General features: G+C 40.6%; 38 protein-coding genes (1 of these 38 running past the window's edge). 20 read left to right on the forward strand and 18 right to left on the reverse strand.

Annotated features, from left to right (window positions below; genetic code table 11):
* Window positions 1-312: 312 nt before the first annotated feature.
* The 3 genes from LV83_RS12695 to LV83_RS12705 all read right to left on the reverse strand — a co-directional run bounded on the left by LV83_RS12695 (window position 313) and on the right by LV83_RS12705 (window position 4,628).
* Window positions 313-936 (reverse strand): DKNYY domain-containing protein, encoded by a 624-nt coding sequence (locus LV83_RS12695; RefSeq protein ID WP_111611922.1) that lies wholly within the window; start codon window positions 934-936, stop codon window positions 313-315.
* A 110-nt stretch (window positions 937-1,046) separates the two neighbouring features.
* On the reverse strand, window positions 1,047-1,901 hold the full coding sequence (locus LV83_RS12700; RefSeq protein WP_111611923.1) for a hypothetical protein: 855 nt from the start codon (window positions 1,899-1,901) through the stop codon (window positions 1,047-1,049).
* A 63-nt stretch (window positions 1,902-1,964) separates the two neighbouring features.
* Window positions 1,965-4,628 carry a PQQ-dependent sugar dehydrogenase gene (locus tag LV83_RS12705; protein WP_111611924.1) on the reverse strand — a complete coding sequence of 888 codons (2,664 nt, stop codon included), beginning with the start codon at window positions 4,626-4,628 and terminating at the stop codon, window positions 1,965-1,967.
* Window positions 4,629-4,966: 338 nt separating this feature from the next.
* Between LV83_RS12705 and LV83_RS12710 the strand changes: the two genes are divergently transcribed.
* On the forward strand, window positions 4,967-6,208 hold the full coding sequence (locus LV83_RS12710) for an LVIVD repeat-containing protein (RefSeq protein ID WP_111611925.1): 1,242 nt from the start codon (window positions 4,967-4,969) through the stop codon (window positions 6,206-6,208).
* Between the two features lie 7 nt (window positions 6,209-6,215).
* Window positions 6,216-6,839, forward strand: coding sequence for a hypothetical protein (locus tag LV83_RS12715; RefSeq protein WP_146613715.1), 624 nt, complete (start codon window positions 6,216-6,218; stop codon window positions 6,837-6,839).
* Here LV83_RS12715 and LV83_RS12720 read toward each other — a convergent pair whose 3' ends face one another.
* Together LV83_RS12720 and LV83_RS12725 are read right to left on the reverse strand one after the other, a co-directional pair.
* Window positions 6,840-9,704 (reverse strand): PD-(D/E)XK nuclease family protein, encoded by a 2,865-nt coding sequence (locus LV83_RS12720; RefSeq protein WP_111611927.1) that lies wholly within the window; start codon window positions 9,702-9,704, stop codon window positions 6,840-6,842.
* Window positions 9,697-12,906 carry a UvrD-helicase domain-containing protein gene (locus LV83_RS12725; RefSeq protein ID WP_111611928.1) on the reverse strand — a complete coding sequence of 1,070 codons (3,210 nt, stop codon included), beginning with the start codon at window positions 12,904-12,906 and terminating at the stop codon, window positions 9,697-9,699. The genes LV83_RS12720 and LV83_RS12725 overlap by 8 nt, the downstream gene beginning before the upstream one ends.
* Window positions 12,907-13,079: 173 nt before the next feature.
* Here LV83_RS12725 and LV83_RS12730 point away from each other — a divergent pair, with 173 nt between their 5' ends.
* Together LV83_RS12730 and LV83_RS12735 are read left to right on the forward strand one after the other, a co-directional pair.
* Window positions 13,080-15,233 (forward strand): alpha-glucuronidase family glycosyl hydrolase, encoded by a 2,154-nt coding sequence (locus tag LV83_RS12730; protein ID WP_111611929.1) that lies wholly within the window; start codon window positions 13,080-13,082, stop codon window positions 15,231-15,233.
* A 96-nt stretch (window positions 15,234-15,329) separates the two neighbouring features.
* Window positions 15,330-15,815 (forward strand): VOC family protein, encoded by a 486-nt coding sequence (locus LV83_RS12735; protein WP_111611930.1) that lies wholly within the window; start codon window positions 15,330-15,332, stop codon window positions 15,813-15,815.
* 252 nt (window positions 15,816-16,067) lie between these two features.
* Here LV83_RS12735 and LV83_RS12745 read toward each other — a convergent pair whose 3' ends face one another.
* A complete protein-coding gene (locus LV83_RS12745; protein WP_111611931.1) occupies window positions 16,068-16,649 on the reverse strand; it encodes a hypothetical protein in 582 nt (193 codons plus the stop codon).
* Window positions 16,650-16,813: 164 nt separating this feature from the next.
* Complete coding sequence (locus tag LV83_RS12750) at window positions 16,814-17,650, reverse strand: alpha/beta hydrolase (protein ID WP_111611932.1); 837 nt, start codon at window positions 17,648-17,650, stop codon at window positions 16,814-16,816.
* Window positions 17,651-17,847: 197 nt separating this feature from the next.
* Between LV83_RS12750 and LV83_RS12755 the strand changes: the two genes are divergently transcribed.
* Window positions 17,848-19,068: a serine hydrolase domain-containing protein gene (locus LV83_RS12755; protein WP_111611933.1), complete on the forward strand. Its 1,221-nt coding sequence runs from the start codon at window positions 17,848-17,850 to the stop codon at window positions 19,066-19,068.
* Between the two features lie 137 nt (window positions 19,069-19,205).
* On the opposite strand, the gene LV83_RS12760 is transcribed toward LV83_RS12755, so the two are convergent.
* Window positions 19,206-20,039 carry a 1,4-dihydroxy-2-naphthoyl-CoA synthase gene (locus tag LV83_RS12760; RefSeq protein ID WP_111612147.1) on the reverse strand — a complete coding sequence of 278 codons (834 nt, stop codon included), beginning with the start codon at window positions 20,037-20,039 and terminating at the stop codon, window positions 19,206-19,208.
* A gap of 109 nt (window positions 20,040-20,148) precedes the next feature.
* On the opposite strand from LV83_RS12760, the gene LV83_RS12765 reads away from it, so the two are divergent.
* The 4 genes from LV83_RS12765 (at window position 20,149) to LV83_RS12780 (ending at window position 23,683) form a co-directional block, all read left to right on the forward strand.
* Entirely contained in the window at window positions 20,149-21,216 is a 1,068-nt protein-coding gene (locus tag LV83_RS12765; protein WP_111611934.1) for an AMP-binding protein, read from the forward strand.
* Complete coding sequence (locus LV83_RS12770; protein ID WP_111611935.1) at window positions 21,213-21,641, forward strand: DUF2141 domain-containing protein; 429 nt, start codon at window positions 21,213-21,215, stop codon at window positions 21,639-21,641. Before LV83_RS12765 ends, LV83_RS12770 begins: the two co-directional genes overlap by 4 nt.
* 128 nt (window positions 21,642-21,769) lie before the next feature.
* Window positions 21,770-22,531: a hypothetical protein gene (locus LV83_RS12775; RefSeq protein ID WP_111611936.1), complete on the forward strand. Its 762-nt coding sequence runs from the start codon at window positions 21,770-21,772 to the stop codon at window positions 22,529-22,531.
* A gap of 69 nt (window positions 22,532-22,600) precedes the next feature.
* Window positions 22,601-23,683, forward strand: coding sequence for a toll/interleukin-1 receptor domain-containing protein (locus LV83_RS12780; RefSeq protein WP_111611937.1), 1,083 nt, complete (start codon window positions 22,601-22,603; stop codon window positions 23,681-23,683).
* Here the strand turns inward: LV83_RS12780 and LV83_RS12785 are convergent.
* Both LV83_RS12785 and LV83_RS12790 read right to left on the reverse strand, forming a co-directional pair.
* Window positions 23,673-24,446: an XRE family transcriptional regulator gene (locus tag LV83_RS12785; RefSeq protein ID WP_111611938.1), complete on the reverse strand. Its 774-nt coding sequence runs from the start codon at window positions 24,444-24,446 to the stop codon at window positions 23,673-23,675. The genes LV83_RS12780 and LV83_RS12785 overlap by 11 nt on opposite strands.
* Window positions 24,443-24,700: a hypothetical protein gene (locus tag LV83_RS12790; RefSeq protein ID WP_111612148.1), complete on the reverse strand. Its 258-nt coding sequence runs from the start codon at window positions 24,698-24,700 to the stop codon at window positions 24,443-24,445. Before LV83_RS12790 ends, LV83_RS12785 begins: the two co-directional genes overlap by 4 nt.
* Window positions 24,701-25,046: 346 nt before the next feature.
* Here LV83_RS12790 and LV83_RS12795 point away from each other — a divergent pair, with 346 nt between their 5' ends.
* Together LV83_RS12795 and LV83_RS12800 are read left to right on the forward strand one after the other, a co-directional pair.
* Window positions 25,047-27,794, forward strand: coding sequence for an outer membrane beta-barrel protein (locus LV83_RS12795; RefSeq protein WP_111611939.1), 2,748 nt, complete (start codon window positions 25,047-25,049; stop codon window positions 27,792-27,794).
* Between the two features lie 692 nt (window positions 27,795-28,486).
* The gene (locus LV83_RS12800) at window positions 28,487-29,479 is read left to right on the forward strand and encodes an LLM class flavin-dependent oxidoreductase (protein ID WP_111611940.1); all 993 of its coding nucleotides are present in this window, start codon (window positions 28,487-28,489) and stop codon (window positions 29,477-29,479) included.
* A 144-nt stretch (window positions 29,480-29,623) separates the two neighbouring features.
* On the opposite strand, the gene LV83_RS12805 is transcribed toward LV83_RS12800, so the two are convergent.
* Window positions 29,624-31,870 (reverse strand): Tex family protein, encoded by a 2,247-nt coding sequence (locus tag LV83_RS12805; protein ID WP_394335803.1) that lies wholly within the window; start codon window positions 31,868-31,870, stop codon window positions 29,624-29,626.
* A 152-nt stretch (window positions 31,871-32,022) separates the two neighbouring features.
* Between LV83_RS12805 and LV83_RS12810 the strand changes: the two genes are divergently transcribed.
* From LV83_RS12810 to LV83_RS12845, 8 genes are all read left to right on the forward strand, one after another.
* Window positions 32,023-32,682, forward strand: a complete 660-nt coding sequence (locus LV83_RS12810) for a class I SAM-dependent methyltransferase (RefSeq protein ID WP_111611941.1) — start codon at window positions 32,023-32,025, stop codon at window positions 32,680-32,682.
* 78 nt (window positions 32,683-32,760) lie between these two features.
* Complete coding sequence (locus LV83_RS12815; protein ID WP_111612150.1) at window positions 32,761-33,342, forward strand: TlpA family protein disulfide reductase; 582 nt, start codon at window positions 32,761-32,763, stop codon at window positions 33,340-33,342.
* Window positions 33,343-33,546: 204 nt separating this feature from the next.
* Window positions 33,547-35,937 (forward strand): ATP-binding protein, encoded by a 2,391-nt coding sequence (locus LV83_RS12820; RefSeq protein WP_111611942.1) that lies wholly within the window; start codon window positions 33,547-33,549, stop codon window positions 35,935-35,937.
* A 5-nt stretch (window positions 35,938-35,942) separates the two neighbouring features.
* Window positions 35,943-36,641: a hypothetical protein gene (locus LV83_RS12825; RefSeq protein ID WP_111611943.1), complete on the forward strand. Its 699-nt coding sequence runs from the start codon at window positions 35,943-35,945 to the stop codon at window positions 36,639-36,641.
* A complete protein-coding gene (locus LV83_RS12830; protein WP_111611944.1) occupies window positions 36,641-37,912 on the forward strand; it encodes a cation:proton antiporter domain-containing protein in 1,272 nt (423 codons plus the stop codon). The genes LV83_RS12825 and LV83_RS12830 overlap by 1 nt, the downstream gene beginning before the upstream one ends.
* Before the next feature lie 163 nt (window positions 37,913-38,075).
* Window positions 38,076-40,412: a glycoside hydrolase family 95 protein gene (locus LV83_RS12835; RefSeq protein WP_111611945.1), complete on the forward strand. Its 2,337-nt coding sequence runs from the start codon at window positions 38,076-38,078 to the stop codon at window positions 40,410-40,412.
* A gap of 97 nt (window positions 40,413-40,509) precedes the next feature.
* Entirely contained in the window at window positions 40,510-41,643 is a 1,134-nt protein-coding gene (locus LV83_RS12840; protein ID WP_111611946.1) for a carbon-nitrogen hydrolase family protein, read from the forward strand.
* Between the two features lie 273 nt (window positions 41,644-41,916).
* A complete protein-coding gene (locus LV83_RS12845) occupies window positions 41,917-42,510 on the forward strand; it encodes a hypothetical protein (RefSeq protein WP_111611947.1) in 594 nt (197 codons plus the stop codon).
* Window positions 42,511-42,614: 104 nt separating this feature from the next.
* Here LV83_RS12845 and LV83_RS12850 read toward each other — a convergent pair whose 3' ends face one another.
* The 5 genes from LV83_RS12850 to LV83_RS21300 form a co-directional block, all read right to left on the reverse strand.
* The gene (locus tag LV83_RS12850) at window positions 42,615-43,577 is read right to left on the reverse strand and encodes a PorP/SprF family type IX secretion system membrane protein (protein ID WP_111611948.1); all 963 of its coding nucleotides are present in this window, start codon (window positions 43,575-43,577) and stop codon (window positions 42,615-42,617) included.
* A 116-nt stretch (window positions 43,578-43,693) separates the two neighbouring features.
* Window positions 43,694-51,862: an MBG domain-containing protein gene (locus LV83_RS12855; protein ID WP_111611949.1), complete on the reverse strand. Its 8,169-nt coding sequence runs from the start codon at window positions 51,860-51,862 to the stop codon at window positions 43,694-43,696.
* 57 nt (window positions 51,863-51,919) lie between these two features.
* Complete coding sequence (locus LV83_RS12860; protein ID WP_211320482.1) at window positions 51,920-52,462, reverse strand: phage tail protein; 543 nt, start codon at window positions 52,460-52,462, stop codon at window positions 51,920-51,922.
* 10 nt (window positions 52,463-52,472) lie between these two features.
* Complete coding sequence (locus tag LV83_RS12865; RefSeq protein WP_111611950.1) at window positions 52,473-53,015, reverse strand: phage tail protein; 543 nt, start codon at window positions 53,013-53,015, stop codon at window positions 52,473-52,475.
* Window positions 53,016-53,090: 75 nt separating this feature from the next.
* Entirely contained in the window at window positions 53,091-53,441 is a 351-nt protein-coding gene (locus LV83_RS21300; RefSeq protein WP_146613717.1) for a hypothetical protein, read from the reverse strand.
* 847 nt (window positions 53,442-54,288) lie between these two features.
* Between LV83_RS21300 and LV83_RS12875 the strand changes: the two genes are divergently transcribed.
* On the forward strand, window positions 54,289-54,855 hold the full coding sequence (locus tag LV83_RS12875; protein WP_111611952.1) for a pentapeptide repeat-containing protein: 567 nt from the start codon (window positions 54,289-54,291) through the stop codon (window positions 54,853-54,855).
* A 60-nt stretch (window positions 54,856-54,915) separates the two neighbouring features.
* Here the strand turns inward: LV83_RS12875 and LV83_RS12880 are convergent, their stop codons facing one another.
* Complete coding sequence (locus LV83_RS12880) at window positions 54,916-56,280, reverse strand: apiosidase-like domain-containing protein (RefSeq protein WP_158530572.1); 1,365 nt, start codon at window positions 56,278-56,280, stop codon at window positions 54,916-54,918.
* An 80-nt stretch (window positions 56,281-56,360) separates the two neighbouring features.
* A protein-coding gene (locus LV83_RS12885) for a helix-turn-helix domain-containing protein (protein ID WP_111611954.1) crosses the window boundary here: on the reverse strand, window positions 56,361-57,671 show its 3' portion. 948 nt of this gene lie beyond the right edge of the window; 1,311 of the gene's 2,259 nt are visible here — the last part of the coding sequence; its start codon lies beyond the right edge, outside the window — the gene reads right to left on this strand; its stop codon occupies window positions 56,361-56,363.

A 57,671-nucleotide genomic window follows, 5' to 3' on the forward strand; every position in this document is an offset into this window, starting at 1 on the left:
GGCCCACCAAAGGCCGTCTTTTCCGCTCTCACAAACCAATTTTAGTTCCTGATTTTACTCGGGCTAGGAAACCTATGCCCATGCAAAAAAAAAGTCCCTCCAAAAGGCATTGGAAAGGCTAAAAACATTAAAACTCTTTTTGAATAAATACCGAATCTACTGACAGGTATTACTTTTTAAGGTATTTGGATACCCCGTTTCCTTCAAAAAATCCTGACTCAATCCCCATAAGAACTTCACCGGTTCCGTGCAACATCGGTTTCATCGTTCGTGCTACGCACGCGACGAAAACCTAGTTGTTGTGTGTAGTATTTATTCTTTTATTTCCTTAAACCCTTTGAATTTCTTGTTTTTTGTTTCTCCAGTTGCCCATTCTCCGACAATTATTCCGTTAATTTTCAATGTATCAACCCATTTATATTCTGGATTGAATTCAACGAAATGAGAAAGTAACACACTTGATTTTGTTCCTGACATTAATTCGCCAGTATTTGTCACTTGAAACTCTTTCACTTCACTTATTTCGAGATTTAAAGGAAGAGTACCACAAAATACGTATGAATCGTCTTTTGAATATGGGAATTCGAGCAATTGAAATGATTTAGGATTTGCAAAAATCACCATTTCATCATCAAGAAACACTCTATTTTTATCTTTAGAATATCCATTACCAATTAATTCAAATGAGTTTGGGTCAGCATTTTCAATTTTACTTCTAATATGAAATACTGAATTTTTGTCTTTTGCATAGTACTCATTGTCCAATATTTCGAAACTTTCAAAATCGTGTTCATCAATTTGACTCACTCTTTTTCCAACAGCTTCATCATATGAAATCCATACCCATTTTCCATTCTCTTTTTGGTATCCTGAATTACAAGAAATGAAGAGAGTAATAGCGCAAATTATAAGTGCATTTTTTGTTATCTGTCTCATTTCTTCATATTACACACAACGGATGCGGATATACATAAATTTAAATAAATAGTTTCTAAAAAAAATAGAGGGCGTTTGAAATATTCAAAAACCCATTAGGAAACTCCCTATTAATTAAATCTGTATGATAATCCAGCTGTGACAGTCATAAAATGAAGCCAATTTTTCACATAGCCATCCCCCGGCCCTGGCTCATCCTCAGCAGTCCCTACTGCCCCACCACCGAGGTATCGAAGATTCAAAAATGCATTTACATCATTGGTTACTTTCAGGCCTGATCTAATACTCGCATCCAAAATCGCTCCTTTGACTTCATTATCACTGCCATTCAGATAACTAATCGGCGCATAAATCCCATCTGCTTCCAGTTCCAAATACAGCAACTCCGACAAATCATAGCTAGATCGAACTTTCAAAGCCGGCACTACTCCCACGTCCCGGTTGGTACGGAATCTTTCTCCATCAGTGGATTCGAATGTAATGGTCGCATTTCTCAATTGCACGCTACCTCCCACTCCCAAAGCAAATCTAGGCTTGTCTGGAAGCAGCTCTCGCAAATAACTAATCCTATAAAAAGGGAAATTATATAGCAAATCCACAGCAGTATTTGCAGGAAAAGTCAAATCGTCCACAATAATTTCATCAGTTAGTAATACCTGCGTCCGAATTGCCAACGGCTGATAAAGCAAAATAAATGTGTTCCGCTCCTTGATATCCAGTTCCAGAGAAAGTCTACCTACAGGAAAAAGCACATTTTGCCCACCATCTTTTTTGTAATCAAAATAGGTCCCGTTTTCTCCAAATTGTACTTTATGGCTTAAAACTGACAAAAAGCCTAATTCAGCAACTGCCCTAAATTCAAAATCCTTCTCTTGCTTTTCACCAAAAGAATTTGAATTCTGAGCAAAAGCAGGGATACTTATGGATAAATAAAATAGTGTAAGTATAATCTTAAGAAGCTTCATGTTAATAGCTGTTAGTGGTTTAATCATACCTCTATTAACTATAAACTAAGAAGATTGTTACGTTTACTTATCGAACGTTAAGGTTTTGAGATTGAAGGTACTCCAGATCGTAATCGGCTCCTCAGTGACATATACTAAGAACAAGTCCCCGTAATAATCCGTGCTTGGAACAGTAAATGGAACTTCAAACCAACCTACTTTCGGACCTGTAGACGGTCTAGAATCCTTGGTCAGAATATCGGATTCTGCCAAAATTTCACCCTCAGGTGAGCCCGCCCGAACCTGAATTTTACCAACGGTATTTCCAGGCATAATGGAAAGTGTGATTTTGTTGATCTCGCTCAAATCAATAGCTCTAAACAGCAACCAAGAACCGGACTCAGTGAATTGCACGTAGTACTCATCTTCAGGATTAGCCCTAGCCGCACCTTCCAAACCATCAGCGCTGTAAGCAGAAACAGATGTATTCCTCAATTTCAGCTGCTTAGTCGACTTGATTGCAGGAATTCCATTGGCACCTTGATCTTCGTATGAAGCTTGAACCAAATAAAAACCTTCAGGATCTCCCTTGTTTTCGATCTGATAATTACCCGAAGCAGGTAAACCAGAGACAGCATTTGGAATGGCTATGCCTAATACAAAGTCAACCATTTGGCCCACTCTATTTTCATCTAAGTAGGTATGTCCTGGCATAAGCTGCTCTCCCCAGACTCCCGAACCACCATTTCTCACTTTATCAATCAAGTAAGCTTTTGCGTTTGGATCATTTTTGTATTTCTCCGAAACAGAAGTGTAATCTGGGCCTACTGACGCAGAACTGATGCCATGACAGGCCTTACAACCAGCCTCATTGATGTAAGTTTCTCCTATACTCAGCACCTCTTCCTGATGCCCCATTTCTATGATATCGTATCCGCTTTCCAGATAATCAATCGTAAAATTGATTTGAGAGGGATCAATCTCCCCATCTTCCTTATCGGTCGCAGAAACGGTATAATTCACTGCTTCCTCGCCAAAATAGAAGCTTCGATTGCCTGACCAATCAATAGAAACTTCCGGTGCTTCATTACCGACTTTAACATCTATAAATGAACTTGCTGATTCTCCTTTCAAGTCTGTAGCCGTCAGTTTCACTTTATAAATACCCGGCTGCCCAAAAGTATGCGTCGGATTTTCCTCTGAAGAAGTTGGTCCATTTTCTCCAAACTCCCATTGATAGATAATTTTATCATCCGTGTCAGGATCCTGAGTTCCAGCTGAAGAAAAATTCACTTTTAAAGGTGCTGCTCCCTGTGTTTCATCTGCAGATATTTTCACAGTGGGTTTTCTATTTCCTTCGGAAAAAACGATTCTGTACAAACCAGAATCATCGTTATTTGCTCGCCAAAAAGTCCCGTATTCCAACACATACAAGGAACCATCTTTTCCAAACTGCATATCCATCGGCTTTTCAAAATGCGTCTCTGGCATAAAACGCTCCATGGTGTCATACTCAAAATTCTCAGTTAGACTAACCGTGAAAACCCAGTTTCGCATCCAATCATAGATGAAAAGCTTTTCATTGTAATATCCAGGAAATCTAACATCTGAAGCTTCGTAATCTTCCCGGTAATAAACCTGGCCAGCCATTGCATTTCTTCCACCCTGACCAAGCATCGGGAATTCGTCGGACTCGGCATAGGGGTAGTAAATCAGAGCTGGATGTGCTTCTGGAAGGATTTCCATCCCGGTAGTATTGGGAGAAGTATTCTTTGGGGCGACGGGATCAAACTGAAACAAACTTTCTCCGGTAGCAAAGTCATACTTCCAGTAGGCATAATTATTTCCCACGAAATATGGCCAGCCATAATAGCCTGGACCTGTAGCCACATTGATTTCATCGTAACCTCTTGGTCCCCGACCTTCCTTATCCTCAGCACCATCAGGCCCCACTTCTCCCCAAAACAAATTGCCGTTTCGAGAATCGATAGAAAATCTAAATGGATTTCTGTTTCCTTTCACATAGATTTCAGGACGGGTTTTTGGGGTCCCTACAGGAAATAAATTACCCTCTGGAATAGAATACCCTCCTTCTGGATTAGGTTTGATTCGAAGAATCGCACCACGTAAATCATTGGTATTTCCTGAACTTCGTTGCGCATCAACATTCTTAGGTTGATCTTGGCGCTCATCGATTGGATTAAAATTACTCGACTCAAAAGGCGTAGAGTCATCACCGATCCCGAGGTAAAGATTTCCTTCTGAATCAAATTCCAATCCTCCTCCAGAATGGCAGCAACCTCTGAAAATTTCTACATCCAGAATTTTTACTTCTGAAGCCGAATCCAGCATATTGTCCACAAAATCAAATCGAGAAATTCTATTTAGTGCAGCTTCATTTGCGGGAGCATAATAGAGATACAACCAATTGTTCTCTTCAAAATTCGGATCCTTTGCCATCCCCATCAAGCCATCTTCCCGCTCTGGGAATACATCCAGCTCACCTACTATAGTTGTTTCTCCAGATTCTTCTTGATAAAGTTTAAGTAAGCCATGACGCTCTATGATCAGCACATCACCATTGTCCAGCACTTCAATTTCCATTGGTTCATTGAAATTGCCGGCCAATGGGATTTTGGTAAATCTGGATTCATCAGGCTTTACGGTAGCAAATGGATCTTCTTGCTTTTTGTCACAACTCCAAAAACTCAAACTACAAACTGCAAACAGAATCAGGTATTTTCTCATAGGGCTTATTCAGGCATTATTTAAGCGTGAAGGTATAAAAACCTGAAAAACACGCGCCAAGATTATGATTAAAGGTTTATAATTGAGACAGGAAAGCTTCTCCTACACCAAAAAAACCTAAGAGGTCCTTTAATGTTTAATAAATTGTTTTTGTCCCACTATTTTTACCTTTAATCGAAATAGCAAGGAATTACTGAAGACGGGCTCAGGTGTAGACCTTTGGTTCTAAAAATTAGATGCTAAAAAAATTATCATCTTTTATCCACCTACCTTGTAGCACTTTATTGTTTGGGTTCGTCTATCAAATACATACTTTTATTACACTAAACTTGAGCTTTATGAAATCCCTCTACTCTTCCGCGATTTTCCTATTGTCAGTGCTGGTTTTCACTTCCTGCCAAGATGAAATGACCTCCACCTACACGTATCGCACCATGATGCCAGTGTATTATGAAATGAGCGATATCAGGGCGAGAGTCATCACTACTGAGCCCGCGAAGCCTTTGGACAATCCTGGCAAAATCTACATTTATGAAGATTATCTTTTTATCAATGAGCCGACGAAAGGAATTCACATTCTAAACAATGAAAATCCTGCCAACCCTGTCAATTTAAGCTTTATTCCAATTGCAGGTAACGTAGATTTGGCAGTAAATGGAAATATCCTTTATGCTGATAATTATGTCGATCTGTTAGCTTTTGATATCAGCAATATTTCTAACATCCAGCTTATCAAACGGATAGAAGATGTCTTTACTCATATGTATTACCACCAAACCGGTGAAATTATCACATTTAAAGACACAGTACTCACTTCAGAAAATCCAAACTGGGGAGGAGATGGGTTCTGGCTAATGAATTCCAGCATGAGCTTTTCTGCTAACTACTCCGCAGCGTCTCAAAGCTATGGCACAGGTGGATCCATGGCTAGATTTACGCTCTCCAACGGTCATCTGTATGCAGTTGACGAATCTACCTTACGGGTATTTGATGTAAAAACAGCTACCGATCCCACTTTTGTAAAACCAATCGATTTGGGTTGGGGAATAGAAACTATTTTCCCTTTTCAAGATAAATTATTTATAGGGTCAAATGTAGGCATGCACATTTACGATGCGAGCACACCTAATTCCCCTACACGAATGGCGGTATATGAGCATGTACGAGCTTGTGATCCCGTGGTAGTGAACGAAGATTATGCCTTTGTGACGCTCAGAAATGGAACTGCATGCAATGGCGTGGATGAACTGCACGTCATCGATATTAATGACTTGTACAACCCCACACTAAAAAAATCTTACCCAATGCTTAATCCACATGGATTAGGTTTGGCTGGAAACTTTCTTTACATAGCTGAAGGAGCGCACGGTTTAAAAAGCTTCAATGCTAGTGACGTCATGAACATAGATCAAAATCAACTTGAATTCTTGACCGATCAAAGTTCTGTTGATTTAATCCCTGGACCTAAATCACTCATCGTCATTGGTCCGGACGGTGTTTGCCAATTTGACTACAGCAATCCTGCTAGACTGAAAAAACTTAGCTGTATCCAAGTTACCAATCCTACCAAGTTTTATTAACAGGTAGATGAATAGAAAATCTTACCTCTTATTTATTGGTTTACTACTCCTGAGTTTTGAAAGTATGGCTCAGGAGGGGAAATATTTTGGGCAAACTGAAATTGGAATTCTATATGGACGAAGTGCAGAACAATGGGATGGAAATCATGAAGAGCGTACAGATTTAACACTCCTCACGTTTCACGGTATGAAAATCAGCCGAAGTCATGTAGTAGGTTTTTCTGTAGGTTTGGATCAATACGATGGTGTTCCTATTCTTCCATTTGCCTTTGGCTATCGAGGATTTCTGGGAAAAGAAGGTAAACCGAAGATTTTTGGCGGCGTAGATCTGGGCTATGGTTCAGCTATGCTGGAAAAAAGAGAAGAAAATGAGTGGAGCAAAAGCTGGTATCGAGGAGGATTGATGTTTAGCCCTTCGGTAGGATTCAGCTTTCCTGCACTAAAAGGAAATTCCGCTCTTTCACTAAGCCTGGCATACAAGCGGCAAGACATTTCATATTTCCAAGGATTTTTAACCGGACCTGGTGCCCAAACTATCGTTTCCGACCAACTTCCTCCTGGATTTAGCTCCTTGTCAAAAACTGAAAATTTGTATAGAAGTTTTGTATTCCGTGCAGGCTTGATGTTCTAACTACCTTCCACAAATCTCCTTGTAGGGACAATACCCGCATTTTTTCAAATCATCTGTTTGGTCGAAAGGAATCTCAGGATTGTAGATATCCTCCAAGAGTGACTTCAAGCCAGCCTGATATTCATCTTCAAATTGTCTGTAATCATTGACTTCAACCCCTTCTTTTCTCGGTAATTTGAGTTGTAAGTAAGGACTAAATTCATCGCCAAACATTTCACGAAGATTGAATATTGCTGGCTTTAGTGGTAAAGTATTCTGAGGATTTGTAGCCTGGTAGATCAATCCATAAAACATGGTTTGCATCGCTGCTTTATTTCTTGACTTGTGCTCCCGATCAAAAAGTGACTCCACATCAGGAAAGGTTTTATTATCCTGGCCAGACTTATAATCAATAAGTCTCACCGAACCATTTTGCTCATCCACTCGATCTATGATCCCTTTTAGAGATACTGTCTGATTACCAGCAGAAGTTTCTATTGGTAGACCTGCGCTATATTTTTTCTCCTTTTCCAGAGATATCAACCTAAATGGAGCCGAGGCCTCATCGATTTTTAAAATCTGATGTAGATATTTTTGAAGCACATCTCGCGCTATAGCCATTTGCCCATTGAGTTTGGTATCCGCCTCTCCTTCCAAGTGGTAAAATTGGCGAATGGCTTTCTCGATTGCTGGAAAAACCCAGTTTTTACTCAATTCTTCAAAATCTGACTTCTCTAGCAAGGTTCTGCTCTTACGCTTCGCAAAATCCTGGTATAAAATCTCCATACTCAGGTGAGCCAGATTCCCGAAAACCGCCGCATCGATCTCCTCACTGACCTCCTGCTTTTCCTGAATATTAGCCAGATACTGTAAGTAAAACTTGAGCCTACAATCCAAAAATACACTGAGTGCCGAGGGCGAAAAGGAAGTCATAGAATGTCCAGACTCATCGATTAGATATTTATCCAATAGGGCTAAAACTTCCTTATCTTTTTGAATGGTAATTGCACCTGGAGATTTCTGATCAATTGGAATAAATACAACCTCCTCTTCCATTTCTCTTCCAAGCTCCACTCCCATCTGCTGTAAATAACGGCTTTTTTCACCAGCTTTTCCTTGATCAGAAGCCGTCGTATAAATCATGTGAACTTCCTCCGCGCTGTGCAACAATCGATAAAAAGTGTAGGCATAAATCGAGTCATTTTGCTCCTGCACGGGCAAACCAAAAGCTTTTCGAATATTAAACGGGATCATGGAATTCAGACCGGCGGCAGGAGGAAAACTATCTTCATTCATATTGCAAATAATCACTCGCTTGAAATCCAAATTTCGGGATTCCAACACCCCCATGAGCTGCAGGCCTTGAAGCGGTTCACCTTCAAATGGCAACTTCACTTCCCTGAAAATCTGCCTAAAAAGACGGATAAAAAACTCCCGATTGATGGACAAAATATCCTGTCCAGCAAAAATCTCACGTAGCCTTGTCAACTGCTTGAAGCATTGGTAAAGATAGGAGCGCTGCAAAGGTTCATCCTTCAAGCGCTCTGCCAATGCTTCCATGAGTTCAGCCAAGTAGGGAAAAAGCGAATCGTTCTCCAACTTCTGGAAGATCAATTGATATAGCTTGCCACCTTTATGCAGCTTTTCTGCCGAAACATGAATCTGATTCAAAAGCTGCATTTCCTCCAATAATTCAGCTGAAAAAGTAGGATTGACACTTTTAAGATAAATCGAACTTAGGAGGTTTTTGACCGCTGTGTGATAAAACAATACTTTCCCATCTTCTTCTTTGATGAAGCGTTGCATCTCCAGCACCGCTTCCAAAAAAGAGTAAACCGGGGCATTTTTCACCGGGTAACCCATGGTCACGTTTACCTTATCCACTTGATCTGGTAGCGTATGCAGTACAGGAAATAGCATCTGCTCATCTGGCAAAATCACAACAGTTTCCTCCCAAGCTTCGCCCGCAGGAATCTTCTCCAAAATAGATCCCACCAGATTCGCCTGATTGGTCTTCAGAGGCGTAGCGTAGGTCTTGATACTTGCCTTTCTATCTTCAATGTGAGTTGGAACCTCCTCAGGAAAAGTCGGCCCAAAGATCTTGTCCTTTTGATAATCACGGAAAAACAAACCAGCTTCCTGCGCTTTATCTTCCAGATAATAGGCGTCAATGTCCCAGTAAATTATCGCCCCAAAGTCTGTAATATAATGCTTGATCAATGCCTCCTCAGTTCCCGTAAATGCATTGAACCCAATGAAATGAAATAACTTCTGAGGACGAGGAATACTATCCAGAGATTCTGCGACTTTTCTATACAACATCCCAGAATAAGCCAAGCCAGAAACGGCCAAAGAAGCTTGGAAACTGGTATAGAGCGGGCTGAGCAACTGCCAGAACTTCAAAAATTTCTCCTGATGATCTCTGTCCTGACGAATAAAGGATGACCAAAACTGCTTAATCAATTCGACCTGACTTTCGGTCAGAAAACTCAAATCAGACTCCAGTTCCTTGATTTCTGACAGGTGATGGTACAATTTATCAGCATTCGCCATAAACTGATCCACGTCATTGAAATCCTTCAGAATCATTTCCCCCCAAAAATAAAAGCGATCAAAGGTCTCTGCTTCTGGATTTAGATCCTGATAGACTTTATACAATTCAAAAATCAAGGTCAAGTCATCCGCAGGACGATTTCCAGCCAGCTCATAGAAGATTTCCTCGATAGTCTTCACCTCAGGCATCCACGTTGGCTCTTTGATCAGGCTTCCGAGATGCTGGGTAAAAAACAATCCCGCTCTTCGATTTGGCAGAACTACAGTAAGATTCTGTAGATCTACTCCGCTTTCGAGGATCTCTTTTGCGGTATTTCTTAAAAAACTATGCATAAACTTCCTCGATTGTTCCCGTTTCTAAATAACATAAATAGCCTTTGGTAGGCTTCTGAGAAAGCTTTGAAACTAACTCCATATACTCTCGCACTTGATTGGCATAGCGAGGCTGAGCCTCACCAGTTTTGAAATCCACGACCAATGCTTCGTGTTCATTTAGAATAATCCGATCTGGCCTCTTTTGCTTTCCGCCAGGAAGTAAAATTCCCTGCTCAGCCAGTAAAATACCTGATTTGCCAAACCAAGAGTCAAAAAGCGGGTCGGTAAATAACTGCTCCAACTGACCTTCCACGAGTTGTTTTTCCTCCTCGTTTAGCCTCCCTTCGAAATAAAATGCCTGTAAATTCTGCAGCGCGGAAGGTTTATCGGCGGACAGTTCCAAAATCTCATGCACGATCAAGCCAAACTTCTGCTTTTTCCGCTGCTCCATGCCTTCTTCAGAAAAATCAACAGCGTATTTTCTAAGCGTTAGTACTTCTGACCAGTTTTTATAAGCCCAGCGCAAATCTGGTGTTATAGTAGAAATCAAAGATTTCTCCTGATTATCTGGCCATACACCATACTCAAATATTTTTGACTCTTGGTCATAATGTTCTACAAAGCTAAATTCCTCCTCTGAAATAGAAGGTGATTGAACCAGTTGCTGCAAGAGCACCTCCATGTAATTCTGCGATCCAATCTTCTCCTTATAAGGAATGTACCCTATGAAAACATCCTCAGCTCGTGTGAGCGAGACATAGAGCATATTCAAACTATCCAAATACGCCATAGTAGCTTCTTCAGCATAAGTAGCACTGAAGTCAGAGTTGGCTAAATCCCCGCTCAAGGTTAGCGGAATGATAGCAGAAAGCCCTTTTTCCCGGTCTTCAAATGGTGACCAAACCACATTCCCTTTGGTGATATCGAAGATTGTCCATTTCAGAAAAGGCATCAAAACCACTTTAAATTGAAGACCTTTGGACTTGTGGATCGTGAGAATCCGCATGGCATTATGGCCAGCTGGAATTTTGACGGTGCGCTTGGTCTGATTGACTTCCCACCATTCCAAAAACCCGCTCAAATCAGCCCGATTGTTGGCCGTAAAGTCATACACAGCTTCCTTGAAACCTGAGATATAGGCTTTTTCCAAGCCCAATTCCATCAAGCCAAGGACTTTGATCAACTCCTCCAAAGCCTCCATTAAAGGCAATTGAAGCATCAGCATTTCTCTTTCTTGGAAGGCCAAAACCTGATTTTCCAGATAGTCCGGCATTGTGTCCAACGCAAATAACTCATGATCAACAGTAGCATCCATCAAAACCGCTATGTAGTACCACATGGTCTTATATTGAACTTTGTCTGCAGGATTATGCAGATAATTGAACCCGGAAATCAGCGCTTTCACGGAAGCAGCTTTATTCAAAAACATGGATTCATCTGAAAGCACATCAAAGCTATATGCAGAATCTGGATGCTCCGCAGCATAGGTCATCATGCGATCCGCGATGGCCTCACCATGCGCTTTATTTCTGACCAGAAAAGCTATATCCTCTAATTGATAGCCATGCTCCTGAAGTTCGATGACCATATCAGGCAGTTTTTCCAACACAATTTCGTCAAATTTAGCCTCGTCATCTTCGGATTTTGGATCGATGAATTCCAGTTTTACTTTTCCTTTAAAATCAGATTTCGCCTTTTTGGCAGAAATTTTCTGGAAGGAATCCGAATAGGCCTGCGAAAGAATTTTAGGATCTACCACGCCATAGCTAGTATTTAATACCTGCTCCATGGCCTGCGGCAAAGCTTTAAAAACCGAATTGTTGAAATTGATGATATTCGGAAGGCTCCGGAAATTGGTATCCAAATTCTCCAATTGAATACTTCCCTTTCCGATTTCGTCTTCCACCTGTGAAAGAAGCAACTTCATTTCTCCTCCCCGCCAGCGATAGATAGACTGCTTCACATCACCTACCAAAAGATTGGTTTGCCCATTTCCAAGCGAGTTTTCCAACAAAGGTTTGAAACTGTCCCACTGAAACCCTGAGGTATCTTGAAACTCGTCAATCAAGTAATTTTTGTATTGATTACCTACTTTTTCATAGATGAAAGGCGTATCATTTCCCTTGGTGATTTCTTTCAGAAATTCATTTGCATCAGAGATGAGCAGCATGTTTTCCTCGTCTTTGATTAGCGAAAGTTCGTCTAGAAGATTTCTAAAAACCCCATAGACATAGCTGTTTTTGGCAATTGCTTGAAGTGTATTCCATTTGCCAGTAAGAACCAAAATTTGGTGAAAAATCTGATTTAAGCCTTGATCGTAGGCTGATAGAATAGCATCCGTTTGCTTACTTGTTTTGGTATGCCAGCTGGCGGGATTATCTATTTTAGCTAATGTCGCGGGTGTAAGCTCCGGAAGGGGATTGCTTCGATCTCCAAGCTTGTCCAATATTTTGATAAAGCCTCGATTAAAATCTGACCATTCCAAGCCATTTGCAATGCGAATAGCCTCCGCTTGTTTGCCTAGTTCTTTTGCAAGCGTGACAATTTCGGCTTTCCGATCTCGAACAAAAGACTGTAGTAAAGTGATATTTTCCTTTTCCTTCAGAAAAGCCTTTATTTCAGGAGCATATTTTTTAAAATCTTCCTGAAAAATCTGTTTACCCAGTCCTCTGATATTCCTTCGAATATCCCAAGATTTCCCATTTTGAATTTGCTCATAGGCATAATCCACCAGCCATTTATGCAGGAATTCATCTTCCATGACTAGCATGACCACACGATCCACCACGCGCTCCAGCACTGCATCCTGATCCAATTCCACATCGAATTTGGCATTCAGATCGATCTCACGGGCAAAGGCACGAACTACTTTCTGGAAAAAACTATCAATTGTGCTAACCGAAAATCGACCATAATCGTGTAGAATTGCCGTAAGCGTCTGCTGAGCCAAAAGCTTAAGCCCAGACTCATCTACCTGAAGAGAATCCATCAATACCTCATCCATTTTTTCTTTTGGATTGACTTGATATCGAAGTCTTTTCAGCTCCTCGATAATCCGCTCCTTCATCTCCTGAGTGGCTTTATTTGTAAAAGTGACTGCAAGAATTTGCTTAAAAGCATGAGGACTTTTGAGTGCGAGTTTGAGGTACTCCAGCGTCAGGGTATAGGTTTTGCCCGAGCCTGCGGAGGATTTGTAAATGATAAAAGGTCTTTGTTCCATAGAGAAAAAGTAAGGGAACTAAGATAAGGAAGGCAGTCAATTTAAGAGCAAGCGGAAAGTAAGTTTGACGAAAATTGTCGGGATATTAAAAATAACTTTGGAAGCTTACTTTCAGATCAAACTCTTGGATTTAGCTTTGATTTGTCGATTTTGTGACTTCAAACCCAAAACCTATGTACAAACCTAGTTTACTCGCAGTCCTACTTTGGACCTGTATTTCCCTAAGTTCTTTTGCCAATGACGGTTATAAGCTTTGGCTGGATTATCAGCCGATCAGCGATTCCCAACTCAAGTCACAAGTAGAACCGCTACTTGGCGGTGTGTACTTTTTTGGAGAAAATCCCACTTACGAAGCCATCAGAAAAGAGCTCAATTTGGCATCTAAAAGTATGCTTGCCAAAGCTCCAGTTTACACGAAAGAGCGGCTTCAAAACACGAAACTTTGGATCGGGACAAGAGAGCAACTTTCACAGGTGCTTTCCCTTGATCAACAAGCCCAAATCAAAGCCCTTGGAAATGATGGATATTGGAGAGGCACGTTGGAATTAGATGGAAAATCATTCTACGCAATTGTCGGAAATCAACCAGTTGGGGTACTTTATGGAGTATACAATTGGTTGAATTCTATCCAAAGTAACACTTTTGATAGTTCGACAGAATTATCTGACAGTCCGAAGATTAAATTAAGAATGTTAAACCATTGGGACAACCTAGATCGTACCGTAGAAAGAGGTTATGCTGGTTTTTCTATTTGGGATTGGCACAAACTACCCGGATATGTAGATCCACGCTACATAGACTATGCCCGCGCAAATGCATCTATAGGAATCAATGCCGTTTCCCTGACTAATGTCAATGCGAATGCCCTGATTTTGACGACTGATTTCATGAAGAAAGTGAAGGTTTTGGCGGATGTTTTTAGGCCTTATGGAATCAAGGTTTTTCTTACTGCTAGGTTCTCTGCGCCTATCCAATTGGATGGTTTGAAGACAGCTGATCCATTGGACCCTGAAGTGATTGCTTTCTGGAAAAAAAAGACGGATGAGATCTACTCGTTCATTCCGGATTTTGGAGGATTCCTTGTAAAAGCGAATTCCGAGGGACAACCCGGTCCTCACGAATATGGAAGGAATCACGCCGAAGGAGCAAACATGTTGGCTGAAGCATTAGCACCTCACAACGGCGTTTTGATTTGGAGAGCCTTTGTCTATTCCCATGAAGATGAGGTGGACAGACATATGCAGGCAAATAATGAATTCGAGCCATTGGATGGGAAATTCCAAGAGAATGTGATCATTCAGATCAAAAACGGGGCGATTGATTTCCAACCCCGGGAACCTGTTCACCCACTTTATGGGGCAATTAACAAGACCAACGTGGGCATGGAATTCCAGATCACTCAGGAATACCTGGGTCAAGCAACTCAACTGGTTTACCTAGCTCCCATGTGGGAAGAAGTTTTGAAGACAAAAATCTATCGACCTACGCCTGAATCTACAGTAGCATCTCTATTGGAAGGAGAAGGTACTGGACAAAAACTGACATTAATCGCCGGAGTCTCCAATATAGGAACGGATCGAAACTGGACAGGACATCTTTTCGCCCAGTCAAACTGGTATGCTTTTGGGCGACAAGCATGGGACCCAAGTCTGGAATCCAAGCAAATCGCAGATGAATGGATCAAACTGACTTTTGGCACAAACCCTGAAGTATTGACAAAAATTGAAGACATCATGCTCTCATCTCATGAGGCAGCCGTGGACTACATGACTCCGCTAGGTTTGCACCATATCATGGGCAGAAGTCATCATTATGGTCCAGGACCTTGGGTGATGGGTGGAAGAGCTGACTGGACAGCTCCATACTACCACAATGCGGATAGCTTAGGAATTGGCTTTGATAGAACAACTGAAGGCAGCGGAGCGCTAGGTCAATATGCGCCTGAAGTCGCTAAGGCTTGGTCAGATCCAAATCAGATTCCAGAGAAATATTTGCTGTGGTTCCACCATGTGCCTTGGGATTTCAAACTTAAGAATGGTAATACGCTTTGGGAAGGGATAGCATATCACTATGATCAGGGCGTAAAAGAAGTGAGGAAAATGCAGGAAACTTGGGCGAGTCTGGAATCCGAAATTGATCCCGCAGAGTTTGACCATGTAAGACAACTTTTGGAAGTTCAGGAAGAAGAAGCAGAGTGGTGGAGAAATGCCTGCTTGCTCTATTTCAAAACATTCTCAAAACGTCCTTTCCCAGCAGATATAGAGCAACCAGAAGGAGATTTGGAGTATTACAAAAGCCTTCAGTTCCCTAATGCTCCGGGGATATAGAATTTGAGATTGTTGATTTGAGATTTGAAATTTTCGTGGAATTTGGCACTAAACGATCTGCAGTTCGGTTAATTTCAAATCTCAAACTTCAAAATCATGAATGACTACACCATCCCCGCTGCCACACGAATCGGCCATATACACCTCAAAGTTTCGGACCTCCAGAAATCCCTAGACTTCTATCAAGGACTACTCGGCTTTGAGTTGGTGACTATGTATGGACAGGACGCGGCATTTATTTCTGCTGGCGGGTATCACCATCACATTGGTCTGAATACTTGGCAGAGCAAAGGAGGAAAGCCAGCGCCAAAGAATACAGCTGGACTTTTTCATACCGCTATTTTGCTTCCAACGCGACGTGATTTAGCCGTGTTGCTTAAAAGATTAATTGATGCAAAGTACCCACTCACTGGTGCTGCAGATCATGGGGTTTCTGAAGCTTTGTATTTGGATGATCCAGATGAAAATGGTGTAGAATTGTACTGGGATCGCCCAAGAGAAAAGTGGCCTATGAATCCAGATGGAAGTATTCAGATGTACACGAGGCAATTGGATGTGGAAGGTCTTTTAGCCGAAATTTAAATTCTACCCTTTATCCAATCCAATATCAGGTCCATCACCTCTTCCCGATCTGAATCATTTATCAACTCATGATATTCCCCTGGAAAAATCTTCAGCGTTTTATCTGCTTATCTGCTGAAATGGCTTTTACAAAAGTAATTCAGATCCTTTTGGAATAGTAAGTCCCTATTCCAAACCGAGAATCATTTTCACAAAAAAAACCATCATTTCTGATAGTTCTTTTACAGGAAATCACTTTACATATTTTACTCATTAACCACAAGATACTGTTCTCGCACATACTCTAACTCCAACTAAGAGGCGTCTTACTCTAAAATCAAAACATTGGCCGCTTTCAGGTTCTCCTCCCATTTGATCTGCCGCAGCTAAAATTTGTTCAGCTACGCATTCAGAACCAAGGCAAGAACCATAAGAAGTCCATCCATCACCATCTTCACCTCCGAAGAGCGCATCATCATTGGAGGAAATTCGATTAGCGGAGGTTGCAGCTTTAATCCCATCCTCCTTAGCAGTCAGAATAGCTATATTTTTCGCATAATCGACAACTAGAGAATATTCAATATAAGGTTCCATATCATCACCAAGATTTAGTCTCTCTGCCACTCTATTTAAATCGTTATCCTGTATTTCTCGACTTAAATCTGCAATGAGATTATCTAAAGAATACTCCTTTAAATCAATAATTACTGGATTAAAATCAAAATTTAATCCTGAAAGATCCATCTTACTTAAATCAATGGTTGTCTGAGCTTTATGTTCTTCCATAGTGCAAGAAGAAGCCATCACAAATACTAAAAAGTAAAATATATAGCCGTAAAATATTTTTTTATACATGATTTTTCATGGTTTATTGATGCTGGGTAAAACTAAAAAAAAAAACTAAAATCAAAGTTTTACCAAATTTCTCATGTAGCCCAGACTTATATAAATTACTGAAAATGCCTCCATTTATATTGTACACGAGAGATGAGAGGTAGCAGAAAACTTGATAAAATGCGTTAGATCCTCTCCTTGAGCCATCGAATTATTACGTCTATTACCTCTTCTCGATTCGAATCGTTGATCAATTCATGATATCCACCCGGAAAAACCCTCAAAATCTTATCCTTTGACCGAGCTCTTTCAAAGAGAATTTCCGAACCTTTAGGATTTGTTAAGCTGTCAGCTGAACCATGGATTAACAAAACTGGACGATCAAATTCATTCGCCTTGGCTTGAATACTTCGCATCATGATGAGCAGTTCGTTTCCTGTTCTTGCTGGAATAGGGTCTGTATAGACGAGCGGATCTTTTAGGTACTTCTCCACCTCTGAAGGAATTCTGGAGACTTTTGAAGCATCCAACTTTAACGCTTTGAACTTTGGGAAATATTTACTCATAATCCCTCCTACTGCTATCAGCAACTTGGAGGTTCCCTCAGCTTCTTTGATCGCTGGAGAACTCAAGATCACTCCAGCAGCTTCCGGTTTGAAGTCCAAAACATAAGCAGCCACCAAACCACCACCCATACTATGCCCATAAAGAAAAGCCGGTACACCAGGCACGAAGGACTTGACTTTTCCGAAAAGTGCATCAATATCTTTCAAATAATCCTCATAAGATTCAAAATAGGCAGTTGGCTCACCCTTCACAGATTTCCCATGACCTCTCCCATCAAACGTAAAAACCGAAACACCCAAGTCATTTAGCTTTTCCACCAAATGCATATACCGTGAACTGTGCTCTCCTAAACCATGAACTAACAATAGCGAAGCAGTTGGAGTATCAACCATCCAGGCTTGAAGGTACAGCTCAATTCCATCGTGGGTTTTGTAAGAAGTTTCCAGATGCTTCATGGGAAAAATGTTTTCAGTTATGGAAAGATAAGTTGCAGAGAAAATAAACAGATACAAAAACTTCGGAATACTTAACCTATCTCTACTCCCCAAGTCTTAGGAAAATTCTGAAAAGGCATTTATAGAAGTACAGTTATTGAAATTACTAAATTTAGAAAAAGACTAACGGAAAACCCTTGCTATAACCACCTAATCTCATGTTCAAAAATCACTTACGATTACTATTTATTGCACTCTTATTTCTCGGTAATGGAGTAATTTCTCAAACACTTCATCAAAAGACTAAACTTTCTTCGGAAAGATTAGAACGCTATGATAATTACTTACAGAAAGAAATCGATGAAGGCAGAATCGCTGGAGCAGTCACTTTGATTTATAAGAATGACGAACAAGCTCATCAAAAAACTTTAGGATATAGCGATTTGGATTCCAAAGCTCCAATGAAAGCAGACCAGATTTTCTATATCCAATCCATGACCAAGCCTATAATAACAACTGCATTCATGATGCTCTACGAAGAAGGGCATTTTTTACTTAATGATCCTGTAGAGAAGTATTTGCCCTGGTTTAAGGATTTGAAAGTGGCTGTTGACCCGAGCAAGGGAATAGCTGGTGGAACTGTTCCTGCTAAATCAAAAATCACCATCGCTATGCTCCTAAGTCATACCTCGGGACTATCTCATGGGATTGCTGCTGGCAAGCTGGAGGAAGAAATAAGAAATGCGATCTACAGTCCTACCCATCAAACCATTGAAAGTAGAATTAAAGCAATGGTCACCATGCCTTTGATTGGTCAGCCTGGTGAGCAATGGTATTATTCAGCCTCTCCAGATGTACTATCCTTATTGATAGAATACTTTTCTGGAATGACTACAGCCGAATTTTTACAAAAGAGACTTTTTGACCCGCTTGGAATGACAGATACCGGTTACAATTTGAATGAGGAGCAAGCCAGTCGAATGGCTACACTTCATACTTACAATCAAGAAGGCAAACTGGTCAAAGCTCCAAGACAAACCCCTACTTCAGGTAATACTGTTTTTGCCGGTGCAAATGCCTTGTTTAGCTCTGCTCCTGATTATGCCAAATTTGCACAGATGCTACTTAATGGTGGAAAATGGAATGGCAAACAAATTCTAAGTCCCAAAACCATAGAAATCATGACGATAGATCAGATCGATGGACTTTATAAAGCACCCGGACAAGGCTTTGGATTCGGTTTTGCCGTGATGACAGACTTGGCGGATTCCAATGCTTTAGGCTCAGAAGGGACCTTCTATTGGAGTGGTGCCTTTTGTACCTACTTCTTTATAGATCCAAAAGAAAACTTGATCTCTATTATGATGACTCAGACAGCTCCTTTCAGCGGATTCTATGAGCAAAAAATGCGACAAATGGTCTATCAGGCGATAGAGTAACGCTAGTAATAAAGAACCAAGAGTCGAGAAGAGTTTCTAACAAAGGGTTGTTAATATCCCTGTGTCATCGCCTAACTCTTGATTCTTGGTTCTTGGTTCTTATATCTTGATACTTAAGTCTAGCTACTACTATCTAATTAAGGTATCCACTTATTCTTTCCAAAATCCGGCTTTCTCTTCTCCAAAAAGGCATTTCTTCCTTCTTTAGCTTCCTCCGTTCCATAAGCCAATCTAGTGGCTTCTCCAGCAAAAACCTGCTGTCCTACCATGCCATCATCTGTCAGGTTCATAGCAAATTTCAGCATCTTGATGGAAGTTGGCGACTTAGCCAAAATCTCTTGAGCCCATTCATAGGCTGTTGACTCCAATTCAGCATGAGGAATGACTGCATTCACCATTCCCATCTCATAAGCTTCCTGAGCTGAATAGTTTCTTCCCAAAAAGAAGATCTCACGGGCTTTCTTTTGCCCAACCATTTTAGCCAAGTAAGCAGAACCATACCCTCCATCAAAGCTGGTCACATCGGCATCAGTTTGCTTGAAAATCGCATGCTCCTTACTCGCCAAAGTCAAATCACAAACTACATGGAGGGAGTGCCCTCCACCTACTGCCCAACCTGGAACTACTGCAATCACCACCTTTGGCATAAAACGAATCAAGCGCTGCACTTCCAAAATATTCAATCGGTGATATCCATCTTCGCCCACATAGCCTTGCTTTCCTCTCGCCTTTTGGTCTCCTCCTGAGCAAAAAGCCCAGCCTCCATCTTTTGACGAAGGCCCTTCTCCACTCAAAAGCACAACACCGATGGAGGTATCTTCCTGCGCATCGTAAAATGCATCATACAATTCTGCCGTAGTTTTCGGGCGAAAAGCATTTCTTATTTCTGGGCGATTAAAGGCGATTCGCGCTACGCCATTGCACTTTTTATAGGTAATATCTTCGTAATCTTTAGCTGTGATCCAGTTCATATCTTTCGATTTGGGTAAAAATCTAATTCCTTTGCAAGATAACAGCCTTCCCCGAATTTTGAAGTCAGGATGTTTACCTTCGGAAAAAGTACCCATAAGCACGCAATAGATGTTTCAACTCAAGTTCGGCAATCATATTCTTCAGCGAAAAGAAGACTTTCAACTGGAGACCTCTGCTATTCCAGGATTTGTAAAAGATGCATTAGCATTCTGCCATGACTGGTTATCGGGGAAAGAAAGCTTTACACAGCTGACTTCCGGTTCTACTGGGGTTCCAAAGAAAATTGAGATTTCAAGAGCACAGATGATCGCAAGTGCGAGAGGTACTCAGGCATTTTTTCAGATAGATCAAAATACCAAACTACTTTGTTGCCTTGATCCCGACTATATCGCCGGAAAAATGATGCTCGTTCGTGCATTGGTGTGGAATTGCCCGATAGAACTCGTTGAAGCTAAGTCCAACCCACTTTTGGAGATTTCAGACATTCCTGATTTTGTAGCACTGGTCCCGATTCAAGTTGAAGCTTGTATTCAGGATAAAACAACTCTTGAAAAGTTAAAAAAAATCAAACATCTCATTATCGGGGGAGCACCTCTGAGTTCTCGATTGAAAAAGGAGCTCATCAAAAATGGTATCCTCGCCTTTCAGACCTACGGAATGACCGAGACAGTATCTCATGTAGCGCTTGCCAAGATTATGGAAAGTGATTTGATCTATAAAGTACTTCCAGGAGTTGATTTTGGTATAGATGAACGAAATGCGCTTTGGGTGAAATGTGCGTCAAGTAATAATAAGCTAGTGCAAACAAATGACTTGGTTGAGTTAGTCAATGGAAATTCCTTCCGTTGGCTAGGCAGAGCAGATTTTGTGGTCAATTCTGGCGGAGTGAAACTTCATCCAGAGATCTTGGAAACCAAGGCTGAGCAAGCTATTCTAGACCAATTTCCGAACTCGTCATTTTTCTTTTTTGGAAAAAGTGATGAGAAATTTGGGTCGAAATTATGCTTAGCGATTGAGACCAAAGAGCAAGACCAAAAGTATGTGGCTACTCTCTCTGAAACTTTACAAAAGGTATTAGCCAGATATGAAGTTCCAAAAAACATTTACTTAGTTCCAACGTTCTTTAGGACAGAAACTGGCAAAGTTAACAGACTCAAAACCATAGAAAACCTATGAAATTGGCCATTTTAAGCCTTTTATTGCTATTCAATTTAAGCCCGATTCAAGAGGAATATGGTAAGATTGAATTGGTAATTTCTGAAACTTCAAGTGACCAGGGGGTCATACAACTACTTATTTTTGACCAAGAAAAGGGTTGGCCAGAATCTCTCGATGATGCTTGGAAAATAGTCACTCTTTCTATAGAAAATGGAAGTTCGAAGAAAACTTTCACTGAAGTTCCGGCAGGTAAATATGCCATCATAGTTTTTCATGATCACGATGAAAATGGGCAAATCAGAAAAAACAAAATCGGCTACCCGCTGGATAACTTCGGTTTCTCAAACAATCCAAGCCTACTTTTTGGAGTTCCTTCTTTTGAAAAATGCAGTCAGAAAGTTACTGCCGGAAAAACCACCCGGTTCGAAATTGATCTACGCTAAATCTTTTTCAAGCTAAAAGACCTACTTTTGCAGCGATGAAATCGAGCATTACGAAGAAAATCGCAGTCAGGTAGACCTACCAATCTTGCGAGATTCCATCTGCTCTATAAAAATCAAATTACAAACACATGAAAAAGAGTAACGATCAAACCAGCGGAGTTGTAATTGAATTTGATTCAGGGATTATTCCACCGCCATACAGCCATGTGTATAGATTGTCACTAGACTGGAGTACTGCTGAGTTAAAAGCGGAACTAGAACTTCACTATACAGACAGAGAGGACTTGACAGAAGACGAGATTTTAGATGAAGGATTCACTGCAAACGATGATTATAGCTTCAAAGGAACGCTAGATAATGTTTGGAAAAAGGTAGTTTCTATTGAATTCGAAAAAACTAAATGGAGCGGAAGACATCTAGAGGAAGGTGGGATTGTGCTTTCCGCTATAGAACAAGGTAAAACTGGACCATCTAAAGCGCCTGTAGATCAGGAAGCTTGGCAAATGCTTGCTCAGGATGTGATTCAGGCGATCTATGAAACCTCGAAGAAGGAAGCTCCGCTCACGGTCAATTACCGACAAGTAACAAACGAAGAAAATATTGACTGTTCAATCACGATGAATTTTTCGAATCGCGAGGCAGTTTTTACAGTGAAAAATGAATCTAGAACGATCAACTGGGAATATGCCGTTCAGCTACTGAAATTGGTATTTTCACCAGACTATAATTATGAAATTGCCAAGGAAACTGCAAGCAGCAAACGCGGCTCTTACATAGAATGTGGGGATGGATACTGGCACGAACTTGGGAAAGGGGTAGTGAACATTGACACTTCTTTCGATGCAGTTGGTAGGATAAAAGATGGATTTGAAAATTTGATTGAAGAATAAAATCACCCTTCGCTTTGCAATTAAGAGCCTGATTCGATTAACTTTAACTAGATCGAATCAGGTTTTTTTATGGAAAAGAATAAAATTTTTCTCAGCCACAGACACTCTGATACTCAAAGTGATTGTCATCGAATCAGAGAAACACTAGAACAGGAATTCGGTGAAGATGCAGTCTTCCTCGATATAGAAAACCTTGAGCCTGGAATTCGCTTCGCCGACGCAATCGATAAGGCCTTAAAGGAAAGTAAAGTTGTTCTAGTCGCTATAGGTCCGGATTGGTTTGGTGATCCGGACGAAAATGGAGTTACACGACTATTTCAGGAAAAAGACTGGGTACATAGAGAAGTGAGTGCGGCTCTGAGTAGACCGGATACACGAGTCATTCCTTTACTGCTCAAAGGTGCCAGCAGACCCACTGCTGATCAACTTCCGGAAGATCTGAAGGAACTCGCAGATTTACAAACCTTCGAAATATCAATCACCAGATGGAAATATGACTTGGGCGTGCTAGTCGAGGCACTAGCTAAACTTATCCCTAGAAAAAAGAAACCTGATCCAGAACCAACTCCCCGCCCTAGGCCAATGCCACTTCCCAAGCCACAAAAAAGTTGGTGGGGAAGAAATTACCTCTGGGTACTGGGAGTTTTTGTAGTCCTGATGATTTTGATGATCAGCAGCGAAGAATTCCAAGAAGGCTTTCAAGCTGGACTGAATGGGACGGAAATGGGAATTGAAAATGAAGGCTTCAGTGATGATGAAATCAATAAACTTAGAGAAGAAAACCCAACAGGCAATGAAATTTATGATCAATTATCTGGCTCCAATTCAGAGGCAAATGAGTTGGATATTCAAGATATCAGTGGTTATTGGCTCTTATCAGACAATCAAGGAAATACCAGTACCCTAGTCTTCAATCAAGATAACAACGACTTTGAGTTCGTTGAGTATAACGTTTTCAATGTAGCTATAGGGCAAGGCAGTGGTTCAATCGACGAGAATCAACTTTCAGCTGATTATTATAATTCACTTGTACAGATAAATGGTAATCTCAAATTATCATCAACTTCAAATGGTCAAAGTTGGTCTGGGACCATTTACTTCCCTGTCTTAGAAACTAGTACTTCAATTACACTGAAAAGAATCAACCCTTAAGAGTCCTCAAATCTGCACGAATGTCTGAAATCATTTCACCCAGATCTTCTAAAGTTAATGGCTGTTTCTTATCGCCTGGATTAGGGAAATCTGTACTAATAAAAGCTTTTGCTTCCCATACTTCTCTCACAGATTCTCCTTTTACCTCGTAAGGCTTATAATGCTCATTGTCTGAGACCAGAAAGAGCTTCCCGTTATCACTCAGGTAATTAAAAACCCGCTTATACACTACGCCCTCAGTATCCGTAACTAGCACATAGGTTTTGCCACTTTTGATGTCATTGATCTGATCCACATAGGCCCCAATCACGATCGTACCCGAAGTCAAGGGTAGCATAGAATCTCCTGCCAGCTCAAATGCACGGTATGTAGCTTGCTTGGAAAGCGTAGGAATCTGAAACTGAGGCAAGCTCTCCATGTATTCTGTATCGGCAAATCCATTCAAATAACCAGCGGAAGCCTTCTGCCCTACTAGCGTAATATTCTCCTGATCATTTTCATCACAGGCAATAGTCAAAATATTGATTCCTCTATTTTGAATCGCTTTCCTCCCCAAACCCTCAATATCATGGTTCAAGAGCTCCTCCATTCCTACATCCAGTACGTCGCAGAGTTTACCAAGCGTCAAAAGCTTTGGTTCGGATCTACCGTCTTCATAGGCAGAAATCATGGTACGCTGCACATCTAATTGATCTGCCAAATCATTTTGTGTGATGCCTTTTTGCTTCCGCAAAAAACGCAAGTTAGAGGAGAGATATTTCATGCCGAATACAAGTAAAAGTTGTGGTCTTCAGGTGCTGCAGGAACCGGGAAAAATGGATTCATATTCAGGGCTGCGTTTTTCCTTCTCTCCATCCGTTGTTTGATTTCATCGATGATTTCTCCGACTGGCTTAGGACCATTTACTAAGAGGTAGCCATACTGTGGTTTTGCCTCATCTTCAATAAAAAATTTCACTTGGCAATTCCCTGATGCCAAAGTCTTTGTAGTGATACTGATCTTCTCTTGATTTTCCATAACTGCTTCTTTTAACATCAGCTAAGATAGAAATGTTGCTTTTATAAACATATAAATGATAGAAAAATAAACATTTTAACACGACGGAAATTGTCAAATATGTTTGTAAAGATGACTAAAATGAAAAATTCAGTTGGATTGTATCAGCCTTTTCTTGGAAAAGCCATGTATAGAAATACCTTATTTACTACTCAGTAGATCATTTGACCGCTTAGCCAATTATCGCTCTCTATCTTGAACAATTGTTCGTTCATTTGTCTTAAGTCTTTGACTAAAATACCACCAATAAAATCTCTCTATGAATGGGAGAACAGCTTTTTCAAAAGCATCCAACTAACCTATACCAATGAAATCTTACCTCTACCTATTACTATTTTTTCTATTTGCTGTACCCAACCTTTCGGCCCAAACTTATTCCATAAAAGGAAGAGTAAAACAAGCCGGTACAGAAATCACCATTCCGAACGCAACCATTTTACTTCAAAATTTACCAGATTCAATTCAGGTAGATGGTATGATTTCGGATTTGGATGGTGAGTTTGAGATTACAAACGTCAAAAATGGCGAGTACCTCCTAAAGATTCAATATTTAGGATATGAGAACTTATACAGGTCTATCAATGTCACTCAGGATATGGATATAGGTGTGTTAGGTCTGAAAGAGGAAGCTACCGCATTAGACGAAGTAACAATCAGCGCCAGAAGATCTCAGGGTGAACAAAAAGGAGATACTACGCTATATAATGCTGACGCTTTCAAAACCATGAAAGACGCGAGTGCTCAGACGCTAATTGAAAAACTACCCGGCGTGATCTCTCAGGACGGTTCACTGCAAGCACAAGGCGAAGCAATCACACAAGTGTTGGTGGATGGAAAGCCATTTTTTGGAGGTGATGTGAGAACTGCACTACAAAATCTTCCTGCAGAAGTAATTCAAGGAGTAGAAATATTTGATCAGAAAAGTGATAAGGCATTATTGAGTGGCTTTGATGATGGTGAGCGAATGAAAACAATCAACATCATCACCAAACCAAATCGTAGAAAAGGAATATTTGGGAAAGCTACAGCAGGATTTGGAACCGACGATCGCTACTTAGCGGGTGCAAGTGTCAATTCGTTCAACGAAGATCAGCGAATCACAATCACAGGACTTAGTAATAACATCAATGTTTTGGACTACTCCAGTGATGCAAATATCCAAAGCAATAACCGACCTCAAAACGGCATAGTAAACACCAATATCCTTGGAATAAACTACTCGGACAATTGGGGTGAAAAAATAAAAATCAGTGGAAGCTACCAGTATAATCACAGAAAAAACACGAATGAATCAAGTCTAATCCGAGAATATGTAACAAGTGCCAATTCCGGCCAAATCTATACGGAAGACAGCCGCGAGACACGAACCAGACAAGATCATCGATTTGACATGAGGTTGGAATATAACATCAATGAAAACAATAGAATCTTATACCGTCCTCGTTTTTCTGCAAGCTTCGAAAATGAAAACTCAGGATTCTTTGGGGAGAGTGTAAATGCTGAAGGGCCTCTTAACCAAACTGAAAATATTCGCACAGCCGAAAACGAGGACTATGACATGTTTCATCGATTGTTTTATAGCCATAAGTTCAGTAAGGAAGGGAGAACAATAACCCTCAGCGCAAATACGGGCAGTCATGGAAACAACGACAACGCGCTGAGAACAGCTACAAATATTTATTTTCAACCCGATGAGCGTTCCGAAATCATCAATCAGAACATTACCCGTGATCGCAATGGGTACGATTGGGAAACAGGAATTTCTTACACCGAACCTCTAGGGAAAAATGGTCAGATGGAATTGGAATACGAAGTTGGCAATAGATTTAACGATTCTGATCAATTGACTTTTGATATTTTGAATGATGATATCAGTAATCCAAATTTAGAGCTTGACACCGCCTTAAGTAATTCATTTGAAAGTAAATACCTCAGACATGAAGTAGAGCTAGGGTATCAGTATCAATTGGAGAAATTGAAGTTTCAAGCAGAATTGCAATATCAGAATGCTAACCTTAATAATGATCAGCTTTTCCCTGCGGTAGGCACAATAGATAGAACCTTCGAAAGCTTTATGCCTACCATCAGATTTGATTATACGATATCGCCTACGACTAACTTCGAGATAGATTACGATACTGACGTGGACGCACCTTCGGTGGGTCAACTGCAAAACGTAATAGATAACTCAAATCCTCTGCAATTAAGAACAGGTAACCCAAACTTAGATCAGTCCTATTCCAACAGAATCAGATTCAGATTTCGCAGTAACAACCCTGAAAATGACCGTTCTTGGTTCGTTTTTGCTCAGTATAACCTGACAGAAAACGCTGTGTCAAACAGTACCTTTACCGCTGAAGAAGCAACAGAATTGCCAGGTGGGATTATTTTGGAAAAAGGCTCTCAACTATTCAGACCAGTAAATTTAGACGGGTATAAAGACTTTAGATCTTGGGTGAGTTATGGTATTCCACTTGACTTTGTCAAATCAAACTTTAACATCAACGGGGGTTTCAGCAATACAAAAAGACCTGGGATGGTAAACAACCAGATAAGTTTTAATAACTCTCAACGAATCAGTACTGGGATTTCTTTAAGTAGTAATATTTCAGATCAGGTTGACTTTAATATTTCCACTCGTTTTTCATTTAATAATGTGGAAAACACGCTAAATGAAAGCCTGAACAACAACTTTTACAACCAGCGCTCTAGGTTGAACCTTAGTTGGATTATTTGGGAGGGTTTTGTTTACAGACTGGATGTAAATCATCAATTAAACTCTGGACTCTCTGAAGGCTTCGATGCTAATGTAGTATTGATGAATATGAGTTTAGGTAAAAAAGTATTTGCAAATCAGCGTGGAGAAATTTCATTGAGCGTTTACGATTTACTCGGCCAAAATAGAAGTGTGTACAGAAATGTCACTGATGCTTTTGTAGAAGATGGGCAAAACAATGTGATGCAACGCTACTTTATGCTATCCTTCACATATAATATCCGTCATTTCAACAAAGGAACGGATATGGATGACTACAACGAACTCTATAACAATTAATAAAATGGCTGGTGGATAATCCATCAGCCATTATTTTTTCTGCTTATTCTAGCATAGTTTGACATTCAGCTATACATGCTCTACATGCCTCTGCACATTTAATGCAGGCTTCATGATCATGATTTTCGCATTCCTTTGCACAATGATAGCATGCATCTATGCATTGCTGCATATGAATTGCTCTATCTAAAGGACTTCTCTTGGACGAAGCAATACAATCCTTGCAAGCATCAATACATCTTTCACACATTTTGATACAATCCTGCATTCCAGCGTGATTTCTGCATGATGCTATACACTTAGTACAGGCTTCTATACAACTTTCAAATGTCATGATAAAGTTATTTTTTACCATCGTTGCTGAGTTCATAAGAATTCTCATTTGGTTGAAGAAATGATTTATTTAAGTCAGAAGACTAGCTTCGATTTACTTTTTAATGATATAATCTTAAACAAATCAATTTGGTTTTATACCAATTACTTTTCAAAAAACTTGCCATTCAAAAACAGACTATATAGGCTTCTAAAGGAGTTCTTTGATTAAAAATTACTGAACATTAATTCTAGTTGAGGTATAATATTCTCAGTTTGGTGAAGTCCGGTACATGGAATTTCAGTTAATAAAAAGGGATCTCCGAAACTTTTCTGAGTGAATTTCAATTTGCTTACTAATTAATAAACAATCACCTGTTTTGAAAACAAACCTACCCTATTCTATACTTGACCTTGCGATTATCCGTGAGGATTACGATGCCAAAGATGCCTACGGCCGAAGTCTGCAAGTAGCCCAAAAAGCAGAAGAGCTAGGATATACCCGAATGTGGCTCGCTGAGCATCACAACATGGCAAATGTCGGCAGCTCTTCTCCCCAAATTTTGATAGGCTACTTAGCTAACGGCACTTCCAAAATCCGCTTAGGATCTGGAGGCATCATGCTCCCTAACCACAGTCCGTTGATCATCGCGGAGCAATTTGGAACATTGGCTACACTTTACCCAAACCGAATTGACCTTGGACTTGGAAGAGCGCCAGGCACCGATCAGACAACTGCATCTGCATTGCGAAGAGGCAGACACGAATCTGTGCAAGAATTCCCAAGTGATTTGGAAGATTTGAAACGGTATTTTTCTGAAGAAAATATCGATTCGAAAGTTCGAGCATTTCCCGCAGAAGGACTAGACGTCCCCATTTATCTATTGGGCTCAAGTATGAGTAGTGCAGTGCTAGCTTCGCAAAAGGGATTACCCTATGCATTTGCCAGTCACTTCGCTCCAGGCTATTTGATCAATGCTTCCAAATACTATCGGGAAAACTTCAAGCCTTCTGAAAACTTGCAAACTCCTTACTTCATCTCCTGTGTGAATGTAATCGCTGCGGATACTGAGGAGGAAGCCCATTATTTAGCGACTTCATTTTACCAAACTGCTTTGGGAATCATTCGTGGTAAATCTTATCCAATGAAAAAGCCAGTGAAAAGTATGGAAGGCATCTGGTCTGAGCCAGAAGCCGCTGCTATCCAGAATATGATGGCCTGTACGTTTATTGGTACAAAAGAATCACTTAAACCTCAATTTGAAAGCTTCTTCAAGCAAGTGGAAGTAGATGAGCTGATGGTTTCAACGAATATTTATGACCCCGAAAAACGATTGAGATCCTTGGAGATTACAGCTGAAGTTTTAGGTTAAATTCCTATCGACAGATCGTTACCATATATAAGCAAAAAACCCAGAGACTTAAATCCCTGGGTTTTATTTTTTGCAAATCCTTCCGCGCCTTCTCTGCGCTCCTGATAGCTACGGGACTCAGCGTGCGTAGCGGCTAAAGAAAGATCAACCTCCAAACTTTCCTTTCAATGCAGCCAGTTTATCAGCCATTGAGCCTTCTGGTTCTTTTCTCTCCTGTTTAGAAGCTGGTCTTTTTTCCATCTTCTTTCCGCGTTCCGCAAAAGGATCTGACTTCATACTCAGCCCAACCCGCTTGCGGGGGATGTCGATTTCCATCACTGTCACTTGCACTTTTTGATTGACAGAGACGATCTCATTCGGATCTTTTACAAAACGATCTGCCAAATGACTCAAGTGCACCAATCCATCCTGGTGAACTCCCACATCCACAAATGCTCCAAAAGCCGTGATATTCGTCACCACACCCGGAAGCTTCATCCCTACTTTCAGATCAGACATACTATTCACTGATTCTTCAAATGCAAAAACTTCGAAACTCTCACGAGGATCACGTCCCGGCTTGGCAAGTTCTTCCAAAATATCCTGAAGTGTAGGTAAACCTACCGCTTCAGACACATAGTTCTTCAATGAAATTCTATTTCTCAAATCCTCCGAACTCATCAAATCAGAAACTGTTGCATTTACATCTTTAGCCATTTGCTCGACCAATGCATAGCGTTCTGGGTGAACAGCGGAGGAATCCAGTGGATGTTTGGCTTTACTGATTCTCAAGAAACCTGCCGCTTGCTCAAATGCCTTATCGCCTAACCTTGGCACTTTTTTCAGTTGCGCTCGACTCTTGAATGGTCCATTTTCATTCCTAAACTCAATAATATTTTGAGCCAAAGTTGGGCCCAAACCTGACACATAAGTCAGCAATTGCTTGGAAGCAAGATTCACTTCCACACCTACTCCGTTTACTGCGGACATCACGGTATCATCCAGTGCGTTTTTCAAAGCATTCTGATCCACATCATGCTGGTATTGACCCACACCTATGGACTTGGGATCGATTTTCACCAGTTCAGCCAAGGGATCCATTAATCTACGACCAATAGAAACGGCTCCTCTCACGGTCAAGTCCAGATCAGGAAACTCTTCCCTAGCTACATCTGAAGCAGAATAAATAGAAGCTCCAGATTCATTGACCATTGTCACGATGACCGATTTTGGTAAGCCAAGCCCTTTCACAAAAGCTTCTGTTTCCCGACCTGCAGTTCCATTTCCAATTGCGATAGCTTCGATTTTAAACTTCTCCACCAAACCCTTCACATTCATCGCAGCTTCCTGACTTCTGCGGTTGGCTTCATGGGGAAAAATAGCTTCGTAATGTAAAAATTGACCTTGGGGACCAAGACAAACCAACTTGCATCCTGTTCGAAAACCTGGGTCAATTGCCATCACCGACTTCTCTCCCAAAGGTGCTCCTAACAGAAGTTGACGGAGATTTTCAGTAAAAACTTTGATCGCCTCCTCGTCGGCTTTGCGCTTGGTAAGCAGACGAACTTCCGTTTCCATACTTGGCTTAAGCAATCTTTTGTAGCAATCTTTGATCGCCAAACGCACTTGCTCCACAGAAGTATTTGCAGCATCGGCTAAGATCATTTTCTCCATCTGATAGATTGCGGAAGCTTCTTCAGGCACCGAATCCAGCATTAAAAAAAGTTCTTTTTCCCCTCTTCTCATCGCCAGCACACGGTGGGAAGGAGCTGTTTTTATAGGCTCAGACCATTCGAAATAGTCTTTGTATTTGATCGCTTCTTCTTCCTTCCCCGGCAATACTTTCGAGGAAAAAACTCCTTCATCAAGAAATAGCTTTCGCATCTTTTCTCTCAATTCAGCCTTTTCATTGATCCATTCGGCTATGATATCACGAGCGCCTTGAAGGGCTTCTTCGGATGAATTCACTTCTTTGGCGGCATCTACAAACTTCTCAGCCTCAGCCTCAAGATTAATAGATTTCTGTTCAAAAATCTGCTCTGCAAGTGGCTCAAGTCCTTTTTCTCTTGCGATGGTCGCCTTCGTTCTACGCTTAGGTTTGTACGGCAAATAGATATCTTCCAGCTTTGACATAGTCTCAGCTGATTCTACTTTATCTTTCAATTCCCGTGTTAATTTCCCTTGCTCTTCGATTGACTTAAGCACTGCTTCTTTTCGCTTCGCCAGCTCACGAAGTTGTAAAACTCGATCACGAATCGCCGCTACCTGCACCTCATCCAACTCGCCTGTAGCTTCTTTTCGATATCGGGAAATAAAAGGGACTGTGCCACCTTCGTCCAATAGTTTCACAGTAGCATCTACCTGAGAAGGTTTTACTTGGAGTTCAGCGGCTATTTGTACTTCGTAATTCATATTAATAAGAAAATTCAATGCTTAATTTAGGATGCAAGGTAATGGTCATTTTGGAGACAAAAAGAATGAAATGTGAGACTTGTCACTAAGCGACTGGGAATGTGAGACTAATTTTGAGTTAAAATTCTGCAAAACCCAACTTACTATTCAAAATGGAAAAGCTAAATAAAAAGGATCATTGGGAGAATATATATCAAACCAAAAATTTCAAAGAAGTCAGTTGGTTTCAGGAAAAACCTGAAACTTCTTTAGCATTTCTTAATAAACTTAAAGTCCCTCTAGATGCTAAGATTATTGATTGTGGAGGAGGTGACAGTTATTTTGTAGACAACTTACTATCCCTAGGTTACCGAGATATTACTATACTAGACATATCAGAAAAAGCTATTTCAAAAGCCAAACAACGGCTTGGTGATCAAGCTAATAAAGTAAAATGGGTAGTCGCAGATGTGACTGCTTTTCAACCAGAGGAAAAATATGATTTCTGGCATGATAGAGCCGTTTTTCATTTTCTCAGCCCAGAAGAGGTGGGTAGTTATCTTAGTAACGTCCAAGCAAACCTTAACCCAAATGGCTACCTAGTCGTAGGGACTTTTTCTGAAAATGGTCCGAACAAATGCAGCGGAATTCAAGTACAACAGTATTCTGAAAATAGGCTAAGCGATGTAATAGGTAAATATCTTGAAAAATTATTTTGTCTTACAGTCGATCACCTAACCCCATCGAAATCTATTCAAAACTTTGTGTTTTGCAGCTTTCAAAAGCAGATGAGTAACTCTATTCATGTTTCCTTTCAAAATCTTTTACAATAGCCAGAATCTTCGAGGTTAATAAAACCTCAAAGATTCTCGAATACTTCGCAAATCATAAATCGTAATTCAAAAATGAGTATAGATTGGAAAAAAGAAATCAAAAGCTGGGGAATCATGCTCAGCGTAGTCGCATTTTTATACTTCACCGGACTTTTGCCCGTAATAATAGGCGGTCTACAATCCGTGATTCTTTCCACTGGTTTGATAAAACCTAAGCTCGAAATCCCTGATCTCACGGATCAACAATTCGATTATCGAGGCAAGTTTTTGACATTTGAAGGTGAGCAAATCAACTTGGAAAGCTACCGAGGCAAAACACTTTTCATCAATCTTTGGGCTTCTTGGTGTGGGCCCTGCCGCGCGGAAATGCCACATATTTCCGAACTATATAAGTCAGTTCAAGATGAACCTGATTTAGAGTTTCTGATGATTGGGATTGATAATGACATCAAAAAAAGCGCTGGCTTTTTAGAAGGGAAAAGCTGGGCCTTTCCGACTGCACATGCCAGCTTCGGTCTAAATCAAAGTTTGCAAAGCCAATCTATCCCAACTACGTTGGTGGTAAGTCCTGAAGGAAAAATTGTTTTTTATCAAGAAGGAATGAGCAATTTTAATACGGATGAGTTTCGGGAGTTTTTGAAAAACCAATCCAAAGAATAAGAATGCGGATCATTAATTCTGATAGTAAAAAGATCGGAATGCTCAACATGTAATGACTATCTGTCATTTTTTTTATAATTTATCGTTTTCCAAAAGGTTAACTACCTAATCAAATCAGGTAACTGAAACTTTCTCAGAAAACAGAAATTAACTAGGGTTTTTCAACTCATTTTTCTTTTTCTTTGACTTCCATTGTCTGCATCTATGAACGAAAACAACCCTTCTACCCAAGAACTCGAAGTAACCGAAGGTGAATTGATGGTATCTGTGCTGAAGGAATTTCAAGAATTCAATGCTGGCGTAGCTGTCCAAAACTCAGCGGACGAACTCTACTCCTATCTTCTCGCTCATTCAAGTCATTTACTTGAAGCTTATTGCAAAGCAGGAGATATTTGCCTGGCCAAGTCTGGAAAAAATGTAGAGGTAAATGATCCTGACCATTACTTGTTCCACTTTTCCTACCCAGATCGTTTCAAGACGATTATTTTACTGGTAAGGGATATTTTTCTACAGCTCAGCATAGCTAAACTTCGCTCTCTGGAAAACCTTGCTTCCGCAGAAAAAGTAAGCAACCATTTTGAAGAGTCTAAAGCCTTACTCCATACGGAAACAGAAAAAACGCTTAACTATTTCAAGGTGGAGCGAAAAAGCCTTTTCGAAAAGCCGGAAGTTCTCAAGCGTAAAATCGAAGCAGTAAAGCATTATTCAAATCCGTGGAGGACCTATCATTCACAGTTTCAAACCATCTTAGGGCAGTTCAAAGATATTGACCTAACTCATACTAAACTGGAGCAATCCATAGCGCAATTCAAACTAATTAGCGAAATGGTACTGCAAATGAGAACTGATGTACAAAGGACAAGTGGGCTATTTGCATCTAAGGTCGATCTTTGTCTGCAAGGATTAGAAAAAATCAGCGAAGTAGAGCAACTCAATGATACGATCAAATTATTTGATGATTTGATAGCTTCAGGAATAAGCCAAAATATTCGGCCAGAAACCACGATCCGTGATTTGGAAGCTGCTGTTGATAAGCTTTCTTCACTTTCAGTTCCAGTTGGTACCAGCGATGGGTATTTGATTTTAAAAAAGATTGACTTCAAGAAATCAGCTGAAAAGTGGTTGGATTATGAGATCCTTCCTTATCTCTCAGATTTATGGGATGGTCAGGAAGCCAATTTTTCACACCTTCTCAATGTTGCTTCACAAATCAAAACCAGTCTACAGGTCGCTAAAAAAACACAGCGAATTAATAGTTTTCACGGTGAGTTATCTTCTCTAAAGTCTATTAACAATGAACAAAAAAATACGATTTTACAAAGTGAAGAAGCAGTAACCTACATAGAAAAGGAACTTGCTCAAAAATTCAAAGTAACAGCTATTTACGCGGATAGTGAGTACCTCAAGGTTCCTCTGCAGACCAATTTCTCCCTACTGTCTTCCACCAAATCTGGAAATATCCGGCAGTTCTCGGCCAGATTAGCACAGCTTTTTAAAAATGTAGGAAAACAAGTGAAAGAGGTCAAAGAAAAAAGCCCGCATCAGAAATTAGAGATTGCCCTTGAAATCCTGGAAACTAGAACCGAGAAGGAAATACCAGACCACTACCATTCTTTGTTTTTGAATAAAAATTTTATCGGAGATCTATTTCTGGTAAAACGAACAGTCCAAGAAGAAGCACTGGAAAAAACTATTACCTACTGGAAGAAAGGTCAAAGTCGGTCTATTGCCGTGGTGGGAGATCCGCTTAGTGGCAAATCTACCTTGCTGGAATTTGCTACCCACCAGTTCAAGTCAAATGATGTGCATTATCTAGTTCCTGGCAATGAAATCAGCATAGAAGGCAGGAAACTTAAAATGGGTAGAAACCTAGAGGAAGTTTTAAGTTTCATCAGGAGGTCTATAAGTAATTCAAAGCCCATCCTTGTCTTGGATGATCTGCATCTCTGGCGAGATTCCGATCGCTCGCTCCTTATGAATGTTACCTCTTTGGTGGATTTTATGAGTTTGAGTAGTTCCAAAGCATTTGTGATTGTCGCTATTACGAATTCTCTTCGAATGCATTTGGACACTAGAATCCCATTTTCTCAGGGATTTACTAATATTTTAAACACCAATACTTCCACTTCTGACGAGATCTATCGAGCACTTATGCTACGTCACGGCGCTTCTCACCGCACACTTTATGAAAAGGAAGGAAAAGAAATGAGTGATGAACAGGTGAGAAAAAAGATCGGATGGCTAACAAAGAAGTTTGATTATAATATCGGCGCAGTTTTACAGGCATGGATTTTCTGTACTGACGTGCAGGAAGATAGCTCCATTCTATTTTCAGAAAAAGAAACTCATCTCAACGATTTCCTTTCTAATACAGAGCTTTTGATTTTGAAGAACTGTCTTCTTTTTGGTTACAGCAGTGATCTTGAGATTAAAAATCTGTTTACAGATAGATATGAATCAGAGTATAAACCAGCCATACGAAAACTATTGAATATTAGCATTTTGGATAGAGATCCAAATGGCTACCTGATTGTCAGAAATACAGTTCGACAAGATCTTTACTCCATTTTGAAATACAGAGAACTACTCGCCTAATTGACATGAATTATTGGAATGATCTTTACGTATTAATCCTAATCGTCTTTGCGATCTACTTTTTCTTATCCCTTTGTTTTTTCGGGTTTACCCGATATTTGAAAAAAAGACGTATTAGCGATCGGTACCTAGCCTTACTTAATAAGATTCGACTTTTCTACAAGCCACTTGCCTGGTTAGTTATTATTGGGGGCTTCATTGCTCTAGACCCCGTCACTCATGGCTTAATCATAGTTTTGGTTGCAGGTTTTGCATACAAGCAATTGGGTAATTATATCAGTGGTTTGTTCATCCGTGCTAGCCCAATGGTGGTCACAGACACCCTAGTGAAAGCTGGAAAAATCCACGGCAGAATTAACAGAATTGGAAGCTTGGGGATGGTACTTGGTACTGACCAAGGCGAGCGCTGGGTTTGGTACAACTTCTTTGACAAAACCGGATTTACGCTGATTTCCAATCAGACGAACGTGCTTCAACGGGCTCTTTATCTTAAAACTGATCTTAGCAAGGAAGCTCTTTTGGATTTAGTTTTTAACCATCCCATTCTAGCTTTGGGCAAACCGACTAATCTAAAAGAGCTACCCAATAAGCAAATCTTCTTGATGCATTACACCTTGGTAAAAGGTGCAAGACATGAAGACTTCATCAATTACCTGCACGACCATAAAGTCATGACAAATTCTACTGAAAACTTTGACGCCTAATGGAATTAATCTCTTCATATAATCTGATCATTGAGTTTTCAGTGATTATTATACTTTCCTTTCTCTTTAATGGCTTATCGAGGAAAACGAATATCCCTGCAGTATTGATGCTGATAGCCTTAGGGGTCATTTTACAGTATATTTTGCAATACTTCACCTCTGAAACAATTGACTTTTTCCCAATATTAGAGGTTCTAGGAATAGTGGGACTAATCATGATCGTGCTGGAGGCGGCACTTGAGTTAGAACTCAAGCGCGAGAAATTGATTCCAATTCTCAAATCACTGGCCATTGCTCTTATTGGGCTTGGCCTCTCCACTTGGGCAGCTGCGAGCATCCTTTATTACTACATTTCGGATATGAGCATGCAGTCAGCTTGGCTGTATGCTACTCCTTTGTCGATTTTATCCAGTGCCATTATCATTCCTAGCGTGGCTGGATTACGAGCTAAAAAGCGTGAGTTTCATATATACGAAAGCACTTTCTCTGATATATTAGGCATCATGCTTTTTTACTTCCTTACCGGTAAATTAAATCCTGCTGAAGATTCAGGATTGGTAGGATTTGGAGGAAATTTCCTACTAACTATTACCATCTCGTTGATAGCGAGCTACGCTATTATTTTGATTTTTCAGAAGATCAAAAGCAATGTAAAGCTCTTTTTGATGATCGCTGTTTTGCTCTTGCTTTATGCTTTAGGTAAAAAAATGCACCTATCATCACTAATCATAATTTTGATTTTTGGTTTGGTCATCGCCAATATGAAGTTGTTTTTCAAAGGACGACTTTCCAAATGGTTGGACTATGACAAAGCACACCAGATATACCATGAACTGCACACCATTACGGGAGAGACCGCATTTGTGGTTAGGACGCTTTTCTTTGTGATTTTTGGACTTACTATTACCATCACCTCTCTTTTCAACCTGCAGGTGGCTTTGATCAGTAGTATGCTGATTCTATCTATTTATGGTATTCGTATAATCCTACTATGGATTTTTGAAGGAAAAGACGTTATCCCTCAGGCATTTATAGCACCAAGGGGTTTAATCACTGTTTTGCTCTATTATGCTATTCCTGAGGAAGCTATAGTACCAGGATTTGAGCCTGGGATATTGCTTTTTGTAATTATTGGAACCAGTCTAATAATGACTGTGGCCATGATCTATGAAAAAAGACGATCTGCCAAAGCAGTAGATTTGGCAAATGGAAGAGCTGTAGGGTCGGTAAAATGGAAGGTACCAAGCGTGTTAGAAAATGAGGATAAGTAAAATTTAAACCCTATTCCATTATCTCAAGAAGCTTTTATTGCACAATGGCAATAAAGCAGCTACTTCAATACCACTGTTTTTACTGCGCTATCTGAATTTTAGAACATTTATGGTTGGGGACTTCAAAGATTTATTGTAATCTTATTTTTTGACCCAAAATACCATGCTAAAGTTCTTCGCGAGTGCCCTCATCTCTCTGTCCCTAGTTAATCTAGCGTATTCCCAATCCACTTCCATCCTTTGGTATAATCAAGCTGCAGAAGAATGGGAAGAGGGGTTGCCTGTGGGAAATGGCCGTCTGGGAGCGATGGTAATGGGCATACCGGGTCAGGAACATTTGCAACTTAATGAGGATTCACTTTGGCCTGGAGGCTATGAAGATTGGGGGTTGGCAGAAGGAAAAAGAGCTGATCTAGATCAAATCAGAGCCTATTTGCTAGCTGGTGACAATAAAAAAGCAGATTCGTTACTAGTCTTGAAATTCTCCAGAAAAGGTGTCACACGATCTCATCAGACCATGGGTGACCTGTGGTTTAACTTTGACTGGATAGAATCCCAGAATTACAGGAGGAGTTTAAATCTTGAGACAGCAACGGTCCTCACTCAGTTTATTTCCGAAGGGTTTGAAGTCAGCCAAGAAGTAATTGCTTCTGCGCCTGACAATGCATTGATCATCCGATTCAAAACCAATCACCCAAAAGGATTCAATGGAGAAATATCCATGAATAGGCCTGAAGACAATGGTTTTGCTACCGCAAAAACTACTGCCCTCAATGACAGACAACTTGAGATGTCAGGAATGATCACACAGCGCAAAGGGCAACTAGACAGTAAGCCTGTTGAGATTTTGAATGGAGTCAAATTCCGAACCTTACTTTTTGCTCAAAACCAATCTGGTGAGATAAGCACAACTGATTCCACACTAGTGATATCCGGCGCCAAGGAATTCATGCTGAAATTAGTCTCAGCTACTTCTTTTTATCATGAAAACTTTGAGGCTGAGGCGGAGCGTCAATTAGAAAAAATCCAGCTGAAGAGCTGGGGTGAGCTACTACGCACCCACGAAACTGAGTATGCTTCCTGGTTCGAGCGAATGGACCTTCAGTTAAGTCCTAATGAACCTGACAATATCACAACCGACGCCCGAATTGAGCGCGTCAAAAACGGAGAAGTTGACCTGCACTTGGAAAAGCTTTTATTCGACTATGGAAGATACCTTTTGATTTCGTCAAGTCGGCCAGGTACAAATCCAGCAAACTTACAGGGATTATGGAATAGACATATTGCAGCTCCTTGGAATGCAGATTACCATGTAAATATAAATTTGCAGATGAATTATTGGCCAGCCGACGTCACCAATTTGAGTCAGCTAAATGAACCACTATTTGATTTTATTGATGGGCTAATAGAAAATGGTAAAAATGCCGCCCGAGAGAATTTCGATATGGCTGGCTCCATGGTCCCACATACCACAGATCTTTGGCAAGTAGCCTTTTTACGAGCAGCTACAGCTTATTGGGGAGGTTGGATTGGAGCTGGAGGCTGGATAGGCAGACATTATTGGGATCATTATTTATTTACTCAGGATAGGAAATTTCTTGAAGAGCGAGCCTTTCCTGCTCTTGAGGCTATTTCAGCATTTTATTCTGATTGGTTAGTAGAATACCCAGCCGACGGGACACTTGTTTCCTCCCCTTCCACTTCACCAGAAAACCAGTTTGTCAACAGTAAAGGAGAAGTAGTAGCCACCACGATGGGAGCGGCAATGGATCAACAAATCATTGCAGATGTTTTTAATAATTTCTTGAAAGCATCTGAGCTTCTTGGAAAAGAAACGCCACTTCGTGAAAAAGTAAAAACTCAACTCCCTAACCTTCGACCTGGAGTTCAAATAGCTGAGGATGGCAGAATATTGGAATGGGATCAGCCCTATGAGGAAAATGAAAAAGGACACCGACACATGTCTCATTTGTATGCTTTTCACCCTGGAGATGCCATCACAAAAAGTGAAACTCCAGAGGCATTTGCTGCGGTAAGGAAAACCCTTGAATTTAGATTGGCAAATGGCGGAGCTGGCACTGGTTGGTCCCGAGCTTGGTTGATTAATTTCTCTGCTAGACTTCTAGATGGAGAGATGGCACACGAGCACATCCAAAGGCTACTCGCTCAATCTTTATATCCGAACTTATTTGACGGACATCCTCCATTTCAAATAGATGGAAATTTCGGTTACACCGCCGGAGTTGCAGAAATGCTGATTCAATCTCATGAAACCGGACTTATTCGACTGCTTCCAGCTCTTCCTAAAGCTTGGGCAAGTGGCAGTGTTTCCGGCTTGAAAGCCAGAGGAGACTATACCATAGACATGACTTGGCAAGATGGTGAACTACAGACTTGTAGAATTCAGGCTGGAAAAACTGGAAAAATCTTGGTTTTATATGATGGATCTGAAATGGACATTGACCTTGAGCGAGGCCAAAGCTTTGAAATAGAATTTTAAATATTGATAGTCACCACTCCAACAAGTCAAATAATAAAATACAAACCACCTGTATTATTAGAAGTCGTTTTCATCTAGCATTCGCTAAATTCAGTCAATGATCAGAAGATTCATCACCTTAATCATATTAATAGTTTTCATCTGGCTTATTTGGTCGTTTTACGGGAGAAACACTCCTTTGGAGAAAACTAACAGCCTACTATCGATTGTTCAGGAAATCAATCCTTCGGACTCTCTAACAAGGAATATTGTGGGCATACAGCCCTTCATGGAGGTGTCAGACTATTTTAACCAAATTAATTTCAAAGAGAAAATTCAAGCCTATTTAGTTGCTGCTAATAGAAAGGGCTTCATTCAAAAAAATACAATAGTTATATATCCAGAGAATATTGGCACTTGGTTGTTTTTGGTTGATGAAAAACGTAACCTAAATAAGAAGAAAACACTAAACGAAGCACTGAGAACTTTAGCAATTAGCAATGCTTTTGATTTTTTATTGGGATACATCAAAACTGGAGATGAGCCAAATAAAGAGTTTTCGTCTATAATCAGAATGAAAGCCAAATCAATGCTAAAGGTATACAATGAGACCTTCGGAGGGCTAGCTATGGAGACTGATACCTATATAGTCGGAGGCTCTATCCTTTTACCTGATCCAAGTGTAGTCGATGGTCAGATTTATTTAAACCTTCTAGGCCCACTTTATAATGCTTCATTTTTGTATGGACCAGATGGAAAAATAATTGGTGATCCAATCCTGAAGTCCTACCTCAATACTTCAGAAGACAGCTACACAACTCCCGGAGATCCACAAAACCTACAAGTCTTTGATTTACCCTTCGGGAAAACATGCATAATACCATTTAATGACAGCTGGTATGCTCAGTCTTATGAAAATGCGATAATCGAATCTGCCGAAATTATTTTAAGTCCTTCATTTTTAGGAGACAATCAAACAGAATACTCAACTTGGATTGGATATGATGGAAAAATGGCTCCAGAAAATCTTGATTCTAATGATATAGGCAAACTTTCAAATTTGGAGGCTTGGCGAAAATATAGCTTGCCAAAACGCATAGGAGTTACCCAAGCTAAGGTTGGATTTAATGTGTTTTTCAGAGGGAATATGTGGAATATGGATCCCTCAGGCAACCCAATTGCTGTAATTAATAATACTGTTTTACCCGTCGTTCCTGCCGGAAAAGGTGGGATTTGGTCGCTGAATTTTTAGGATAATTCAATGTGAGGTAAAGCATAGGTGATTTTTTTTTGCATGAAAAGCTATAAGTCACCTGCTATACTAAGCGAGCCATAGTCAGTGATGAAAACTATCGCTCTTGAAATGGGAGCTTGCACTTATCCTAAAGATTCCGATTCGAGAAAGCGAAAGTACTCAAGGCGAGCCCATTGTTTTGATGAGTAAGTATGGCTCTAAAAGTTTGACAATCAAGTTGTCAACCTTCCTAATAAAGCTTAAATTACCTTATCACTAAACCCTGATATCATGAAAACATTTTTAAGTGCAACGGCAGTCTGCTTGGCGATTTCACCAGCTTTCTCACAAGAAGTGATAATTCCATCCCCCGCAATTCAAATCAAAACAGCAGTGATGGCTGCCCCAGAAGAAAAACAATCGGATGCTACAGTTTTAGGATACAATGAAAACGGAGAACTCGTAGAGTTGAAAAAAGGTAAAAATGAGATGATTTGTATCTCAGATGATCCTAATGGTAAGGGATTTAGCGTTTCCTGCTATGCTTCAGATTTGGAACCATTCATGATCAGAGGGCGAGAATTGAAAAAAGAAGGAAAGTCATTTCAAGAAATCTTTGACACTAGAGAGGCTGAAGCCAAAAGTGGCAAGCTCAAAATGCCCAAGGAGGGGGCGACTCTTTTTGTCCTAAGCGCCGATGCAGAAAATTATAACACGACCACCGGAGATGTCTCGGATACCTATTTGAGGTATGTGGTTTATTTACCTTGGGCTACTCCAGAGACTACTGGTCTTCCACTGAAACCTAGTGCGCCAGGTATGCCTTGGATTATGGATCCGGGTACGCATAGAGCACACATTATGATTACTCCTCCGCGGGATTAAATACTCTAAGGTTAAGAATTTATCATATTTGTTCTAAAATGAAAATCCCTGTTGCATGCCTGAAACAGGGATTTTTCTTGTATTTAGATTGATGGCTTGATACTCTACCACATCACCACCTGCTGAGAATCTGTTCTCACATTGTCTCTGAAAAGGTTGAAGACTGCGGTAAACTCATGTGTATTGCCTGGAAGATTATAACTTCCACCCGTAGGAAATTCATATACATAACCAACTCGAAGTCTATTGGTCACAACTCCAAATTGCGCATTGGTAGCATAGTCTATCCTATGACCAATCCCTAGCCAGATTCTATCCATCATCAGGGCTTTAATGTTTAATTCGATGTTATCGTCCTGATTCTTTTGGATGCTGTACATTCCGTTAACTATCACAGCTAGGTTGGCACTCACAGCACTTCTGTAGCCAGCCTGAAAAATTGAACTTGCTGGATAGGCATCCATAAATTCATCTCCTGAGGTGATCTTACCGCCGTTAACACGACGAATCCCGTAAGAGAAATAGTAATTAGCATGGGTCAATGCTATACCCAGATTAAAGTCTACAACATTCATATTTGAAAATTGCCCGACGTACTGCCCCAGTGTAGGATCATTTTGCTCCTCGGTCGTGAGTGCGTTTCCATCCAATCGCACACTCTGGTAATTCAAGCCTGCTCCAAGCCTTAAGTTATGCGTCTCTGAAATCCTGATTCTACTCGCATATCCCAATGTCAGTTCAGTTTCTCTGAATGCACCATAGGTATCATAAAGCACATTTACAGAGATGGCGTTCTTACCCATCAACGCTGGGTCTTCCTCTCCTGCCAATTCTCCAAAGTCTAGCTCAGTGCTGAAAAAGTAAGTTTTAGGAGCCCCATCTACTCCAGACCACTGGTTCCGCACAAAGCCCCTTACGGTGGATCCTTCATAGCCAGTCAAGCCTGGGTTATAGTAGCTCTGGAAAAGGTTAAAGCTCGATACATATTTCCGGGATTGTGCCTGGACTTGGGACAGCCCTCCTATCATCAGAAAAAATGCCGCTACGATGTATTTTATTTCCTTCATGGTGTTTCCTTTTAAAAATTGCTTGGGAAGGCGTCTTCCAACGCCTCCCTTTAATTCTATCCCTATTATATTTTAAGTGCTAATGCCTAAACTCAGGTCTTTGCTTTAAGTCAAAATTATCGCCTTAGCAGATTCAGCATACCTCTTCGTATTTCTCCTGTTTCACCCACTTCAATAACATACAAGTATGCACCTACAGGCATTTCATTGCCATTGAATATGCCATCCCACTGAACGTCAGGATTTTCAGTATAAAAGACTACCTCTCCACCAACATTCAAAATTGTGATTCTGATACCTGTATAGTAGCGCAGTGCCAGCACACCCCATGTATCATTCGACCCATCTCCATTTGGAGTGAAGGTATTTGGCACATCGAGCTGATCTAAAGGCGTACGCATTCTGGTAATCAGGAAGCTCTTCTCAAGCACATTCCCTGCACGATCTGTCACTTGTAGAACAACAGTGAAAGTAGTTCTGCCTCCTGCCTGCTCTGCACTACTCCAGAATAGAATACCGTCAAGAACTTCAAAATATTCATTATCCTCTAATCCTTCTGGCAGACTGAACATATGAACGTTATCACTAGGGTCGATTACAGTAAAGGCTCCGATTTCCTGGAAGTACTGGTCTGGGATACCAATAAAACTATTGGCACTAAGTGTTACATCCTGCGGAGCTGGCTTGGTCAATACGGTTATTTCCAGCATCGGCTGAAGGTCATCCGGATTGAATAATCCTGCTGGTAAGTCAACCGTGCCTAAATAGTTTGTTGTTCCTGAAACTAACGGGTCATAACCTGTAAGATCCCACACCACTGGAAGATTGATAAATTCTCCTTGAGCTGTAATTACAACTACCTCGGTAGGCAATTTCAAATCTCCCGGATCAGTTCCCCAAAGTGCTTCCATACTTTCGATTACAAACTCAGTGACAGCTCTTTCCTGCACATAATCAGGATTTCCATCGCCGTCTTCATCTTCGAAGTCAGTACCATCTTCAGGATCTGTTCCCTGTTGATCTTCTACATAATCTGGAACCAGATCATCATCAGAATCCAAGTAATCACCTGCATCATCAGGATCAGTTCCCTCTTGCTCTTCCACATAGTCCGGAACTCCATCACCATCAGTATCCAAATAATCCATTGGGTCTTCAGAATCGGTACCTTGCTCTTCCTCTATATCATCCGGAACACCATCACCATCTGTGTCATTACTTATGATTTCGAAATCAGCTCCTGTAAAGTTTATGGTATAATTAGCACCGGCATCTAAAGTCCCGATAGTAATCGCATAGCTTCCTACACCCTCTCCAAGTTCTCTGGATAAGGTTCCTGTTAATATATTTTCATCATCTCCAACTCCAAATCCTGAAGCAGAATAGGTCAATAGTGGATCAGCTTCTCCATACAACTTACTCTGATCTGCATCGGCTATGACTTCTAGAATCGCTTTGGTGATTTCTAAATCTGCAGTGAGCTCAAAGGATGTGAAATTACTTCCAGAAATAGTCGCTGTTACTTCTTGTATGCCTACATCAGTTCTGCTGTTATTAGCATAAGCTACAGATGCTCCCGTTGGTAAAATTCCGGTAATCGCCAACGACTTAGCTGTACCGTCATAAACAAATGAGTCGTCTTCAAAGGTAATTCCTTCAATAGATGCCGGAGTAATTGTAAGATCCGCCATCAAGACTAGGTTCATATAATTGGAACCACTTATCGTAGCTGTTACTTCCTGTGTTCCAACATCAGTCCTAGAATTGTTAGTATAAAGGACAAATGTTCCTGTAGGAAGTGTTCCGGTAATCGCCAACGACTTAGCTGTACCGTCATAAACAAAACTTCCGTCTGCCATTGTAATGCCAGTGATTACCGCTTTGGTTATCACAAAATTTGCTCCGACGTAATTGATGGCATAGTTAGCACCAGCACTCAAAGTTCCAAGGTTTATTGAATAGCTACCAACGTTTTCTCCTGCTGCTCTAACAAGTTCACCTGTCAGAATAGCGTTGGTATCTCCATTCTCAAATCCATTAACTGAATAAGTAAATACAGGGTCAGTCGTTCCAAACACCTTACTTTGGCCTGCATCTGCTCTGATGTTCAATACTTTAGCAGCAATCTCAAAGTCAGCTGAAGTAAAGTTGATCGTATAGTTTCCTCCGGCACTCAGACTGCCCAAATTGATTGGATACATTCCTATATTCTCACCAGGAGATCTACTTAATGCACCCGCAAGGACTGCACCCGTATCGCCGTTACCAAAGTTGCTAGCCACGTAAGTAAATACCGGATCAGGCTGTCCATAGACTTTCGCTTGGTTTGGATTCACAGTAATAAACAAGGTACGCTTGGTGATCTCAAAGTCAGCCGAAATGAAGTTGATCGTATAATTGTTGCCAGCTGAAAGTGTTCCTAGGTTGATCGCATAATTACCAACATTTTCTCCAGCTGCTCTTGATAAGACTCCGGTAAGAATCGATTCATTATCTCCAGCTTCAAATCCTGTAGCTACATAAGTAAAGATAGGATCGGCTTCGCCATAGACTTTCATTTGCCCGGCATCTGCTGTGATGTTCAACACTTTCGAAGCAATGGTAAAGTCAGCTCCTGTAAAGTTGATCGTATAATTTGACCCGGCATCTAGTGTCCCAAGATTAATTGGATAAGTCCCCTTATCCTCCCCTGCAGCCCTACTTAATGCTCCTGTCAGGATAGCATCGGTTTCCCCTCCTACAAATCCTGATGATGAATAAGTGAATATTGGGTCGGCTGATCCAAACTCTTTACTTTGATTAGGATTGGCGGTGATCAATAGTTGCGCTTTTGTAATGTTCGCTTCCAATCCTGCAGGTGGGATAATCACATAATTATCCTTATCCAACCCATCCAAGGTAAGCCCTGTTACGGTTATAGGGATAGCGACTCCAACATTAGACTGTAAGAAATTAGCAATAGGGGTGCCTGTCACAGAAACATCATCTGCACCAATTCCAGTAACTGACGGAGTCCCAGATAGAGAAGCTATTGTCGTACCGTCATAAACCTTATTATTAGAACTAAAACCAACTACTGAAATCGGTGCAGCAGAAATAGTAGCTGCAGAAGTTGGTGCTCCAGTATAATCAATATCATAAGAACCTGCATCTGCTCCTGTCAATGTGATTGAAGTGATTCTTACTTCTTTTCCAACCCCAACATTTTTATCAATAAACTCAGTAGTAACGGTGCCAATAGATACATCAGGAACCGTGGCATCAACACCACTTAGGCTTAGGTTATTCACTGAGATAGTTGATGCCGTTGTAGCATCATATACTTTATCAGGTGCATTAAATGAACCAGTTATTTGAAGAGTGCCTTTCTTGATCTCAAAATCAGCTGGAACAAAATTGATTGTATAGTTTGGCCCAGCACTCAAGTCACCTTGATTGATGGCATAGGTTCCTATGGTTTCACCTGCCGCTCTTGAAAGTGCTCCCGTCAGAATTGTCTCATCATCCGTTCCCTCAAATCCTGAGGCAGAATATGTGAATACAGGATCAACTGCTCCTATGAGTTTTGACTGTCCTGGATCAGCAGTAATTGTTAAAACCTTTGGAACTAACACGACGGTCACTACTGCAATCGCACTTGAAAAACTACCACTGCCATCGAAAACAGTTAAATTCACATTATTTGGTCCTACATCTGCTCCTGTAAATTCTGTTTTACTTAAAGTCCGCGAAACAATACTACAGTTATCACTAGATCCGTCATCCACTGTAACTGGATCTAAATTAACTGCCCCAAAAGCATCCACATTCAGTGTAATATTCTTTGCCCTTGCTATTGGGAGAATATTGTCCTGTACCAAAACAGTTGTTTCTGAATAATCCGAATTTCCGGCCTCATCCGTGGCTGTAACTCTGATTATGTTGACACCTAAATTGGAACAATCGAAAGAATTCTTATCCAATTCTAAAAGAATATCAGCGGCTTCAGAAATATCATCAGTTATTGGAGAAGCTAGGAAATCACTAGCTATCAAGGTTGGTGAATTTCCATTCATATCCAACTGAATTGCAAGGCCATTAATAATAATTGGAGCTGGTGCCTTGGTATCTATCACCACAGTTAATGGGTCAGAATCGCTGAAATTCCCCGAGAGGTCTTTGGCTCTAGCCGTAAAATCATGAGATACGGCTGTCGCTCCTAGAATTGGGCTCAGCTCGGACGCCGGTGTAAATTCCCATTCACCAGCATCAGTTGAGGTGGTTTCGCCAAGCGAACCATCTACAGAACTGAAGATCTCAATAGTAATATTTGGTTGGGCTGTTCCTCGAAGAGTTGGAGTCCTGTCATTGGTAATATCATCAGTATCACTTACGCCAGAATCACTTGAAGCCACTAAATCTGGCTTACTTGGAGCGTCAATATCATCATTCAATATTGTTACCGTGGCCCCATCAGTAATATCAATAGCACTTGATGACACAGTGGTTGGTAAAAGACCACTTATTGCAATGCTGACGGACTCATTAGGCTCTGTCACAGCATCTGCCGTTGGCGTGACCGCAAATGTTTCTGTTTCACCTGCCGTTCCGGCAAAAGTTAGCGTTTGGGCAACCACAGCAGTATAATCACTTCCTGCTACAGCTGTACCATCCGCTGTGCTCACATCAACATTAAAGCCTCCATCCACAGCATTGTCTAATGTCACAGTAACTGTAATAGGCCCATCATCTTCATTGCCGCTTACGTCAGCTATGGTAACTGTGGCCTGGTCATCATTGGTTATGGTTAGGGTTGCGCCATCAGTAATTGCTATATTTCCTCCAGCCACAGATCCGGGTACCAGGTTACTCATTCCGATAACTACTGTTTCATCAGCCTCTACTTTGGTATCTGCGCCTAGTGTTATCGTAAAGGTTTCAGTTTCTCCTGCCGTTCCGGCAAAAGTCAAAGTTTGGGCAGTCACTGCTGTGTAATCACTGTCTGCAGTAGTGGCGGTACCATCAGCGGTACTAACATCTACATCAAAGCCCCCATCCACTGCATTGTCCAGAGCCACAGTAATCGTTGCAGTACCTGAGTTCTCATCAACAGCTACATCTGCAATAGTCACAGCAGCTTGGTCATCATTAGTTATGGTACCATTTCCTGAAGCATCCACGATGGTAACATTAGTACCCGTAGGGTTTGAAAGCATTAAAGTCAGGGTCTCATCAACCTCTACAATTTGATCACCCGAAATACTAATGTCAACTGTCTTGCTGGTTTCTCCGACTGCAAAACTCAATGTTCCATTTACGGCAGTATAATCTGACCCTGCAGTGGCAGTGCCATCTGAGGTAGCATAATCCACAGTTGCACCTCCAGCAGGTGCAGGAGCGCTTAGAGAAACAGTGAATTGTAGGCTTGTAGTACCAGCATTTCCTTCAGTCACAGCTGGGTCATTGATAGAAAACGATATAAAGCTTTCCACATCAATGTTTATCACGCCGAGATTAACAGTTGTACCACCCCCATCTCCTGTATTTCCGTTATCAGTAGCCGAAACACTCAGCGTTGCAGCATTATCTCCCGTGGATCCAAGCGCGTTTGTGTACTGAATGTTGGAAGGAGTGTTTAAGAAACTTTCGATCGCTGCAGCTGTACCTTCTAAATTCATGGCTCCCGGAATTGGGAAAGTCACTGTTACACCACCTCCACTAGTCGCTGACAAGGTGCCACTGGAAACCAAGAAAGATAATCGTACAATCCCTGATCCGGAATCAACATCTCCAAAGGTTGCAGCTGATAGATCAATGTTGCTAGCTGTATTTTCTACTACACTAATGTCCGATGGTAGATCCGACATTGTAGGATCATCATTGATTCCTGTTAAAGACACTTGTACTACCAAAGAATTAGAAGAAAGGCTTGAAGCATCTTTTACTAGTATGGATATATTTCTGCTATTATCTGTTCCTCCTACTGTTGGATCATTTCCAGTATGACTATATTCTATAGATTCCAGTGCTGCAATCATTTGGGCAACTGAGCCTGTACCTGAAAGTGTAATTACATCACCTTCTTGCGTGACACTATAAGGACTCGGAGCCTCTACAGAAAGTACATCTCCAGTGATTTTATCATTAAAAGTAATTTTCGCTTCGATTATATTATCTCCTTCTACATCACTTAACACTATATTTCCACCTTCGTTAAACTTCGCGGCGGTTCCTCCTTCTGTATAAGATATAACTCTATTTCCATCAAAGACTGGTGCATCATTTACTCCTGTAATATCGAATGTCACAGAAGCAGGATCAGATGTGGCAGTTCCATCATCGGACACAAATGAAATCCCACCGGCATTCGTACCAAATAAATCAGGTGTAGGTGTAAAAGTGGCAGCATCCAATGCTGTATTTAGAGCTGCTAGTGTACCCGCTGCAGTGAAACTTGCCGAGCCATTACCTGAGCCTGCAAAGGTAATCCCTGCAGTACCAAGAGTTACTGTTCCTCCAGTGATGGTAAACGTAAGCGTCTGATCGTCACCATCCGCGTCGGTCACTTGAATATCATCTGCCAGAGCAACATTTACATCATCTTCTGTTACCACTGGGGCTGTTGGAGGAGTTGCTACTGGGACAGTGACAACTCTTTTTTGTACTTGATCCTGTGCCGGCAGCCCTTCATTATTTGAAGCATCAGTTAGGTTAACTGTTAAAGTGATTGTTCCTAATCCCAAACCACTTAAATCAATCCCAGTTATCTGATCTGTAGCCGTTAAAATTGTCCCTGTGTTGGTAACAGGCGTTCCACCACCTGAACTAGTGAAGGTGTATTCATAGGTAGTTCCTATTTCCGCTCCAGCAAAAGTAAAGCTCACTACATCATCATTATCTGGGGTAATTGGATCTTGGTCAATGGTTACTGAGTAACCTGATGGTGCTACATTGTCGGCACAGAATTCGAAGTTATCGATGTTAATGTATTGGAAAGCACCTCCTATTGTGACTTCAATTTCATCAACAGAAATGTCCGAATTATCAACTCCACCTTCCGTCTCTAAATCAAAAATATAATAGCCGCTATTGGCGCTGAAATCTGTTGGGAATCCAGATGCTTTGGAAATAGTATAAACAGTTGCCCCACCATTTTTACCAACAACCGTAATAGAACCATCATCCGTAGGGTTGCCACCACTAACTTCAGACGAAAGGAAAAATGCGATTTTGCTCAGATTAATTTCTCCGGAATTTGAGCTGATGGTATAAGGTCCCACTCCGGTATTTTTCAGAACATTTTTAGAACTATTGATTCCGATGGATGGAGTTTCTGTATAAACTTCCAGATTTCCGGTGATCGTAAAATTAAAACCCCCATAGCTGAATACCTTAGTGCCAATGGTCTCATCTTCAAAGTCTTCTACCAAACATGGACTTACGTTATGGACCTGACCTGTGGTAAAAGCGGAGGTCCCAGTCACATCATTCTCATTTGCGATGTCCGTTCCTGCTTTTAAGTCTAAACGCAATGTACCCTCACCTGATACCCCTGTGATGGGTACAGTATAGGTAGCATTACTACCTGTCACCAAACCAATTGTACCATCGGCTGTTCCAGTTTTGGTTAGTTCAAAGTCATCCGCAGTAACATTCTTTGCTAGTTTCGAGAATTCGACCTGATATTGAATGGATGTAGCGGTACTCAAGGGAGCCCCGATTAAATTGATCCCTGTCACCTCTGCTGGGTCATTTCCTCCTACAACAAATGGATCTCCATAAGTGATTTCATCCAAAATAATAAACAAATCTGTGCCTTCAATTCTAACTTCATCTACATCGTAAAAATCAGGATTCGATGAAAAAGATTTTAACCCATTTGTTGAACTATTGAAGTCAATATTTACTGTATTTCCTACCTGAGTTGCTCCTTTAAAAGCTTTAATAGTACCTGAAATTGAAGATCCGTCCCCTCTATGTTGAAGCCAGATACTTAAAAATTGAAAAGATGAATTATCCGCTTTTGAAATCTTCCAACCCTTGATACCTTCAGGACTAAAATTAGCGTCATCAAGTCCTGGGGAATTATCTTTTCCCTCGTTGAAATCAATTCCTATGCAACCTGAACAGGATGCAGAAGTTCCCAATATTGCCTCAAACTCCAGTTCACCTTCTACATGGGGAGATGGTAATCCAACGTTTTCAGTATATGAGTTAAAATTAACAGTCGTTTGCGCATTAGACAAAATTGTACCACTGGCAAAAAGCAATACTGTAAAAATGGCTTTGAGGATTCTAGGTATCATCAGGTTTTTATTTAAATAAAAATTCCCGACCCCGAATAGGGTCGGGTGTTTTAAAACTTAGTTTCTGGAAGGATAAATTCCATATAGGCAAATAATATAATTAGTAGCCTGATAGGGGTTTCTCAACGATACTTGCTGACTTCCACCTACTGGACTAATGGTACTGGATGCCAACTGTGAATTTGAGGAATCCAAAAAACCCGGAGAGGGAACTGGGCTTCCGCCTCGCTCTAAAACTACGGTACTCTGTGCCACAAATGAGCCCGTTGGATTATTTGTTGTTCCAGGATTTGAACTCACATTAAAAACATGAGAATGGTTTGGCATATTTGAGGTAGTAAGAGTCGTAAATTCGATGCCTCCTTTTCCGCCAAGAGTGATAGTAGAAAAGCCAGGCCCAGTCCCCGTTCCTATAGGTGTTCTACCTCTTAAATCCGGTAATGCGAATGTAGTTCTACCATCACCGCCGTAAGTTGTTCCCAAAATTGAAAACAACGCATCGTTTGAACTTATAGCCAACAACGTCCCGTCGCAATACGCCCAACCTCTAGGGGGAAAATTCCCTGCAAACAATTTGATTACTCCGATCATTTCTTCCATAATAATATTCTTAGTTTCTTGATGGGAAAATCCCTTGTACACAGATAATGTAGTTAAGTCCTAAAAACGGATTCCTTAGTTGCACTGGAATATTACCACCTGTAGAACCTAAAGCAGTAGCCGCAAGCTGGGCATTTGGGGTAGAACCATAACTTAAAACTGGAACTGCATCCCCGCCCCTTTCTACTACCACGGAAGTAGAGGCAAGTACCTTATCTGTCGGGACATTAGTTGTTCCATCTGATGAACTCACATTCACTGGATGAGTATGATTTGGAAGATTTGGAATAGTCAGGGTTATTTGTTCAGCCCCTCCAGCTTGTCCAAGATTAATTCGACTTAACCCTGGTCCTTGCCCTTGTCCAATAGGTGCCCTGCTGCTAAGGTTTGGCAGAGCGAAAGTAGTTCTACCATCCCCACCATAGGTAGTGCCGAGCAAAGAGAACAAAGCCGTATACTGAGAAATCGGTAGAATCTGCCCCTGACAGAGCATGAATCCACGAGGAGCAAAATTCCCTGCAAAAAGCTTAATTGTTGCTAATAATTCATCCATAATAAAATTGATTTTGGTTATACTGAAATTAAAAATTAAACTATATGTTTAGCCACAAAAGGCTCTATTTAAAACCTACTTGAGTTGATAAATTGAGAATCTATCAGCACCCCCTACCTCAACCACGTCTAAACTCTCGTCTTTTTTGTTCTTCTGGCTGAGTAATACTTGCCCTCCTTCTTGATTTCGCAAAACGAAAAGTTTGTTCCCCTTGCTGCTAGGTGAATTCACAAAAAAGTGATCTATGCATCGACTGTTTTCTGCCAATTCTTTCGCACTGAAGTAAGGAAAAATCTGTTTTGGGCAATCAGTCAAGCAATAGATCAAATCACATCCTTTGGTGTTTTTTAGCATCCAAGATACCTCATTCATTTTATTGATAGTCTCACCCTGAGATTGTGAAGAATTGAAAAATCCAATTCTCATCAATCCTATGGTTAGTCCTGAATTTTTAACCAACTCATATTGTGCGATACTTCGACTTGGTAAATTTCCATCAAGTACCAAGGTTGAGTTTATACTTCCTTTGTTCTTGATGTTTGATTCATATGTATCTATTGGTCTACTGCCAAAAAAGTGACTAGAAAATTTAAAATCATTTTTGGTATTCCTTACTAATTCACTGCCCTCTTTAGAGCACCAAATTGATCCATTCCCCACGAATATATTTGGGGATGACCTTAATAAATTTTTATTAAAAGTATTCTGAACTGCTTCAAAAGAGCTATTACCGTGAAACACTCTGACATGGAGCTTTCTCTTCCTATCAGCTAAACTTGCAAAAGCACCATATTTGATACACGAAAAAACACCAGCAAGCAATGCACTCTTTATGATAAAACTCCTTCTAGAATTCCTGAGAATGTTCATAGAAAATCAAAAATTTAAACACCTTAAAACAATCTCTTGTGAGCCCAAAATCATTCCACTCATAAAAGATCACAATTCTAAACTAGCTAATTTATTTCGTTTCTTCAATGAAATATAATAAAAATAGGTGTTAATACGTATACCAATATCCATAAAAATAATCCAATAGCATCTTTGAAAAACCAAACAATTATTCATTAACATTTCTTTATCCTAACTGAAAGCAAACACATAAGTTGATTCTACCATTCTAAAAAGTATTTTCGAACAACAAATACTCCTTTCAAACTAATTAACACCTAGACATTTTTAAACGGGTGCAATCTCACATTTTTGGCATATATGCGATCCAAATAATATTGATCTTATTTTACCAGAAGAATTTTATTAAAAATCAGTTTCAATGCCCTACATCGAAGAAAAGGCCTTTAATGACCTAAATTTTACTAAATCATCTTTTGAAATAGCAGATTACGAACAATGCACCTTTGCGCATTGCAATTTGTCAGGACTAGATTTGAGAGGTAATAATTTCGAAAACTGTACTTTCAAAAATTGCGACTTGAGCAATATAAAAGTTCCAGATGTATCATTTCAGAATGTAAGATTCGAGCACTGCAAGATGCTTGGCATTCATTTCCATGCGAGTAATCCTTTTTTGCTAGAATTCACCTTCTCCAATTGTCAACTTGACTACTCTAGCTTTTACAATCTGAAGGTCAAAAAATCAAAATTCATCAATTGTAGGCTCTTGGAAACCGATTTCACCCAGACTGAGTTGACTTCCTCAGATTTTCAAGGATCAGATTTAAGTGGAGCTACTTTTGACCAAACTATTGTAGAGAAAGTTGATTTCAGAAATGCAATTCACTATTCCATTGACCCTGAAAGAAACCGGATCAAAGGTGCTCGATTCGATTTAGAAGGCTTACCTGGTTTGCTAGGAAAATATGGAATTAAGATCGGTTGACCCTAAAGGCTAGACACATGGTATCCCATGACTTTTGAGCTCTATACAGGCACGAAAATCCTATTTGTCTTTGATTTGATCTTTGTCCTGAATCAAAAGAACCCAATCTTCCTCAGCTCCGCTTGTGGGAGGTTGGAAGGTAAGTGAAGGCGCTGGCTTCAGTTTTTTGATCGCTATTTTTTTGCCATTTCTAGGATTATACCATATCCCTTGAAGCTTATCACCCGTCACTTCCGTAAGGTCTATCTTGACTTCCCTAGGCTTCGCCAAATAAGCAATAACATAAGAACCGTCGTTGGCAATGGCAGCACGGATTTGATCTTCATTTTCCGTATTTTCTGACAGGATTAACTTTTGATTAGATACAATCTTGGTAAAGTCTATTGCTTCGAAAAACTTTTTGAAAAACTTCATAGATTCTGCTCCAGGACGCTGTAATGCTCCTTTCCAATCAGTCAGTGTAGGAATAACGAATGTCTCTCCTTCCTTTTGCATCTGCCAAACTGCATTATTACCATAGGTGTATCCGGCAGCACCAGAAAGAATATTCCAATAGGCGAGAACTCTCACATCATACCCGCTAAAGAATCCCTCTGGAAATTTAGCCTGATCTTTAATGTTTCCCTTTGCATCAACCTGATCGGAAAATTCTCCAGGTTTGAATTGCATGTAATTCCAAAACTTCACTGGAATATCTTCATATGCCGGCTCGCCCTCCACCGTAGGTTTTTGGGGTCGCAATGCAAGATCCTTACGTGCAAATCGATAAACTTCCAAAAATCGCTTTTCATGGCCACTCTGGTACATATTGAAATCCAACCAATCTGGGTTATCCAACGCATCAGAACTAGAGCTAAACCCTCTTGGATGGTATGTAGTCAAATGACGCCCTTCATCTCCCTCTTCCAAGCCTTCGGCCATAGCATCCCAAATTTGAGCGACTTCTTCATTGGCAACCATACGATCACCACCTAAAATCCATACGAGGTCATTATTTCTATAGCGTTCACCCAAAAAGCGCCCGTAAGTCTTGGCATTTGACACATCAAAAATCAATGGTCCTGCACCGGGATTTGCACTATAAATTTTATCCCCCCAAGTAGGCAAAACACCCATAGTCAAACCAAGCTTATTTGCCTCTTCAATTATGAAATCTACATGTTCGAAATAAGCTTCATTTGGCTGGGTTGGGTCAAGGTCATGAAAAGGCAAATCGCCATTTGCGTTTGGTGTTTTCACGCCGTCTCTTTCGGCCAAAATGACTGCTTGAATTACTGTAAACCCTTGCTTTGCACGAGTCTGAAGGTAAAACTTGGCTTCCTCCTTATTGAGCCGATGAAACAATTCCCAGGCGGTATCTCCTAACCAAAAGAAAGGCTCACCCTCTTGAGTTTCAAAATATCTGCCATTTGGCGTGATATTCAAACTTTGTGCGTTTGTAAAAGATAAAAGGGTAAAAAAACAAACAACTAATCCTATAATCCTCTTCATATTCTTTGGGTACTTTATGCGTTATTTACTCCTGCTACCACCATTTTAATGGTATTGTAATCGTATTTCCCTTCAAAGTGAATTCTAAGAGCCTGCAGGTTTTTGATATTTTCGATTTGTGAACTGATCTCTGAGATCACCTCAATAGGCAAACAGTCCTCCAATTCCACTCTTCCTTCTTGAATTCCTTTTGCCAAATGACCTTTGATCGTAGATTCAGCCAATCCTCGAGCCACTACAATATCTCCTATACTTTTTCCTTCATTGATCATCCCAAAAGTAATCTCATAAGTCTCTCCTACTTTGCGCTTAAGATTAGCTTTTCCGCTCTTTTTTCTGCCCGTTTTATTATTTGCAAATTTTGGATTGTCCGCAGCAGCTTGCTTTGCTGCCTCAGCCAATCGAACTCTGAGGTTGATTTTATCCTGTTCTAAATCATTCATCTTGTCTGGAATACCACCATCCATGATTGAGGAAATCAAACGACTTACCTTGCTGATCTCCACGTACTTTCTGAGCAAACTGACTTCCAATTCTTCCAAAGCATTGGCATAAGTCTTTGTTCTGGAAAACCGCTCCACCTCCGCACGATGAACCAGTATTTTTTCAAGGGCTTTTTTCAAAAAATCCTTGAAATAGGAAGCTCCTTTGTCAAGTCTTTCCATCAATTTCTCCTTGTCATTCTGCTGCAAGAGAAATCGAAGTTGATTGCTAAATTTCCCGGCAGTCCCCACTTCATTTCGAATTAGTGTAGCAATCTCTCCTACCGCTTTCTGCATCTCTGGGTCTTCAAACTCCAACGAGCTATCATTTTTTCGCTGAAAACTACTTATTTCCTGAAGTAAACCAGACAAATCAAAGGTCTCTCCTGATAACAAAGAAAGATATCGCTGCTGATATGCTCCTAAAAGCTCATCGAGTTTCGAATGTTTTTTGGCACTTTCTACAAATGTCTGGACCTGCGAATCTGACTGTAGGGCATTGTTTTGAATTCTTGTTCTCAAGATCAAACCTTCCAAACTTCTCAGTCTACTTAACGCCACATAGACTTGACCCGGTGCAAATGCATTCCCTACATCAATAATCGCCTGATCAAAAGTCAACCCTTGGCTTTTATGAACCGTTACTGCCCAGGCAGTTTTGATTGGATACTGACTAAATGTACCGATCACTTCCTCCTCCAATTCCTTTGTATCTGGATTGATGACGTACTTCTTGTTTTCCCAGATTTCTTTCCTCAGTTGGTAAGCAAATCGATTTCCCTCCAATACTACTTTGATAGAATCATCCTCAAGCTCTTCCACCGTAGCAAGTTTGCCGTTGAA

This window comes from Algoriphagus yeomjeoni, from assembly GCF_003259505.1.
Lineage (GTDB): Bacteria > Bacteroidota > Bacteroidia > Cytophagales > Cyclobacteriaceae > Algoriphagus > Algoriphagus yeomjeoni.

Excerpts from the sequence above, each read along its gene's own strand:
- LV83_RS12750 (WP_111611932.1), bottom strand. The coding sequence starts at position 17,650 with ATGAAGCATCTGGAAACTTCTTACAAAACCCACGATGGAATTGAGCTG.
- LV83_RS12785 (WP_111611938.1), bottom strand. The coding sequence starts at position 24,446 with ATGAAATATCTCTCCTCTAACTTGCGTTTTTTGCGGAAGCAAAAAGGC.
- LV83_RS12780 (WP_111611937.1), top strand. The coding sequence starts at position 22,601 with ATGGAAAAGAATAAAATTTTTCTCAGCCACAGACACTCTGATACTCAA.
- LV83_RS12765 (WP_111611934.1), top strand. The coding sequence starts at position 20,149 with ATGTTTCAACTCAAGTTCGGCAATCATATTCTTCAGCGAAAAGAAGAC.
- LV83_RS12700 (WP_111611923.1), bottom strand. The coding sequence starts at position 1,901 with ATGAAGCTTCTTAAGATTATACTTACACTATTTTATTTATCCATAAGT.
- LV83_RS12855 (WP_111611949.1), bottom strand. The coding sequence starts at position 51,862 with ATGATACCTAGAATCCTCAAAGCCATTTTTACAGTATTGCTTTTTGCC.
- LV83_RS12725 (WP_111611928.1), bottom strand. The coding sequence starts at position 12,906 with ATGGAACAAAGACCTTTTATCATTTACAAATCCTCCGCAGGCTCGGGC.
- LV83_RS12745 (WP_111611931.1), bottom strand. The coding sequence starts at position 16,649 with ATGTATAAAAAAATATTTTACGGCTATATATTTTACTTTTTAGTATTT.
- LV83_RS12730 (WP_111611929.1), top strand. The coding sequence starts at position 13,080 with ATGTACAAACCTAGTTTACTCGCAGTCCTACTTTGGACCTGTATTTCC.
- LV83_RS12735 (WP_111611930.1), top strand. The coding sequence starts at position 15,330 with ATGAATGACTACACCATCCCCGCTGCCACACGAATCGGCCATATACAC.
- LV83_RS12775 (WP_111611936.1), top strand. The coding sequence starts at position 21,770 with ATGAAAAAGAGTAACGATCAAACCAGCGGAGTTGTAATTGAATTTGAT.
- LV83_RS12835 (WP_111611945.1), top strand. The coding sequence starts at position 38,076 with ATGCTAAAGTTCTTCGCGAGTGCCCTCATCTCTCTGTCCCTAGTTAAT.
- LV83_RS12860 (WP_211320482.1), bottom strand. The coding sequence starts at position 52,462 with ATGGAAGAAATGATCGGAGTAATCAAATTGTTTGCAGGGAATTTTCCC.
- LV83_RS12865 (WP_111611950.1), bottom strand. The coding sequence starts at position 53,015 with ATGGATGAATTATTAGCAACAATTAAGCTTTTTGCAGGGAATTTTGCT.
- LV83_RS12820 (WP_111611942.1), top strand. The coding sequence starts at position 33,547 with ATGAACGAAAACAACCCTTCTACCCAAGAACTCGAAGTAACCGAAGGT.
- LV83_RS12790 (WP_111612148.1), bottom strand. The coding sequence starts at position 24,700 with ATGGAAAATCAAGAGAAGATCAGTATCACTACAAAGACTTTGGCATCA.
- LV83_RS12770 (WP_111611935.1), top strand. The coding sequence starts at position 21,213 with ATGAAATTGGCCATTTTAAGCCTTTTATTGCTATTCAATTTAAGCCCG.
- LV83_RS12795 (WP_111611939.1), top strand. The coding sequence starts at position 25,047 with ATGAAATCTTACCTCTACCTATTACTATTTTTTCTATTTGCTGTACCC.
- LV83_RS12755 (WP_111611933.1), top strand. The coding sequence starts at position 17,848 with ATGTTCAAAAATCACTTACGATTACTATTTATTGCACTCTTATTTCTC.
- LV83_RS12850 (WP_111611948.1), bottom strand. The coding sequence starts at position 43,577 with ATGAAGGAAATAAAATACATCGTAGCGGCATTTTTTCTGATGATAGGA.
- LV83_RS12760 (WP_111612147.1), bottom strand. The coding sequence starts at position 20,039 with ATGAACTGGATCACAGCTAAAGATTACGAAGATATTACCTATAAAAAG.
- LV83_RS12810 (WP_111611941.1), top strand. The coding sequence starts at position 32,023 with ATGGAAAAGCTAAATAAAAAGGATCATTGGGAGAATATATATCAAACC.
- LV83_RS12695 (WP_111611922.1), bottom strand. The coding sequence starts at position 936 with ATGAGACAGATAACAAAAAATGCACTTATAATTTGCGCTATTACTCTC.
- LV83_RS12720 (WP_111611927.1), bottom strand. The coding sequence starts at position 9,704 with ATGCATAGTTTTTTAAGAAATACCGCAAAAGAGATCCTCGAAAGCGGA.
- LV83_RS12845 (WP_111611947.1), top strand. The coding sequence starts at position 41,917 with ATGAAAACATTTTTAAGTGCAACGGCAGTCTGCTTGGCGATTTCACCA.
- LV83_RS12840 (WP_111611946.1), top strand. The coding sequence starts at position 40,510 with ATGATCAGAAGATTCATCACCTTAATCATATTAATAGTTTTCATCTGG.
- LV83_RS12710 (WP_111611925.1), top strand. The coding sequence starts at position 4,967 with ATGAAATCCCTCTACTCTTCCGCGATTTTCCTATTGTCAGTGCTGGTT.
- LV83_RS12875 (WP_111611952.1), top strand. The coding sequence starts at position 54,289 with ATGCCCTACATCGAAGAAAAGGCCTTTAATGACCTAAATTTTACTAAA.
- LV83_RS12715 (WP_146613715.1), top strand. The coding sequence starts at position 6,216 with ATGAATAGAAAATCTTACCTCTTATTTATTGGTTTACTACTCCTGAGT.
- LV83_RS21300 (WP_146613717.1), bottom strand. The coding sequence starts at position 53,441 with ATGAGAATTGGATTTTTCAATTCTTCACAATCTCAGGGTGAGACTATC.
- LV83_RS12705 (WP_111611924.1), bottom strand. The coding sequence starts at position 4,628 with ATGAGAAAATACCTGATTCTGTTTGCAGTTTGTAGTTTGAGTTTTTGG.
- LV83_RS12830 (WP_111611944.1), top strand. The coding sequence starts at position 36,641 with ATGGAATTAATCTCTTCATATAATCTGATCATTGAGTTTTCAGTGATT.
- LV83_RS12825 (WP_111611943.1), top strand. The coding sequence starts at position 35,943 with ATGAATTATTGGAATGATCTTTACGTATTAATCCTAATCGTCTTTGCG.
- LV83_RS12805 (WP_394335803.1), bottom strand. The coding sequence starts at position 31,870 with ATGAATTACGAAGTACAAATAGCCGCTGAACTCCAAGTAAAACCTTCT.